At 69.5% G+C, this 53,737-nt stretch carries 59 protein-coding genes and 2 tRNA genes (1 of these 61 cut by a window edge); 30 read left to right on the top strand and 31 right to left on the bottom strand.

Translation table 11 applies throughout. From position 1 onward, the window contains the following. Positions 1-47, bottom strand: the 5' end (the start) of a protein-coding gene (locus Q0812_RS07585) for an OPT family oligopeptide transporter (RefSeq protein ID WP_302109722.1). The gene continues 2,008 nt to the left of window position 1, outside the view; 47 of the gene's 2,055 nt are visible here — the first part of the coding sequence; its start codon is at positions 45-47; its stop codon lies off the left edge, out of view. 125 nt (positions 48-172) lie between these two features. On the opposite strand from Q0812_RS07585, the gene mutM reads away from it, so the two are divergent. The 8 genes from mutM to Q0812_RS07545 all read left to right on the top strand — a co-directional run bounded on the left by mutM (position 173) and on the right by Q0812_RS07545 (position 7,719). Continuing rightward, positions 173-1,033, top strand: coding sequence for a bifunctional DNA-formamidopyrimidine glycosylase/DNA-(apurinic or apyrimidinic site) lyase (gene mutM, locus Q0812_RS07580; protein ID WP_302109721.1), 861 nt, complete (start codon positions 173-175; stop codon positions 1,031-1,033). Between the two features lie 66 nt (positions 1,034-1,099). Further along, a complete protein-coding gene (locus Q0812_RS07575) occupies positions 1,100-1,276 on the top strand; it encodes a hypothetical protein (RefSeq protein WP_302109720.1) in 177 nt (58 codons plus the stop codon). Between the two features lie 73 nt (positions 1,277-1,349). Then, entirely contained in the window at positions 1,350-1,850 is a 501-nt protein-coding gene (locus Q0812_RS07570) for a hypothetical protein (protein WP_302109719.1), read from the top strand. Then, the gene (locus Q0812_RS07565; RefSeq protein WP_302109718.1) at positions 1,850-2,065 is read left to right on the top strand and encodes a helix-turn-helix transcriptional regulator; all 216 of its coding nucleotides are present in this window, start codon (positions 1,850-1,852) and stop codon (positions 2,063-2,065) included. Before Q0812_RS07570 ends, Q0812_RS07565 begins: the two co-directional genes overlap by 1 nt. An 87-nt stretch (positions 2,066-2,152) precedes the next feature. After that, the gene (locus tag Q0812_RS07560; protein ID WP_302109717.1) at positions 2,153-2,953 is read left to right on the top strand and encodes an enoyl-CoA hydratase-related protein; all 801 of its coding nucleotides are present in this window, start codon (positions 2,153-2,155) and stop codon (positions 2,951-2,953) included. A 187-nt stretch (positions 2,954-3,140) separates the two neighbouring features. Then, positions 3,141-3,410, top strand: a complete 270-nt coding sequence (rpsT, locus tag Q0812_RS07555; RefSeq protein WP_302109716.1) for a 30S ribosomal protein S20 — start codon at positions 3,141-3,143, stop codon at positions 3,408-3,410. A 469-nt stretch (positions 3,411-3,879) separates the two neighbouring features. Beyond that, complete coding sequence (dnaA, locus tag Q0812_RS07550; RefSeq protein WP_302109715.1) at positions 3,880-5,352, top strand: chromosomal replication initiator protein DnaA; 1,473 nt, start codon at positions 3,880-3,882, stop codon at positions 5,350-5,352. Between the two features lie 96 nt (positions 5,353-5,448). Then, a complete protein-coding gene (locus Q0812_RS07545) occupies positions 5,449-7,719 on the top strand; it encodes an NADP-dependent malic enzyme (RefSeq protein WP_302109714.1) in 2,271 nt (756 codons plus the stop codon). On the opposite strand, the gene Q0812_RS07540 is transcribed toward Q0812_RS07545, so the two are convergent. The 8 genes from Q0812_RS07540 to Q0812_RS07505 form a co-directional block, all read right to left on the bottom strand. Next, the gene (locus Q0812_RS07540; RefSeq protein WP_302109713.1) at positions 7,692-9,431 is read right to left on the bottom strand and encodes an AmpG family muropeptide MFS transporter; all 1,740 of its coding nucleotides are present in this window, start codon (positions 9,429-9,431) and stop codon (positions 7,692-7,694) included. The two genes, Q0812_RS07545 and Q0812_RS07540, sit on opposite strands and share 28 nt — an antisense overlap. A 51-nt stretch (positions 9,432-9,482) precedes the next feature. Further along, positions 9,483-10,985, bottom strand: coding sequence for a response regulator (locus Q0812_RS07535; RefSeq protein WP_302109712.1), 1,503 nt, complete (start codon positions 10,983-10,985; stop codon positions 9,483-9,485). Between the two features lie 79 nt (positions 10,986-11,064). Continuing rightward, on the bottom strand, positions 11,065-12,330 hold the full coding sequence (locus Q0812_RS07530; protein ID WP_302109711.1) for an FG-GAP repeat domain-containing protein: 1,266 nt from the start codon (positions 12,328-12,330) through the stop codon (positions 11,065-11,067). Between the two features lie 109 nt (positions 12,331-12,439). After that, complete coding sequence (lpdA, locus tag Q0812_RS07525; RefSeq protein WP_302109710.1) at positions 12,440-13,846, bottom strand: dihydrolipoyl dehydrogenase; 1,407 nt, start codon at positions 13,844-13,846, stop codon at positions 12,440-12,442. 93 nt (positions 13,847-13,939) lie between these two features. After that, entirely contained in the window at positions 13,940-14,395 is a 456-nt protein-coding gene (locus Q0812_RS07520) for a hypothetical protein (RefSeq protein WP_302109709.1), read from the bottom strand. Positions 14,396-14,444: 49 nt separating this feature from the next. After that, a complete protein-coding gene (locus tag Q0812_RS07515; RefSeq protein WP_302109708.1) occupies positions 14,445-16,232 on the bottom strand; it encodes an ATP-binding protein in 1,788 nt (595 codons plus the stop codon). A gap of 241 nt (positions 16,233-16,473) precedes the next feature. Next, positions 16,474-16,548, bottom strand: a tRNA-Gly gene (locus Q0812_RS07510). Between the two features lie 65 nt (positions 16,549-16,613). After that, complete coding sequence (locus tag Q0812_RS07505; RefSeq protein WP_302109707.1) at positions 16,614-17,396, bottom strand: SDR family NAD(P)-dependent oxidoreductase; 783 nt, start codon at positions 17,394-17,396, stop codon at positions 16,614-16,616. A 70-nt stretch (positions 17,397-17,466) separates the two neighbouring features. Between Q0812_RS07505 and Q0812_RS07500 the strand changes: the two genes are divergently transcribed. Beyond that, positions 17,467-17,859 carry a YkvA family protein gene (locus Q0812_RS07500; protein ID WP_302109706.1) on the top strand — a complete coding sequence of 131 codons (393 nt, stop codon included), beginning with the start codon at positions 17,467-17,469 and terminating at the stop codon, positions 17,857-17,859. Here the strand turns inward: Q0812_RS07500 and Q0812_RS07495 are convergent. Further along, a complete protein-coding gene (locus Q0812_RS07495) occupies positions 17,856-18,830 on the bottom strand; it encodes a retroviral-like aspartic protease family protein (protein ID WP_302109705.1) in 975 nt (324 codons plus the stop codon). The genes Q0812_RS07500 and Q0812_RS07495 overlap by 4 nt on opposite strands. A gap of 96 nt (positions 18,831-18,926) precedes the next feature. On the opposite strand from Q0812_RS07495, the gene Q0812_RS07490 reads away from it, so the two are divergent. Next, on the top strand, positions 18,927-20,987 hold the full coding sequence (locus tag Q0812_RS07490) for a TonB-dependent receptor (RefSeq protein WP_302109704.1): 2,061 nt from the start codon (positions 18,927-18,929) through the stop codon (positions 20,985-20,987). Positions 20,988-20,991: 4 nt separating this feature from the next. Here the strand turns inward: Q0812_RS07490 and Q0812_RS07485 are convergent, their stop codons facing one another. The 3 genes from Q0812_RS07485 to fsa are packed head-to-tail and all read right to left on the bottom strand — an operon-like array spanning position 20,992 to position 23,291. Beyond that, a complete protein-coding gene (locus tag Q0812_RS07485; protein WP_302109703.1) occupies positions 20,992-21,906 on the bottom strand; it encodes a tyrosine recombinase XerC in 915 nt (304 codons plus the stop codon). Beyond that, complete coding sequence (locus tag Q0812_RS07480) at positions 21,903-22,607, bottom strand: DUF484 family protein (protein ID WP_302109702.1); 705 nt, start codon at positions 22,605-22,607, stop codon at positions 21,903-21,905. Before Q0812_RS07480 ends, Q0812_RS07485 begins: the two co-directional genes overlap by 4 nt. A gap of 30 nt (positions 22,608-22,637) precedes the next feature. Further along, the gene (fsa, locus tag Q0812_RS07475) at positions 22,638-23,291 is read right to left on the bottom strand and encodes a fructose-6-phosphate aldolase (protein ID WP_302109701.1); all 654 of its coding nucleotides are present in this window, start codon (positions 23,289-23,291) and stop codon (positions 22,638-22,640) included. A 27-nt stretch (positions 23,292-23,318) separates the two neighbouring features. On the opposite strand from fsa, the gene Q0812_RS07470 reads away from it, so the two are divergent. The 3 genes from Q0812_RS07470 to Q0812_RS07460 all read left to right on the top strand — a co-directional run bounded on the left by Q0812_RS07470 (position 23,319) and on the right by Q0812_RS07460 (position 26,239). Next, complete coding sequence (locus tag Q0812_RS07470) at positions 23,319-25,478, top strand: primosomal protein N' (RefSeq protein ID WP_302109700.1); 2,160 nt, start codon at positions 23,319-23,321, stop codon at positions 25,476-25,478. Positions 25,479-25,657: 179 nt separating this feature from the next. Further along, complete coding sequence (locus Q0812_RS07465) at positions 25,658-25,867, top strand: cold-shock protein (RefSeq protein WP_302109699.1); 210 nt, start codon at positions 25,658-25,660, stop codon at positions 25,865-25,867. A 78-nt stretch (positions 25,868-25,945) separates the two neighbouring features. Then, positions 25,946-26,239 carry a hypothetical protein gene (locus tag Q0812_RS07460; RefSeq protein WP_302109698.1) on the top strand — a complete coding sequence of 98 codons (294 nt, stop codon included), beginning with the start codon at positions 25,946-25,948 and terminating at the stop codon, positions 26,237-26,239. Positions 26,240-26,363: 124 nt separating this feature from the next. Here the strand turns inward: Q0812_RS07460 and Q0812_RS07455 are convergent, their stop codons facing one another. From Q0812_RS07455 to Q0812_RS07445, 3 genes are all read right to left on the bottom strand, one after another. Further along, complete coding sequence (locus tag Q0812_RS07455) at positions 26,364-27,245, bottom strand: alpha/beta fold hydrolase (RefSeq protein WP_302109697.1); 882 nt, start codon at positions 27,243-27,245, stop codon at positions 26,364-26,366. Positions 27,246-27,306: 61 nt separating this feature from the next. Then, complete coding sequence (locus Q0812_RS07450) at positions 27,307-28,527, bottom strand: pentapeptide repeat-containing protein (RefSeq protein ID WP_302109696.1); 1,221 nt, start codon at positions 28,525-28,527, stop codon at positions 27,307-27,309. 63 nt (positions 28,528-28,590) lie between these two features. Further along, entirely contained in the window at positions 28,591-29,070 is a 480-nt protein-coding gene (locus Q0812_RS07445; RefSeq protein ID WP_302109695.1) for a Fur family transcriptional regulator, read from the bottom strand. 113 nt (positions 29,071-29,183) lie between these two features. Here Q0812_RS07445 and Q0812_RS07440 point away from each other — a divergent pair, with 113 nt between their 5' ends. Beyond that, positions 29,184-29,975, top strand: coding sequence for a SapC family protein (locus Q0812_RS07440; RefSeq protein ID WP_302109694.1), 792 nt, complete (start codon positions 29,184-29,186; stop codon positions 29,973-29,975). A 46-nt stretch (positions 29,976-30,021) separates the two neighbouring features. Here the strand turns inward: Q0812_RS07440 and Q0812_RS07435 are convergent, their stop codons facing one another. Continuing rightward, positions 30,022-31,038 carry an NADP-dependent oxidoreductase gene (locus Q0812_RS07435; RefSeq protein ID WP_302109693.1) on the bottom strand — a complete coding sequence of 339 codons (1,017 nt, stop codon included), beginning with the start codon at positions 31,036-31,038 and terminating at the stop codon, positions 30,022-30,024. Between the two features lie 111 nt (positions 31,039-31,149). Here Q0812_RS07435 and Q0812_RS07430 point away from each other — a divergent pair, with 111 nt between their 5' ends. Next, on the top strand, positions 31,150-33,288 hold the full coding sequence (locus Q0812_RS07430; protein ID WP_302109692.1) for a protein-disulfide reductase DsbD family protein: 2,139 nt from the start codon (positions 31,150-31,152) through the stop codon (positions 33,286-33,288). Here the strand turns inward: Q0812_RS07430 and Q0812_RS07425 are convergent. From Q0812_RS07425 to Q0812_RS07410, 4 genes are read right to left on the bottom strand one after another with little or no spacing between them, the layout of a single operon-like run. Further along, positions 33,257-33,988: a 2OG-Fe(II) oxygenase gene (locus tag Q0812_RS07425; protein WP_302109691.1), complete on the bottom strand. Its 732-nt coding sequence runs from the start codon at positions 33,986-33,988 to the stop codon at positions 33,257-33,259. The two genes, Q0812_RS07430 and Q0812_RS07425, sit on opposite strands and share 32 nt — an antisense overlap. Continuing rightward, on the bottom strand, positions 33,985-34,728 hold the full coding sequence (locus tag Q0812_RS07420) for a 2OG-Fe(II) oxygenase (RefSeq protein WP_302109690.1): 744 nt from the start codon (positions 34,726-34,728) through the stop codon (positions 33,985-33,987). Before Q0812_RS07420 ends, Q0812_RS07425 begins: the two co-directional genes overlap by 4 nt. Continuing rightward, positions 34,718-35,431, bottom strand: coding sequence for a 2OG-Fe(II) oxygenase (locus tag Q0812_RS07415; RefSeq protein ID WP_302109689.1), 714 nt, complete (start codon positions 35,429-35,431; stop codon positions 34,718-34,720). Before Q0812_RS07415 ends, Q0812_RS07420 begins: the two co-directional genes overlap by 11 nt. Beyond that, positions 35,432-36,424 carry an NADPH:quinone oxidoreductase family protein gene (locus Q0812_RS07410; protein ID WP_302109688.1) on the bottom strand — a complete coding sequence of 331 codons (993 nt, stop codon included), beginning with the start codon at positions 36,422-36,424 and terminating at the stop codon, positions 35,432-35,434. It lies immediately after the preceding gene. A 121-nt stretch (positions 36,425-36,545) separates the two neighbouring features. Here Q0812_RS07410 and Q0812_RS07405 point away from each other — a divergent pair, with 121 nt between their 5' ends. Both Q0812_RS07405 and rlmN read left to right on the top strand, forming a co-directional pair. After that, positions 36,546-37,421, top strand: a complete 876-nt coding sequence (locus Q0812_RS07405) for an isoaspartyl peptidase/L-asparaginase family protein (RefSeq protein ID WP_302109687.1) — start codon at positions 36,546-36,548, stop codon at positions 37,419-37,421. Positions 37,422-37,490: 69 nt separating this feature from the next. Then, positions 37,491-38,666, top strand: coding sequence for a dual-specificity RNA methyltransferase RlmN (rlmN, locus tag Q0812_RS07400; RefSeq protein ID WP_302109686.1), 1,176 nt, complete (start codon positions 37,491-37,493; stop codon positions 38,664-38,666). Here rlmN and Q0812_RS07395 read toward each other — a convergent pair. After that, complete coding sequence (locus Q0812_RS07395; RefSeq protein WP_302109685.1) at positions 38,663-39,082, bottom strand: hypothetical protein; 420 nt, start codon at positions 39,080-39,082, stop codon at positions 38,663-38,665. The genes rlmN and Q0812_RS07395 overlap by 4 nt on opposite strands. Beyond that, on the bottom strand, positions 39,082-39,996 hold the full coding sequence (locus tag Q0812_RS07390; RefSeq protein ID WP_302109684.1) for an acyl-CoA desaturase: 915 nt from the start codon (positions 39,994-39,996) through the stop codon (positions 39,082-39,084). Before Q0812_RS07390 ends, Q0812_RS07395 begins: the two co-directional genes overlap by 1 nt. A gap of 87 nt (positions 39,997-40,083) precedes the next feature. Here Q0812_RS07390 and Q0812_RS07385 point away from each other — a divergent pair, with 87 nt between their 5' ends. Continuing rightward, positions 40,084-40,407 carry a metalloregulator ArsR/SmtB family transcription factor gene (locus Q0812_RS07385; RefSeq protein ID WP_302109683.1) on the top strand — a complete coding sequence of 108 codons (324 nt, stop codon included), beginning with the start codon at positions 40,084-40,086 and terminating at the stop codon, positions 40,405-40,407. On the opposite strand, the gene Q0812_RS07380 is transcribed toward Q0812_RS07385, so the two are convergent. After that, positions 40,404-40,826, bottom strand: a complete 423-nt coding sequence (locus tag Q0812_RS07380) for a hypothetical protein (protein ID WP_302109682.1) — start codon at positions 40,824-40,826, stop codon at positions 40,404-40,406. The genes Q0812_RS07385 and Q0812_RS07380 overlap by 4 nt on opposite strands. A 68-nt stretch (positions 40,827-40,894) precedes the next feature. Between Q0812_RS07380 and Q0812_RS07375 the strand changes: the two genes are divergently transcribed. Together Q0812_RS07375 and Q0812_RS07370 are read left to right on the top strand one after the other, a co-directional pair. After that, complete coding sequence (locus Q0812_RS07375; RefSeq protein ID WP_302109681.1) at positions 40,895-41,977, top strand: acyltransferase family protein; 1,083 nt, start codon at positions 40,895-40,897, stop codon at positions 41,975-41,977. 49 nt (positions 41,978-42,026) lie between these two features. Then, complete coding sequence (locus Q0812_RS07370) at positions 42,027-42,554, top strand: CHAP domain-containing protein (RefSeq protein WP_341923533.1); 528 nt, start codon at positions 42,027-42,029, stop codon at positions 42,552-42,554. 67 nt (positions 42,555-42,621) lie between these two features. Here Q0812_RS07370 and Q0812_RS07365 read toward each other — a convergent pair. Next, positions 42,622-42,697 (bottom strand) — tRNA-Lys (locus Q0812_RS07365). A 130-nt stretch (positions 42,698-42,827) separates the two neighbouring features. Here Q0812_RS07365 and Q0812_RS07360 point away from each other — a divergent pair. Beyond that, positions 42,828-43,181, top strand: a complete 354-nt coding sequence (locus Q0812_RS07360) for an Hpt domain-containing protein (protein ID WP_302109680.1) — start codon at positions 42,828-42,830, stop codon at positions 43,179-43,181. Here Q0812_RS07360 and Q0812_RS07355 read toward each other — a convergent pair. The 3 genes from Q0812_RS07355 to Q0812_RS07345 all read right to left on the bottom strand — a co-directional run bounded on the left by Q0812_RS07355 (position 43,178) and on the right by Q0812_RS07345 (position 44,940). After that, complete coding sequence (locus Q0812_RS07355; protein ID WP_302109679.1) at positions 43,178-43,513, bottom strand: chorismate mutase; 336 nt, start codon at positions 43,511-43,513, stop codon at positions 43,178-43,180. The genes Q0812_RS07360 and Q0812_RS07355 overlap by 4 nt on opposite strands. Before the next feature lie 32 nt (positions 43,514-43,545). Beyond that, on the bottom strand, positions 43,546-44,346 hold the full coding sequence (locus tag Q0812_RS07350; RefSeq protein ID WP_302109678.1) for a ferredoxin--NADP reductase: 801 nt from the start codon (positions 44,344-44,346) through the stop codon (positions 43,546-43,548). A gap of 84 nt (positions 44,347-44,430) precedes the next feature. Continuing rightward, positions 44,431-44,940, bottom strand: coding sequence for a 3D domain-containing protein (locus Q0812_RS07345; protein WP_302109677.1), 510 nt, complete (start codon positions 44,938-44,940; stop codon positions 44,431-44,433). A gap of 101 nt (positions 44,941-45,041) precedes the next feature. On the opposite strand from Q0812_RS07345, the gene Q0812_RS07340 reads away from it, so the two are divergent. From Q0812_RS07340 to Q0812_RS07315, 6 genes are all read left to right on the top strand, one after another. Next, entirely contained in the window at positions 45,042-45,635 is a 594-nt protein-coding gene (locus Q0812_RS07340) for a glutathione S-transferase family protein (protein ID WP_302109676.1), read from the top strand. Position 45,636: 1 nt separating this feature from the next. Next, positions 45,637-46,311: a nitroreductase family protein gene (locus Q0812_RS07335; protein ID WP_302109675.1), complete on the top strand. Its 675-nt coding sequence runs from the start codon at positions 45,637-45,639 to the stop codon at positions 46,309-46,311. A gap of 27 nt (positions 46,312-46,338) precedes the next feature. Continuing rightward, a complete protein-coding gene (locus Q0812_RS07330) occupies positions 46,339-47,373 on the top strand; it encodes a phospholipase C/P1 nuclease family protein (protein ID WP_302109674.1) in 1,035 nt (344 codons plus the stop codon). Further along, positions 47,373-47,822, top strand: a complete 450-nt coding sequence (locus Q0812_RS07325; protein ID WP_302109673.1) for an NUDIX domain-containing protein — start codon at positions 47,373-47,375, stop codon at positions 47,820-47,822. The genes Q0812_RS07330 and Q0812_RS07325 overlap by 1 nt, the downstream gene beginning before the upstream one ends. A gap of 62 nt (positions 47,823-47,884) precedes the next feature. Then, a complete protein-coding gene (locus Q0812_RS07320) occupies positions 47,885-48,067 on the top strand; it encodes a CsbD family protein (protein ID WP_302109672.1) in 183 nt (60 codons plus the stop codon). Between the two features lie 113 nt (positions 48,068-48,180). Continuing rightward, the gene (locus Q0812_RS07315; protein ID WP_302109671.1) at positions 48,181-48,930 is read left to right on the top strand and encodes a rhomboid family intramembrane serine protease; all 750 of its coding nucleotides are present in this window, start codon (positions 48,181-48,183) and stop codon (positions 48,928-48,930) included. Positions 48,931-48,933: 3 nt separating this feature from the next. On the opposite strand, the gene Q0812_RS07310 is transcribed toward Q0812_RS07315, so the two are convergent. The 3 genes from Q0812_RS07310 to folE all read right to left on the bottom strand — a co-directional run bounded on the left by Q0812_RS07310 (position 48,934) and on the right by folE (position 51,298). Beyond that, positions 48,934-50,112: a vWA domain-containing protein gene (locus tag Q0812_RS07310; protein WP_302109670.1), complete on the bottom strand. Its 1,179-nt coding sequence runs from the start codon at positions 50,110-50,112 to the stop codon at positions 48,934-48,936. Between the two features lie 41 nt (positions 50,113-50,153). Beyond that, positions 50,154-50,630: a hypothetical protein gene (locus tag Q0812_RS07305; protein WP_302109669.1), complete on the bottom strand. Its 477-nt coding sequence runs from the start codon at positions 50,628-50,630 to the stop codon at positions 50,154-50,156. Positions 50,631-50,710: 80 nt separating this feature from the next. Continuing rightward, entirely contained in the window at positions 50,711-51,298 is a 588-nt protein-coding gene (gene folE, locus Q0812_RS07300) for a GTP cyclohydrolase I FolE (RefSeq protein ID WP_302109668.1), read from the bottom strand. 120 nt (positions 51,299-51,418) lie between these two features. Between folE and fliQ the strand changes: the two genes are divergently transcribed. From fliQ to flhB, 3 genes are read left to right on the top strand one after another with little or no spacing between them, the layout of a single operon-like run. Further along, the gene (gene fliQ, locus Q0812_RS07295) at positions 51,419-51,682 is read left to right on the top strand and encodes a flagellar biosynthesis protein FliQ (RefSeq protein WP_302109667.1); all 264 of its coding nucleotides are present in this window, start codon (positions 51,419-51,421) and stop codon (positions 51,680-51,682) included. 2 nt (positions 51,683-51,684) lie between these two features. After that, positions 51,685-52,446 (top strand): flagellar biosynthetic protein FliR, encoded by a 762-nt coding sequence (fliR, locus tag Q0812_RS07290; RefSeq protein WP_302109666.1) that lies wholly within the window; start codon positions 51,685-51,687, stop codon positions 52,444-52,446. 3 nt (positions 52,447-52,449) lie between these two features. Beyond that, complete coding sequence (gene flhB, locus Q0812_RS07285; RefSeq protein ID WP_302109665.1) at positions 52,450-53,529, top strand: flagellar biosynthesis protein FlhB; 1,080 nt, start codon at positions 52,450-52,452, stop codon at positions 53,527-53,529. The last annotated feature ends 208 nt before the right edge of the window (positions 53,530-53,737 follow it).

The following is a 53,737-nucleotide window of genomic DNA, read 5'->3' as shown; positions in this document are numbered from 1 at the left end:
TCGATGCGGCGGCCCGATGCGGGCGCGGCCGGTGCGGCGTCTGTCATTGTGGGTTCTCCCTCCCCAGGCGCGGGAGGTAAGCTGAGAAATCGGCGCTCGGCAATCGGCCTTGTACGGATTGCACCCGGGCCCCTTCCGTCGCATCTGTCCCGCCAACTTTCAGGAGGGGCGAGTGCCCGAGCTTCCCGAGGTCGAGACGGTCCGGCGAGGTCTTGAACCGGTGCTGGCCGGCGCGCGGCTGAGCCATGTGCGCCAGAACCGGCCGGACTTGCGATTCCCATTCCCCGAGCGGTTCGCCGACCGGCTGGACGGAGCGGCGGTCGAGGCGGTGAACCGCCGGGCCAAGTACCTGCTCATGCCGTTGTCGATCGGCGAGACCTGGGTCACGCATCTGGGCATGACGGGGCGCTTTACGCTCGACGGCCGCCAGCTGGGCGAGTTCGAGGAACCCGCCCCCATCGGCGAGAAGCACGAACATATGAGCCTGTGCGCCACGGGGCCGACCGGCCGCACGCGGGTGGGCTTCGCCGATGCGCGGCGCTTCGGCTTCATGGGGCTGGTCCCGACGGATCGGGTTGAGGCCCATCCATGGTTCGCGGGCCTGGGCCCCGAGCCTCTCGGCAACGCCTTTTCGGCCGCCCACCTCAAGACCGCGTTCGAGGGCCGGCGCCAGAACATCAAGGTCAGCCTGCTGGACCAGCGCATCGTGGCGGGGCTGGGCAACATCTATGTGTGCGAAGCCCTTTGGCGGGCGAAGATTTCGCCGCTGAAGCCGGCAGGCAAGGTCTCGGCGGCCCGGCTGGAGACCCTGACGGCTGCGATCCGCGACGTGCTGACCGAGGCCATCGCCGCGGGCGGCTCCACCCTGAAGGATTTCGCCAATGCGGAGGGCGGCCAGGGCTATTTCCAGCACCGCTTCGACGCCTATGGTCGCGAGGGCGAGGCCTGCGGGCGTGAGGATGGGGGCGTGATCCGCCGCGTCGTGCAGGGCGGGCGGTCCACCTTCTACTGTCCGGCGTGTCAGCGAGCCTGAACGGCCGCAATGAATCCTTTCTGAGGCTGAGGCGTTCCCTTCGCAGGACCCCTGTGGAAGAGAGCCATGCGCCCCGCCCCTGTTGATCCCCGCCTCGTGGAGGAGGCGCAGCGCAAGCAGGCCGCCTATCACTTGAGCCGCCTGGCCTGGGCCGACGCGATCGGCCGCCCCTATCTCAAGCGCCGCCTGAGACGTCCGCCGCCGCCCGCGCGGCTGGACCTGGTGGACCACGAAGACGGGTGACGTCAAACCGGCTTGACGCCGTGTCTATTATTTTTTACATCGTGTCACCAATAGCAAACATTGGAGGCGCGACGTGTCCTATCGTGAAAAGTCGGTCTGGGCCGAGGTCCTCGTCACCGTCCTGGTCTGGGGCGTCTATTTCCTGAACCTGTCGGGCCACGTGCTGAACGGCGGCGGGCTGGAGGAGCCGGGCTTTGCCGGCGCCTGGGGCGGGCGCTTCGTGGAGACCCTGATCGCCGCCATCATCGCCCAGATCATCCTGACCTCCATCGTCGGCGCCCTGACGCCCAAGGCCGAGCGGCAGGCGCGCGACGAGCGCGAGCGCGCCTATCGCTGGAGGAGTCAGGCGGTGGGCTTCCACGCCCTGATCATTCTCCTGTTCAGTCTGGGCTTCTTCCTGTTCGCCGCCGGCGGACTGACCGGCGCCATGGGTCAGGAAGGCGGGACGCCCGCCTTGCAGACCTTGACCTCAAACAGTCTGGTGCTGGCCGCCAATGGTGTGGTGGCCGCCGTCATCCTGGCCGAGCTGGTCGCCTTTTCCATGGAGCTGTTCCTGCTGAGGCGCGGCCGCTGATGGGCAAGGCGCCTCCCATCGAAAACCGCATCCGCGAGCTGCGCTTTCACGCGGGCGAGATGACCCAGCAGCAGCTGGCCGAGGCCATCGGCATGACGCGTCAGACCATCGCGGCCATGGAGCAGAACCGCTATTCGCCGAGCCTGGAGGCGGCCTTCCGCATCGCCCAGGTCTTCGGCGTCGAGATCGGCGAGGTGTTCCAGTGGAAGGGGTAAGGACCGGAAATTGGGCCGCCGGGCTTTACGACACGGCCGCCATGGCCGATCACGGCCCGGCCTGAAGACCCGTCAAGGAGCCGCGCCATGACCGATGCCCCCAAGGACGCATACGAGAACCTGCTGATCGAGCGACACGCCGACGGCTATGCCGTGGTGACCCTGAACCGGCCGGAAGCGCTGAACGCGCTGAACTCAGCCCTGTTCAAGGATCTGGCCCACTTCCTGGACGCGGTCGAGGACGACGACGCGGTGCGCTGCCTGATCCTGACCGGCTCGGGCGACAAGGCCTTCGCGGCGGGCGCGGACATCAAGGAGATGGCCGACCAGACCTACGCCCAGATGTACAAGGCCAACTTCTTCTCGCTGGGCCATGACCGCATCACCCGGTTCAGAAAGCCGATCATTGCGGCGGTGAACGGCTTCGCCCTGGGCGGCGGGTGCGAGCTGGCCATGCTGTGCGACTTCATCGTCGCGTCAGAGAAGGCGAAGTTCGGCCAGCCCGAGATCAACCTGGGCGTGGCGCCGGGCATCGGCGGCTCCCAGCGCCTGACGCGGCTGGTGGGCAAATCCAAGGCCATGGACATGGTCCTGACCGCCCGGATGATGGACGCGGCTGAAGCGGAGCGCGCCGGCCTGGCGTCGCGGGTCTTCCCCCACGACCAGCTGATGGACGAGGCGCGCAAGATCGCCGCCAGGATCGCCGCCCAGAGCCCGCTGGCCGTCATGGCCAACAAGGAGATGGTCAACGCCGCCCTGGAGACGACCCTGACCCAGGGCGTCCAGTTCGAACGCCGCCTGTTCCACTCCCTCTTCGCCTTCGAGGACCAGAAGGAGGGCATGGCCGCCTTCGTCGAGAAGCGGAAGCCGGAGTTCAGGGGGAAGTAGGCATGAGGCATTAGGCGTTAGGCGCGACCCTCGAAGCCCTTGAGCTATTGCCTATTGCCTGACCCCTATTGCCTCCTCGAGCGCGTTGACCGCCCCAGGCCTTTCCGCTATAGGCCCGCGCTCTTGAGATTTCATCGCCGTGGGCAGGGGTCCGCGGCGCATTCGTTTTGAAGGCAGAGACCGGTCCATGGCCAACAACCCCGGCGCCAAGAAGGCGATCCGCAAGATCGAACGCCGCACTGAAGTGAACAAGGCGCGTCGTACGCGCGTCCGCACTTACCTGCGCAAGTTCGAAGAAGCGGCCGCCTCCGGCGACGCCGACGCGGCCAAGGAAGCCTTCGTCACCGCCCAGTCCGAACTGATGCGCGCGGTGTCCAAGGGCGTCGTTCACAAGAACACCGGCGCGCGCAAGGTGTCGCGCCTGGCGGCCCGCCTGAAGAAGGTCGCGGCGGCCTGATTTCATCCGGCCGTCACACGCCGGATTTCGAAAAAGCTAAGCTTAAACAACGCCGAAGTGGCATCCGCTCCTTCGGCGTTTCGTCGTGTGCGGATAAGTGAAGCTTCGCCAAAAAGGCGAGCTCAAAACTTTTTTCAGGGGATTCCTCAAGGCCCGAAAAGGGGTTGGGAGAGTCAACAGGAATATCCGCATGGGGGCTTGCGAATCATCGTTGACGCTCCCTTCGCCGACGCTAACGTTGGGGGACTAACGCACCTCGTCCGGCATCGGATCGAGGGGGCGATCAGGGGGGCGAACCCCCCGGACGCCGGCGGAAGGAGTCTGTGATCGAAAGGGGCGTCGCCCGCCGCGGAAACCTGCTGGTTCCGTGATCGGGAGAGGTCTGCCCTTCGCTCAGTCCGGCCGCTGGGAACTGGTGATGGATGGCGGCGGGCTTACGGGCGCGCCGTCTGGGAAGGGGACGGCGAGCATGACGGCGGCGGGGCGCTTGGAACGCGGGGATGTGGGTCAGGCCAACGGCGCGAGCCCCGACCAGATCTGGAGCGGGGTCGCGCGCATCCTTCGCGAGGAGCTGGGCGATGGCCCCTTCAGCTCCTACATCGCCCCTTCCGGCGTGCGCCAGAACGCCGCCGGCCAGGTTCACGTGGTGACCCCCACCGCCTACGCCCGCGACTGGATCCGCCGCCACGCCCTGCGCCGCATCAACGAACTGTGGGCCGCCCAGGACGGCCTGCGCCGCCGCCTCGACGCCAAGTGCCGGGCCGAGTACGAGGCCGAGAACCCCGCCCCGCCGCCGCTGGAGGCTGGCCGCCCCGTGTCCGCTACGGTCGCCTCGCCCGCCCCGGTTCAGACGCCGCAGCCGACCGTCGCCCCCGTCACAGACGGCCCCCGCGCCGCGCGCGCCGCGGGCCTGCAGGACCGGCTGACCTTCGACACCTTCGTGCCCGGCCAGGGCAACGAGTTCGCCCTCGCCGTCGCCCGCCAGGTCGCCGGCTGGACCGAGGGCTATTTCAACCCGATCTTCTTCTGCGGCCCCTACGGCTACGGCAAGACGCACCTGCTGAACGCCATCGCCTGGGAGGCTCAGCGCCTGAAGCCCGACGCCAAGGTGGTCTATCTGACCGCCGAGCGCTTCCTGGCCACCTTCGTCAAGGCGGTCCAGGACCGCCAGACCGCCGCCTTCAAGGACAGCCTGCGCAGCGCCGACCTGCTGCTGATCGACGACGTCCATTTCATCGGCGGCAAGACCTCCACCCAGGAGGAGCTGTTCCACACCCTGACGGCCCTGCTCGAGGACGGCCGCCGCGTGGTGCTGTCGGGCGACCGGCCGCCCACGGCCCTGTCCGAGGTGGAGCCTCGCCTGCGCAGCCATCTGGCCGCCGGCCTGACCTGCCCGGTGGAGCCCGCCGACCGCACCCTCAAGATGGCCGTGGCCGAGCGCAAGCTGGAAGCCCTGGCGGGGCTGGGTCTGGTGGACGGCAAGGCGTCCGAGGCGGTGCTGGCCCACATGATCGACCGCACGCCCGGCTCCATCCGCGAGCTGGAGGGCGCGCTGAACACCCTGGCCGCCGTGGCCGGACGCCGCCTGTCCAGCCTGTCGGTGGATGAGGTGCAGGCCCTTCTGGCCGCCACCCTGCGCACCGGGCCCGAGCGCCGCATCACGGTCGACGAGATTCAGAAGACCACCGCCGAATACTACGGCCTGAAGCAGCTGGATCTGCTGAGCGAGCGGCGCACCCGCTCCATCGCCCGCCCGCGCCAGGTGGCCATGTATCTGTGCAAGCACCACACGACGCGCAGCTATCCGGACATCGGCCGCCGCTTCGGCGGGCGGGACCATACGACCGTGCTTCACGGCGTGCGCCAGATCGAAAAGCTGATCACCGCCGACGCCCAGATCGCCAAGGATGTGGAAGCCCTGGTGCGCAAGCTGCGCGGCTGATCTCCTCAAGGGATCACATGGCTGTCAGTCTGAGTTGAGGGGCGGGGACCGCGCCGCTAGGGTGCGGCCGCTTCCACGCCCTCAGCAAAGGCCGCCATGCAGCAGGACAAGCCCACCTTCACCGACCAGGAAGCGCTCGATTTCCACCGGCTGCCCCAGCCGGGCAAGATTGCCGTGGCGCCGACCAAGCCCATGGCCACCCAGCGCGACCTCAGCCTGGCCTATTCGCCGGGCGTGGCGGTTCCAGTGCTGGAGATCGCTCGCGATATCGACCTGGCCTACGACTACACGTCCAAGGGCAATACGGTCGCGGTCATCTCGAACGGGACGGCGATCCTGGGGCTGGGCAACCTGGGGCCCATGGCCTCCAAGCCGGTGATGGAAGGCAAGGCGGTTCTGTTCAAGCGCTTCGCCGACGTGGACTCCATCGACGTGGAGGTCCAGGCCACCGACCCGGACGAGTTCGTCACCGTGGTCAAGAACATCGGCGCCACCTGGGGCGGCATCAATCTGGAGGACATCAAGTCCCCCGAGTGCTTCGAGATCGAGAGCCGGCTGCAGGACCTGCTCGACATCCCCGTCTTCCATGACGACCAGCACGGCACCGCCATCATCTCCGCCGCGGGCCTCATCAACGCCGCCGAGATCGCGGGCAAGAAGCTGGAGGACCTGAAGGTCGTCCTTTCCGGCGCCGGGGCGGCGGGCCTGTCCTCCATCGGGCTGATGAAGGCCATGGGCGTGCGCCACGAGAACACGGTCATTGTCGACCGCGACGGCGTGGTCTGGAAGGGCCGGCCCAACGTCGACCAGTGGAAGGGCGCCCACGCCACCGACACGCCCCACCGCACCCTGGCCGAGGCCATGGTCGGCGCCGACGTGGTCATCGGCCTGTCGGCCAAGGGCGCCATCACCCAGGAGATGGTCGCCTCCATGGCGCCCAATCCGATCATCTTCGCCATGGCCAATCCGGACCCTGAGATCACGCCCGAGGAGATCGAGGAGGTCCGCTCCGACGCCATCATCGCCACCGGGCGCTCGGACTACGCCAACCAGGTCAACAACGTCCTGGGCTTTCCCTACATCTTCCGCGGCGCCCTGGACGTGCGCGCCCGGCGCGTGAACCACGAGATGAAGATCGCGGCGGCCCGCGCCCTGGCCCAGCTGGCGCGCGAGGACGTGCCGGACGAGGTGGCCGCCGCCTACCGGGGGCGCAGGCTGAAGTTCGGGCGCGACTACATCATCCCCACGCCCTTCGATCCTCGGCTCATCTGGTACATCCCGCCCTTCGTGGCCCAGGCCGCCATGGACACCGGCGTGGCCCGCCGGCCCATCGAGGACATGGACGCCTATCGCGAGACGCTGCGGCGACGTCTCGACCCCTCGGCCGCCCTGATGCAGAAGGTCTCGGCCGCCGTGCGCGCCCGGCCGAACAAGCGGGTGGTCTTCGCCGAGGGCGAGGAGACCTCCGTCATCCGCGCCGCCTGGGCCTTCAAGCAGCAGGGACTGGGCACGCCCATCCTGTGCGGACGCGAACACCTCATCGAAAAGAACGCCGCCGAGGCGGGCCTGCCCTTTGACGAGCTGGGCATTGAGATCATCAACGCCCGCCTGTCCGACCGCAACGCCGAGTACGTCGACTATCTGTACCGCCGTTTGCAGCGGAAGGGCTTCCTTCGCCGCGACGTGCAGCGTCTGATCAACGTCGACCGCAACAGCTTCGCCGCCGCCATGGTGGCCCTGGGCCACGCCGACGCCATGGTGACCGGCGTCACACGCGCCTTCGACCAGGCGCTGGCCGACGTGCGCCGGGTCATCGACGCCAACGGCCGCGTGACAGGCCTGTCGGTGGTGCTGGCCAGGGGACGCACCCTGTTCGTGGCCGACACGGCCATCACCGAGTTCCCCACGGCGCGGCAGCTGGCCGATATCGCCATCCAGGCGGCGCAGACGGTGCGCACCCTGGGCATCACGCCGCGCGTGGCCTTCATGTCCTACTCCACCTTTGGCAACCCCCAGGGCGAACGGGGCGAGCGGGTGCGCGAGGCCGTGGGCCTGCTGGAGGACGAGGGCGTCGACTTCGAGTTCGAGGGCGAGATGCCGCCGGATCTGGCGCTGAACGAAGAGGCCCGCTCCGCCTATCCCTTCAGCCGGCTGACCGCCGACGCCAACGTGCTGGTCATGCCGGCGGTGCACTCGGCCTCGATCTCCACCCGCCTGGTCCAGGCCGTGGGCGGCGCCGCCGTGATCGGCCCGCTGCTGATCGGGCTGGAGAAGTCGGTCCAGATCGTGCCGCTGGGCGCCTCGGTCAGCCGCATCCTGACCGCCGCCACCTTCGCGGCCTACGACGGCGGCGCGGGCGAGGTCTGATCTTCGCTCTTCGCCGCCAGGGCCTGCACGGCGGGCTGGCGTCTGGCCACGTAGAAGGCCAGCAGAATGGCGAAGACGCCGATCACGGTCGAATAGAGGAAGAAGGTGAAATAGCCGGCGCCCAGCCCCTGGGGCGTGACGCCGCTTGTGGCCGCGCCCTGGGTCAGGGACCCCTGCGGCAGACCGTTGAACAGCCCCTTCAGCGGCGCCAGCACTCCGCCCTCATCGGCGGCGCGGGCCGAGCTCTCGATGATGCGGCCCGACTGGGTGGCGATGATCTTGCCAGGCAGGGCGTAGAGCGACGTGAACAGGGCGTACTGCGTCGCGGTAAACCCAATGGAGGTGAGACTGGACATGTAGGCGATCAGCGCTGTGCCCGCGATTCCGGTCGCCACGTTGTCCACGCCAATGGCCACGAACAGCGCCGACAGGTCATGACCTCTGGTCGCCAGCCAGGCGAAGATGAGGTTGGACAGCGGGCTCATGAAGGCGCCGATGACCATCGCCCGGATGAGGCCCAGGCGCGCCACCATCCAGCCGCCCACGAAGATGCCGACCGAGGTGGCGACGACCCCGAAAACCTTTCTCACCTCGGCGATCTCGATCTTGGAGAACCCCAGGTCCTGGTAGAAGGGGTTCATGATGTTGAGGACGAAATCCGCCAACCGGTAAAGGCAGATGAGCGCCAGGATCGGCAGCGCCAACTGGCCGAAGCGGACAAAGAAGTCCTTCAGCGGGGCTCCGAAGGAGCCGGCGAGATAGGCGCCGGGCCGGGTGCGGACGCCAGGCAACGGCCAGCAGGCGGCGGCCAGAAGCGCGAAGCCGCCGATCACGAAGGCGAACTGAATCAGAACCCCGGTCACGTCGCCGCTTTCGAAGCCGGCCGTCGCCGCCGCTCGGCCTCCTTCGCCGAGAAGGCCGCCGAACGCCCAGAGCAGGGCGTCGGCTGAGTCTGTGAGACCCGAGCCGATAACGATCGCGGCCACGGCGATAAGGATCAGCCGCACGATCCACTCGACCACTTCAAGGGCCGGTCGCGACGGCACGTCGCCCACCGGGATCGGGCGGATCACATGCTGTTTCTCGCGCGGCGCCATGAGGACGCCCACGACGCCCAACCCCATCAGGGCGGCCATGACCGCGTAGGAGAGGTTCCAATTGTAGAGCTCGGCCAGGACCAACGGAACGGCGCCGGCCACGATCATGGCGACGCGATAGCCGAGCTGATAGGCGGCCGCCATGGCGCCTTGTCTCTCGTCGTCGGAGACCTCGATGCGCCACGCGTCGATGGCGATGTCTTGGGTGGCGCCGAAGAAGCCCACGATCACCGCGAAGACGGCGATGGGCACGAGCCCCGATTGGGGATTGGCCCCCGAGATCAGCCAGAGTCCGAGAATAATCAGGAGCTGGGTCGCGAGCATCCACGAGCGGCGGTGCCCCAGCCACTTGGTCAGACCCGGTATGGCGGTGCGGTCCAGCAGGGGCGCCCATACGAACTTCAGCGCATAGGTCAGGGTGGCCAGGCCGAAGAAGGCGATGACCTCCAGGGTCACGCCGGCGTCTCTCAGCCAGGCGGTCAACGTGTCGAATATGAGCAGGTTGGGCAGGCCCGAAGCGAAGCCCAGGATCAGCATGACCAGACTGCGGCGCTCACCGTAAACGCGGAGGGAGTCCCACCAGCCCATGCGGGCCTCGCCAGCGGATTCGGACATCTAGGTGCGATCCCCTAAGGAGCGGCGGGGCGCCCCTCGCGCCCGGCTCAATCAGGAGGCCAGCTTTACCCGCCCGTCACGGTTCGTAAAGCGCGCCAGCGCCGCACGCAGCTGGTCGGCGTCCACCGGCTTGGTCAGGAAGTCGTCCATGCCGGCCTCCAGGCAGGCGCGCCGGTCTTCGACAAAGGCGTTCGCCGTCAGCGCCACGATGGGCGTCGTGTCATCCCGGGCGCGCAGGGCGCGGGACGCCGAGGGCCCGTCCAGGCCGGGCATGCGCATGTCCATCAGGATCAGGTCGAAGCGCGTGCGGGCGCAGGCGTCCAGCACCTCCTGCCCCGAGCCCGCCGTCTCGACGACGCACCCTTCGCGCCGCAACAGGGTCTTGGCCAGGAGGGCGTTGACGGGATTGTCCTCGGCCAGCAGCACCCTCAGACCCAGGCTGCGCTGGGGCGCGATGCGCTCATCCTCGCGCTCGCTCCGGGCGGCCGGACCCGAGCGGCCCAGCGCCGCCAGCACCCGCTCCGCCAGGGACGAGCGGCGCAGGGGTTTGATCAGATAGCCGTGGAAGCCTCGTCCCCGGTAGCGCACGATCAGGTCCCGGTCCTGCGGCTTCAGCAGGATCAGGGCGCGCGCGCCGCCCGCCGGCCGGTCGGCCAGCCGGCCTCCGCCGGGGTGGTCGATCAGCACCACGTCCGGCTCGCCCTCCAGGGCCGCGCCGCTGGCGAGCGCCTGGGCCTCGGCGGCCCCGGCGACCAGGGGATCATCGCCGATCACCGTGACTGTGATCCCCTCCAGGGGCTGTACCCGGGGGGCAGCGTCCGGACACGCGTCGAAGTCGGCCTCGAAGCGGAAGCGGGCCCCGCCGACCGGTGCGTCCTCCACCGCCAGTTCTCCGCCCATGGCCGCCGCCAGCTTACGCGCCACCGCCAGGCCCAGCCCCGTGCCGCCGTATCGGCTGGCGTCGGAGGGGTCCACGTGGCCGAATTCCTCGAAGATGCGCTTGCGTGCCTCGGGCGGCACGCCGGGCCCCGTGTCATCGACGATGAAGGCCAGCCTCGGCCGCGCGTCCGAGCCGCCGGTGCGGATGACCGACAGGGCCACCCCGCCCATCGGCGTGAACTTCACCGCATTGCCGGCCAGGTTGAACAGGATCTGGCGTAGGCGGCCGTCGTCCGCCAGCACCACCGGCGCGGCTGGGTCGACCGCCCATACGATCTCCAGCCCCTTGTCGTGCGCCTTGGGGCTGAGCAGTTCGGCCACGCCCTGAAGCAGGCGCTCCAGATCGACGGGCGCCGGTTCGATGTCGAGGCAGCCCGCATCCAGCCGGGCGTAGTCAAGCAGATCGTTGACCAGCCCCAGCAGGTGTTCGGCCGACTCGCGCGCCGCCGACAGATAGGCCGTCTGGGCGCCGTCCAGTCGGGTTCGGGCCAGCAGGCCCAGCATGCCGATGACCCCGTTGAGCGGCGTCCGCATCTCGTGGCTCATCAGGCGCAGGAAGGCGTCCTGGCCCTCGCCCGGGGTGGATTTGCCCTTCGCCCGCTCCCGCTTCGCCATCCGGCCGCTCCCGCTCGCGAATCGAGGTTGGCCGCGATCCGTTAACGCCCGGTCAAATCTCGGAAGCGCCGCGCGGAAATCAGCGCCGGCGACCCAGGAACAGGCGATCCCGCGACGGATCAGCCGGTCCGCCTTGGGCCAACTGCCCCACATAGATGTCGGGCAGGCCGTCGCCGTTGAAGTCGGCCACCTCCACCGCGATGGACGATCCCGGCAGCTCGGCGTTGGTCATCACTTCACCCGTCACGTCGGTGAAGCGGCCCGTGCCGTCGTTGGCCCAGACCTTGAGCGAGCCGCCGTTGCCGCGCACCAGGTCAAGGTCGCCGTCGCCGTCCAGGTCATGGAACAGGGCGTCCAGCGTCAGCTCCGTCTCCTGGGGCAGCCGGTCGGTGGCGTTGGAGAAGCGGCCCGAACCGTCGTTCAGGTACAGGTGGTCCTGGGGAGCCCGGCCCTGCCAGGAAACGTGGGCGAAGAACAGGTCGAGATCGCCGTCCCCGTCGACGTCGCCCACCGTCACCTTGCGCGCCTCGACATTGCCGGGGACGGGCAGGCGCGCCCGGCTTTCATCGGCAAAGACGCCCCGGCCGTCGTTGATCCAGAGCGCGTGGCCGCCCTCGAGCCCGAGCACCAGGTCCAGATCGCCGTCACCGTCCGCGTCGAAGAACTCGCCGTCCTGGGCCGTCGCCGCCTCGCGCGGGATGCGGGTCTCGGTCTCGTCGCTGAAGCGCCCCCGGCCGTCGTTGATAAGCAGGCGGTCCTGCGATCCGCCGATCAGGGCCAGGTCCAGGTCGCCGTCTCCGTCCACGTCGGCGTGGGCCACGGCGTTTGCGACGGTGTCGGGCAGCTGGCCGTAGATGCGCTCATAGCCGTCGCCGGGGCGCCCGCGCAGATACTGGTGCACGTTGCTGCGGCCCAGCATGATGTCGTCCTCCACGACGATCATCAGGTCGGCCAGGCCGTCGCCGTCGAAGTCGGCGATGGACACGTCCTCGGAGTCCTTGTCGTTCAGCTGCGCCTGCACGTGCGGAGGCTTGACCAGCTCCTCGGCCGGGATGGGCGGAAACGGGGTCTCGGCCATCGTGAAGCGGCCCTGCCCGTCATTGATCATGATCTTGGACGGGGCCCACTCTCCCGGCAGCACGACGTCGAGATCGCCGTCGCCGTCCAGGTCGTGCGCTACGGCGTCCATGCTGCGCCGGGGCATGGCGTCCAGACCCGGCAGGTGCGTTTCGGTCACGTCCTCGAAACGGACCCCGAAACCCTCCGTCGCGGACTGCGCCTGACAGGCGCCGCCCATAAGCGCCAGCACCGACGCCGCCATCAGCAGCCGCGAAACCTTGGTCATGAAGTCCCCTCCCTTGGCGCGCGCTCGCGCATCGCCAAGGCAACAGCCGTCACAGCCGCACGGCAAGACCGCCGCGCATTACATTTCCGACAGGAAACCGCCTCTCAGCCTAGGCCTGCATGGTCCAGCCCTCGACGCCCATGGCCGCCTGGCGCAGGGCTTCGGAGCGGGTGGGATGCGGGTGGCAGATGCGCGCCAGATCCTCGGAAGCGCCCGAGAACGCCATCAGCACGCAGGCCTCGCCGATCATCTCGCCCGCCTGGGGCCCCATGACGTGCACGCCCAGAACCCGATCGGTCTTGGCGTCGGCCAGGAACTTCACGAAGCCGTCGGTCTCGTGATTGATCTTGGCGCGGCTGTTGGCGACGAAGGGGAACTTGCCGACCCGGTACTCGACGCCCGCGGCCTTGAGCTCCTCCTCGGTCTTGCCGACCCAGGCCACCTCGGGCGCGGTGTAGACGACGCTGGGCACCAGATCATAGTCCACATGTCCGGCCTTGCCCGCGATCAGCTCGATGCAGGCCACGGCGTCCTCTTCGGCCTTGTGCGCCAGCATGGGGCCGTAGGTGACGTCGCCGATGACCCAGACGCCCTCGGCCGAGGTCTTGAAGTGGTCGTTGGCGATGAAGCCCCGTTGATCGGGCGTGACGCCCACCGTCTCCAGCCCCAGGCCCGCCGTATAGGGGCGCCGCCCGATGGCCACCAGAACCACGTCGGCCTGCAGCGTCTCGGCCGCGCCCTCGCCCTTGGCGGGCTCCAGCGTCAGGGTGACGCCGTCCTTGTCGGCCTTGGCGGCCGTGACCTTGGTGCCCAGCTTGAAGGTCATGCCCTGCTTGGTCAGGGACCGCTGGAAGGTCTTGGCCACCTCGGCGTCCATCCCCGGCGTGATGCGGTCCAGGAACTCGATGACCGTCACCTGGGCGCCCAGGCGACGCCAGACCGAGCCCAGCTCCAGCCCGATAATGCCGGCGCCCACGACGGCGAGCGTCTTGGGGACGGCCTGCAGGTCCAACGCGCCGGTGGAGTCCACCACCTTGCCCTCGACGAACTCGACGCCGGGCAGCGGCGTGGGCTCAGACCCCGTGGCGATGACGATGTTCCGGGTCGAGAGCTCCGTCTGCCCCTCAGGGGTCTCCACCACGACCTTGCCGGGCCCGGCGATGCGGCCGCGCCCGCGCACCCAGTCGACCTTGTTCTTCTTGAACAGGAACTCGATGCCCTTGGTCAGGGCCCCCACGCTCTCGGCCTTGGCGGCCATCATCTGCGACAGGTTCAGGGACGGAGCGACCTCGATGCCGATCTTGGCGAACTCGCCGCCGGCGGCCTCGTACAGCTCGGACGCGTGCAGCAGGGCCTTCGACGGCATGCAGCCCACATTCAGGCAGGTCCCGCCCAGCGTGCCCCGCATCTCGACGCAGGCGGCCTTCAGGCCCAGCTGCCCGGCCCGGATCGCGGCGTTGTAGCCGCCCGGTCCGCCGCCGATGATCACCACGTCATAGGTCTGCTGGTCCGCCATGGTCGTCCGCCTGTCTGAAAAAGCGCGCGGACCATAAGCCCGGGCTTGCTCAGGTCAATGTAGGGACGATCAGGCTGGGTTTCAGGCTGTGTTTCAGGCCGTTTCGTAGAGCGAGCGGCGGCGCTTCCGGCGACGGCTCAGCGCGAAGACCAGCACGCCCACCACCGCCAGCCCGCCCAGGATCAGCCACAGGGGATCGACGCCGCTCTCGGCCACGGCGGTTGAGCGCATGGCCACGTCCGCCTGCGCCGCCGCGCTTCGGCCGTCCAAAGCGATCTTTAGGAAGGCGTCGGCGGCGAAGCCGAGCAGATAAGCCACGAAGGCCCTGGGATTGCCGTTGCCGAGGAGGAAGGCGCTAAGCGCATAGAGCGCCGCCGCTGCGATCCAGACGACGCCGAGGGGCAGATTGGCGCCCTTGTCGGACGCCTCGACGGCCGCGCGCTCTATGGCCATGTCCTGCCCGCCCAGCAGGGACGCCGCCAGGGGCCAGACCAGCCAGGCGGCATAGGCCAGCACCACCAGGGCCAGCAGCCAGCGTAACAGCTTCATGGCGTCGCCTCCGGGCTGTGTGGCGGCGAGGTTAACCCGGTTTCGCCGATCAGGCCACGTCGGCCACGCGCTCGCCGCCGCCGTCCGCCCGATCCGGCAGAGGCAGGTAGATGCGCGCCGTCGTTCCCTCGCCAGGGCGGCTGTTCAGAGTCAGGGCGCCGCCCGCCTGCCGGGCAAAGCCCAGCGCCTGGGACAGGCCAAGGCCCGCCGCCCCCTCGCGCGTGGTGAAGAAGGGCTCCTGGGCCCGGGCCAGCTCGTCGGCCGCCATGCCACGCCCGTCGTCGGCCACTGCGAGGCGAAGATACCGGCCCGCCGGCAGCCCCGCCGTCTCGCCGGCTTCCAGCGTCACCTCGTCCAGCCGCACCTCCACATGACCGCCACCGGGGTTCAGGGCCTGGGCGGCGTTGTCGACCAGAGCCTCAAGGGCGGCCTCCATCTGCACCGGATCCACGTGGGCGTTCAGCGGTCCGGCCACGGCCTGCACCCTGACCGAGGCGCCCGAGGCGCGGCGGCGCAGGGCCGGCTCAAGCCCGCGCACGACGGCGGCGGCGTCGATGGCCGGCGCGTCGGCGTCCTGGGCGCGGGAGAAGGCCAGCATTTCGCGGGTGACGCGCTCTCCCCGGCGCCCGGCGGCCAGGGCCGCCTCGGCCAGGCGGCGCACGCGGGCGGGATCGTCCGCCTGGCGCAGCAGGGTCTCCAGGGCGTCGACCACCACCTTCAGCATGTTGTGGAAGTCATGGGTCACGCCGCCCGCCAGGCGGCCCACCTGCTCCATGCGCTGCGACGCCTGCAGGGCCTCGTCGGCGCGGCGGCGCGCGGTCTCCATCTGGGCAAGGGCGGAGCGGGCCTCCTCGGCGGCGGCCGTGGCCGCGTCGCGCTCGGCCCGCACGGCCGTCAGGGTGCGGTTCAGCTCGTCCAGCTGGGCCAGGTGTTCGGGATCGGCCTCAGGCGCCTTCGCCTCGACCAGGGGATCGCCCGCCAGCAGCAGGGCGTCGACCGCTTCGGCGCCGTCCAGCTTCAGCGGCAGCACGCGCCAGGCGATCCCGTTGGCCTCCACCGCCTCGTCCAGACGCTGGCCCGACCGGGCCGCGGCCATCAGGGCGTCGCGCAGACGGCCCCCCGCCCCCGTGGCCTGGGCCATGTCCTTGCCGGTCCAGTCCTCCAGCTCTCCGCCCAGACGCTCCAGAGCCGTGCGGTTGATGTCGACGATTTCGCCCTCGAGCGTGACCACGGCCAGCAGGCTGGCGGCGGCGTCGAAAACGCGGCGTGTGGCGCTGGCCAGGTCGCCGCCGGTGGGGTGGGCCAGGCCTTCGATTTCGACCAGGGCCGCGGACGAGCCGATGATCTCGCCCTGGACGTTCTCGATGGGCTCGGCGGTGACCGAGACCAGCATTCTCTTACGCGTGTTGGGATTGGCCATGATCTGCTGAAAGCCCCGCACGGTCTGGCCGCGCAGAGCCCGGGCGTTCGGCAGCAGGTCCGGCGGAATCTGACGGCCGTCCGGATAGGTGATGCCCCACGTCGCCGAGTGGAATCTCAGGCCCAGAAGCTCGGCGTCGCGGCGGCCCAGGAGCTGCTGCGCGGCGCGGTTGGCGAAGGTGAACTTGCCCGAGGCGTCGGTCTCGACCAGGGCCACGGGAATGGCCTGCAAGGTTTCGGACAGGCGGCGCTCGGCGGTGTCGGCGCGGAAGGCGGCGTTCTCGGCGTCGCGCGTCGCATTACGGGACCGCGCGGCCCAGCGGCCCGCCGCCGCCATGGCCATCAGGCCCAGCACGCTCATCACCAAAGCGACCAGGCCGAATACGAGGGCCCAGTTCACCTCGCCTTGCAACAACATCGCTCAAACCTCGCGTCCAGGCCCTTGGCGCTGCAAGAGCCGGACCGGAGCGCCCCACTGGAAATGTTCCTAAATGAAACGGCGGCGCGAATCGAGATCGCCCGGGAGGCGAAGGCGCAAATGTCGCCGACGCGCTCAGGCCGCAAACGGCCGCGCCGCGAGCGGTAGCGCACGAAACCGCGCTCAAGCAGGGAGGCTCCGCGAGCCGACCGGTAGCGCCACTAATGAAGGGAAGTTCGACTGGAGCGGGCGAGGCGATTCGAACGCCCGACCCTCACCTTGGCAAGGTGATGCTCTACCCCTGAGCTACGCCCGCGCTTCAGTCGAGGGCGGGCGTATAGCGGAGGGGCTTGCGGTCCCGCAAGCCCCTTTTCGCTGGAATCAGCGCGGGGCCAGCCGGATCGCGCCGTCCAGCCGAATGCACTCGCCGTTGATGTAGACGTTCTCGGCCAGGTGCAGGGCCAGCGCCGCATAGTCCGCCGGCGTGCCCAGCCGCTTGGGGAAGGGGATCATGGCCGCCAGGGCGTCCTGAACCTTCTGGTCCATGCCGGCCATCATCGGCGTCCACATGATGCCGGGCAGGATCGTGTTGACCCGCACGCCGTCGTTCATCAGGTCGCGCGCCATGGGCAGGGTCATGGCGTAGACGCCGCCCTTCGAGGCCGAATAGGCCGCCTGGCCGATCTGACCGTCCTGGGCCGCGACCGAGGCGGTGTTGATGATCAGGCCGCGTTCGCCGTCCTCCATGGGATCAAGGGTCAGCATGCCCGCCGCCGACTGGCTGGCGACCCGAAAGGTGCCGAACAGGTTGACCCGCACGGTGCGCTCGAACTGGGCCATGTCGTGGGCCTTGATCTCGCCCGTGTCCTTCTTGCGGCTGGCGGTCTTCTGGCCCGTGGCGATCCCGGCGCAGTTGACGGTCAGGCGCTCCTGGCCGTGGGCGGCGCGGGCCTTCTCGAAGGCGGCGGCGACGGAGGCGTCGTCGGTCACGTCCACCTGGCAGAAGACCCCGCCGATCTCGCCGGCCACCTGCTCGCCGCGCTCGGCCTGCAGATCGAAGACGGCGACCTTCACGCCCCTGGCGGCCAGGGCCCGCGCCGTGCCCTCGCCCAGGCCCGAGGCGCCCCCCGTGACGACTGCGGCGATCGATCCATCGAGTTTCATGGCGGAAGTCCCTATGTTCGGCGGGGCGCTGGAGAGTTGCGCCTGAATAAGCTTCGGGGTGTTAGCCGCGATGACCGCTAAAGCCAAATCCCTCCATGAGGCGCTGGACCCCTCGCGGGCGCTGGTCCCGCACGTGCAGCGGGTCAACGAAGTGCGGGTCAAGTCCGGCTTCTGGCCCAAGCTGACCCGGAACCTGTCGCGCCTGCCCTTCGCCGACCGGCTGCTGTCGGTCTGGTACTGCGCGCGAGACCCTGAGACTCCCGCCCCCGCCAAGGGCGTGATGCTGGCGGCGCTGGCCTATTTCGTCCTGCCCGCCGACGCCATTCCCGACGTGCTGGCCGGTATCGGCTTTACCGACGACGCCGCCGTGATCGCGGCTCTCATGTCGGCCGTAGGCGCCTCGCTCAAGCCGCGCCACCGCGACCTGGCGCGTGAGGCCCTGCGCCGCTTGGGCGAGCCCTAGCCCCGCATCAGCGGCCCGAAGCGCACCCAGTTGCGGCGCAGATCCATCTCGACCGTGGAGAAGCCGCGAATGACGTCCGCGCCGAGGATCAGCGCGGGCCGGTCGGACATCTCCCACACATCGAAGGTGTGCAGATCGGCGAACAGCACGGGATGATCGACGAACTCCGCTGTTCCGATCCCAAGGCTGCGCACCACCGCCAGTCGGCCGGGCGCCGTCTGGCCCGTGGCGCCGATCAGGGGCACGTTGAACTCGCGGCGCTCAGGGTCGGGTCTGCGCGTATGGATCGCCTCGAGCAGGGCGCGATTGCCAATGGTGTACTGGCTGCCCGTATCGATGAAGGCTTCCGCCTCGACGCCGTCGATCCGCGCCGGGATGACCGTCAGCATGCCGAACTTCTGGCGGCCCTGGATCAGGCCCGGCGGCGGGATCCGGGTGCCGAAGCCGGATCCTCTCAGGACCCGCACGCCGCCGCCTCGCCCGTCGATCAGCAGCCGACCGTTCACGTGATCGAACACCAGCCGGTAGTAGCCCAGCACATCCAGTCCCAGCAGCCCGTCCGCCGCCAGCCGGGCCTGGGGAAAGGTCGGCGCCAGTATGTTGCGGAACAGGCCCTCGCCCAGCCTCAGACGGGCGATCAGCGCCGTCGGCGCGGCTTCGGCCGCGGCCAGCCCGTGCACCAGGGCTAGCGGCCCTTCAGGAAGGCGCAGCTGCAGCGCCAGCTGCTGCGAGATCGTCGTCCGGTTGGCGCCGGTATCGACCACGAACTGGAAGGGGCCGCGCCCGTTCAGCATGACCGCCGTGCTGAGGCGAGTCTCCACATTCGGAAGCAGGGCCAGCGCCTGATCCAGCTCGGAGGCCGGCTGATCAGCGGGCGGCGGGACGTCCTGCGCCGCGGCGACGCCTGCGACGCCCCACGCGCCCAAACCCAGCACCAGACCGCGTCTGGATAGCGCCGCCCGACAGGTCATCGGCCGCCCTTGCGAATATCGCCCCCTTTCCGGAGATTAACGGGACGGGGCGAAAAATACAGCCTAGCTCCTCGGCCTCGGTGAGGGGAGGCGAGCGTGCGCTGGGTAGCATCTGCAATCATTCTGGCGGCGCTGTTGACGTCCGCTCATCCTGCGTCGTCTGACGAGACTGGCGCCGTCGCGGTCTACGAGGCCGAGTGGTTCGCCGAGTTCCGGCCCGCCAACGCCTGGGACATGGCGCAGCGGGTGCCGGGCTTCGCGGTGCAGGACGGCGAGGCCGTTCGCGGCTTCGCAGGCGCTTCGGGCAATGTGGTCATCAACGGCAGGCGGCCCAGCAACAAGGCCGAAGCCCTGGAACTGGCTCTGCGCCGCATTCCCGCCGACCAGGTGGCCAGGATGGAGCTGCGCCCCGGCGCAGAGTTCGGCGCCGACCTTCAGGAATGGCCGCTCGTTCTGAACGTGGTGCTGTCGCGCGGCGAGAGCTCCACCTCCGGCTCGGCCGAGGTCTACCTCCAGCACGTCTACACCGGCGACGTGGGTGGCGGCGTGAACGTCTCCAGCCTGATGCGGCGCGGCGCCCACGCCTTCAACCTGTCCTTCCGCTACGACAACCGGCGCAACTCGGACGACGGCTACGACGAGTTCAGCCTGCCGGGCGGACCCCTGATCGAGCGCAAGTGGAAGACGAACGAGTACGACCGCCAGGAGGCGTCCCTCTCCGCGGACTGGGCGCTGACGGGGGGCGACGGCTCGACCTATCGGATCAACGGCAGGCTTTTCGGTTGGCGCCAGCCGCTGACCCACAACGCCTTGGTCAACCGCCCGGACCTGTCGGGCGATTTCCAGCCGATCCGGCGCGACGCCATCGACCAGGACTTCAGCTTTTCGGGCGCTGAGGCCGGAGGCGACCTGTCTCGCCCCGTCGGCGGCGGGACCCTGCGCTGGGTCGGCCTTGTCCGACGCGAACAGTATCTGGGTCCAGAGGCGTCGTACCGGCGAACACTGGGCGGCGCGCTCCTCGACGGCGTGGCCCAGGAAGTGGACAACCGCTCGTTGGAGGCGGTCGGCCGCGCCAGCTGGGCGCACACGGATCTGTTCGGCGGCGCCTTCGAGGCGGGCGGCGAACTGGCCTTCAACGGGCTGGACAGCGCCGTGGACCTGTTCCTGATCAACAGCTCCGGGACCCGGACGCCCGTCCCCCTGCCGGCCGCCGACGTGACGGTCGAAGAGCTGCGCGGCGAGGCCTTCGTCAGTGGCGGCCGGCGGCTGTCGCCGCGCCTCACGGCCGAATGGCGCCTGGCGGCGGAAACCTCGACCCTGACCGTCTCGGGCGGGGCGTCGGCGGAACGGACCCTGACCTTTTTCAAGCCCCGCGCGGCGCTGGAATGGCGGCCGAACGACCTGTGGCGCACGCGCGTGGCCGTCGAGCGCCAGGTCAGCCAGCTGAACTTCGACGACTTCGTCACCGTGGCCGAAATCGCCAACGACCGCGTCTCCACCGGCAACGCCGAAATCGAGCCGGAGCGCACCTGGCGGCTGTCTCTGATGGGCGAACGGCGCCTGTTCGAGCAGGGCAGCATCCGCGCCACGCTCAACCTGGATCACGTGCAGCGGGTGGTGGACCGGGTGCCGCTGGGACCCGGACAGGATGCGCCCGGCAACCTGGGCGACGGCCGCCGCATCGGACTTGACGTGCAGGCGGGCGTCCCGCTCGGGCCTTTGGGCATCCCGGGCGGCCGCTTCGACCTGCGATGGCTGGTGCAGGACTCGGACGTGACCGACCCCTACACGGGCCTTGACCGCTACTTCTCGTCCGAGGTTCCGTGGTTTCTGACGGCGCAGTTCCGCCAGGACCTGGCGGGCGGCGACTGGGCCTGGGGCGTCGACTACATCGCCGACGGCGCGAACGAGAGCTACCGGCGCAACGAGATCGACCGCTTCGACACGGACAACTACAACTTCGGCGCCTTCGTCGAACGCCGCCTGGGCCGCATCACGGTGAACTTCAGCGTCGACAACATGTTCAACCGGCCGATGGAGCGGCGCCGGCGCTTCTATGATCCGGACCGCTCGACGCCCGATCCCTTCCTGCGAGAGGACCGCGCCCGCTGGCAGGGCCGCACCTACTGGCTGTCGCTCAAGCGCACCTTCGGGTGACGCCTCACCCGTGCGGGTGGGCCGCGGCATAGGCCGCCAGCAGGCGCGCGGCGTCCACCTCGGTGTAGCGCTGGGTCGTGGACAGGCTGGCGTGACCCAGCAGCTCCTGGATGGCGCGCAGATCCGCCCCCGCGCCCAGCAGATGGGTGGCGAAGCTGTGCCTCAAGGCGTGCGGCGTCGCCGTCGAAGGCAGGCCCAGCCGCCCCCTCAACCGCTGCATGGCCGCCTGGACATGGCGCGGCGACAGCGGTCCGCCTCGGGTGGCGCGGAACAGGGGCTCTCCGCCCGTCAAGGGCCAGGGGCAGGCGGAGGCATAGGCGGCGATCGCCTCGCGCACGGCGGGCAGCACCGGGACCAGCCGCGTCTTGCCGCCCTTGCCAGTGATGCGAAGCGTCTCGGCCTCCAGCATGTCAGGCGTCAGCGACAGGGCTTCCGAAATCCGCAGGCCGCAGCCGTAGAGCAGGCTAAGGACCGCCTGGTCCCTTGATGCCAGCCAAGGCTCCTGGTCGGGATCGGCGGCGGGTTCGTTGAGGAGTCCCCGCGCCTGGTCTTCGGTGACGGGCCTGGGCAGCCCCGGCTGCAGCCGCGGGCCGCGCACCAGGGCGATGCCGGCGCAGGGCGTGTCCAGCCGGCGGTCAAGAAAGCGGTGAAAGGCGCGGATGGCCGCAAGGGTCTGGCTGATCGATCGGGCCGAGAGGCCGCCGTGTTCCGGCCTGCGCCGTTGGGCCAGATGGGCGCGCACCTCGGCCGCCGTGGTCTGGCCCAGCGTGGTCAGGCTGACGGGCTCGCCGCGATGCTGTTCAAGAAAAGCGAGGTAGAGCCGACCGATGCGGCCATAGGCCTCCACCGTGCGGGGCGAGGCGCGGCGCTCGTGGACCAGGCTGTCCAGAAAGGCCCTGAGCGCCTCGTCGCCGGTCATGCCGCGTCGGGGTCCAGGATCGGCCAGCGTTCGACCATGCGCTCGGCCACGCGGGCGAGGAAGGCCGCCAGCTCGCACCCCATATCCCGGGTGAAACCCTCCGGGTCCGACGAGCCGAAGGCCACCAGCGCCGGGCGCACCGGCGAATAGGGGGACAGACGCACCAGGGCGACGCTGCTCACCGCCTCCACCGTCTGGGGCGGGAACAGAACCTCGGGGCGCGGGACCGGACCCAGCCAGGTCAGGCCGTTTTCGCCCAGCAGGCCGTCCACGTCGCCCGACTCCAGGGGACGCCAGCCGAAGGGCACGCCGCCCGGTTTCTCGATCAGCAGGGTGGCGCCCGCCAGGCCGAAGCGGGCTTGGGCGGCGGCGTCGAGCCGGCGCGCCAGATCGGTGTGATTGCGCGCCTCCATCAGGTCCAGCGCCGCCACGTGGGTCTGGGCCTGCGCGGCGAAGTTGGCCCGGGCCACCTGCTCGATGGCCTTGCGCGCGGCGCCCTCCCGCTCGATCACGGCCTCCAGCCGCGACAGGGCGGCGGGCCCGAAGTCCACGACATTAGGGCCTGTGCGCTTGAGACCCAGCGTCTCCAGAAGGGCCCGGTCCGCCAGCAGATGCTCGGGCTCGACCTCAAGAAAGTGGCGCACCTCCGGCCACGCCGGTCCCCGCACGCTCTCAAACAGATCGCCCGCCGTCTTGCTCACGCTGAACGCCCCCAATCAGGGCGCGACCGCTCAGAGGATCGACTGCCCCGTCTTGGCCCAATCGGCCAAGAATTGATCAAGCCCCTTGTCGGTTAAGGGGTGTTTGACGAGGGCGCGGAAAACGTCGGGCGGCAGGGTGGCGGCGTCCGCGCCCGCCAGGGCCGCCTCCCGCACGTGCGCGCCATGGCGCAGCGAGGCGGCCAGCACCTCGGTCGCGAAATCATACCGGTCGTAGACCTCGCGGATGTCCTGGATCAGCTCGGCGCCGACCCCGCCGTGATCGTCGACCCGCCCCATGAAGGGCGAGACGAAGGTCGCCCCCGCCTTGGCCGCCATCAGCGCCTGGGCGACCGAGAAGCAAAGCGTCACGTTGGTCTTGATGTTCAGGTCCGCCAGGGCGCGCGTGGCGCGCAGGCCGTCCCAGGTCAGGGGCACCTTGACCACCACGTTGGGCGCGACGCCGGCCAGATGGCGGCCCTCGGCCAGCATGCTCTCGTAGTCGGTCGCGGCCACCTCGGCTGAGATCGGCCCCTCGACGAGGCGGCAAATCTCGGCGATGACCTCGGCCATGGGACGGCCGGACTTGGCGATCAGAGTGGGGTTGGTGGTGACGCCGTCGACCAGGCCGGTCTGCGCCAGCTCGGCGATGACGTTCACCTCGGCGGTATCGAGAAAGATCTTCATGGGGGGCGTTCTACTCCGCCAACCTCAATGCGGATAGCCGCCGTCCTGTTGCCCCTGCCGGTCCCGGAAGCGTTCGATTACGCCGTACCCGACGGCATGGCCCTGGCCGCCGGGGATCACGTGCACGTGCCGCTGGGGCCGCGCCTCGTGCGCGGCGTCGTCAGCGAGGTCCGCGAGCAGACCGGCTCGAACCGGCGGCTCAAGGCGGTGGCTGAGCGGCTGGACGAAACGCCCCTGCCCCCCTCCAGCCTCGAGTTCCTGGAGTGGGCGGCGCGCTGGACCCTGACCCCGCCCGGCGAGATGGCGCTGCTGGCCTGGCGGGGCCTGCGGCACGGCGCTCCGAGGGCCGAGCGGATCATCCGGCGGGTGGGGGGGCGGCAGCCCGCCCGGATGACGCCGGCCCGCCAGGCGGTTCTGGAAGCTGTCGGCGCGGGCGCCTCTACAGCGGTCGAGCTGGCGCGCCGGGCCGGCGTATCCACCGGCGTGGTCAAGGGGCTTATCGACGAGGGCGTGCTTGAGTCGGCGCTCGTTCCGCCGCCTCAACCCCAGCAGCCCGACCCGGATCGCCCGGGCGCGGCGCTGAACCCGGCCCAGGCGGCCGCCGCCGATGCGGTCGCCAGGCGCATTGAGGACCGGGCGTTCCGCCCCATCCTGCTGGACGGGGTCACCGGCTCGGGCAAGACCGAGGTCTATCTGGAGGCGGCGGCCCGGCTGCTGAAGGCCGAGCCGGGTGCGCAGGTTCTCATTCTGCTGCCGGAGATCGCCCTCACCCAGGCGGTGATCGGGCGCGTCGCCGCCCGTTTCGGCGCGACTCCCGGCGAATGGCACTCCGGCGTTCCCGGCCCGCAGAGACGCCTGCTGTGGGAGGCGGTCGCCTCGGGCGAGCAGAAGATCGTGGTCGGCGCGCGCTCGGCCCTTTTCCTGCCGTTCAAACGCTTGCGCCTGATCGTCGTCGACGAGGAACACGACGCCTCGTTCAAGCAGGAGGAGGGGCTGATCTATCACGCTCGCGACCTGGCGGTGGCGCGGGCGCGCATCGAGGGCTGCGTGGCGTTGCTCGCCTCGGCCACGCCCTCGCTTGAGACGCTGTGGAACGCCGAGAGCGGCCGCTACGACTGGCTCAGGCTGTCCGCCCGTCACGGCGTCGCGCGCCTGCCGGCGATGCGCCTGATCGACATGCGCAGCGACGGGCCCGAGCGCGGGCGCTGGCTGTCGCCGGCCTTGGTCGAGGCCATGGGCGAGACCTTCGCGGCGGGCGAACAGACCCTGCTGTTCCTGAACCGGCGCGGCTATGCGCCGGTGGTCCTGTGTCGCGCCTGCGGACAGCGGCTCACGGCCCCGGACACCGACAGCTGGCTGGTCGAGCACCGCTACACCGGCCGGCTGGTCTGTCACCTGACCGGCTTCTCCATGCCCAGGCCCAGGCATTGTCCCCATTGCGGCGCCGAGGACTCCCTGGTGTCCGTGGGCCCGGGCGTCGAACGCATCGAGGAGGAGGTGGCCGAGCGCTTTCCCGAGGCGCGCACGGCGGTCTTCTCCTCGGACACAGCCCCGGACGGCGCGGCCGCCCGGCAGCTTGTCGAACGGATGGCCAGGGGCGAGATCGACGTCCTCGTCGCCACCCAGGCCGCCGCCAAGGGGCACAACTTCCCCAATCTGACGTTGGTGGGCGTGGTGGACGCGGACCTGGGGCTGCGCGGCGGCGACCTGCGGGCCGGCGAGCGCACCTTTCAGCTGCTGGCCCAGGCGGCGGGCCGCGCGGGCCGGGCCGACAAGCCGGGCCGGGCCCTGATCCAGACCTTCATGCCCGAGCATCCCGTCATGCAGGCCCTGGAGCATCTGGACCGCGACGCCTTCATCGAGGCCGAGATGGCCGAACGGGCCCAGGCCCGCATGCCGCCGCACGGACGCCTGGCGGCCCTGGTCCTGTCGTCCGAGAACCCCCAGGCCCTGGAGGAGACCTGCCGCCAGCTGGCCGCCCAGGCCCTCAACGCCGAAGGCGCGGAGATTTACGGCCCCGCCGACGCGCCGCTGGCCCTGGTCCGCGGCCGCCGCCGCAAGCGGTTCCTGGTGCGGGCGGACCGGACCGTCGACGTCCAGGCCCTGGTCCGCGAGTGGCTGAGCCGGGTGAAGATTCCCGCCTCGGTTCGGCTGAACGTGGACGTGGATCCCTACAGCTTCCTCTAGGCTCCCGTCTGCGCGCCTTGTTCCGGCCGCCATATGGGCGCATAAGGAGGGCGTCGATCTCTTTGCGTAACGCCGCCGTCTCTCTTTGCTACGCGCTCTGAGGTCTAACGCCGCTCCATTCAGACCCGACAGCCGAGGTGGGATTTCCCCACCGGCAAACGCCAACAGGAGGTCTGAAAATGGCTACTGGCACCGTGAAATGGTACAATTCCACCAAGGGCTACGGCTTCATCCAGCCTGAGTCCGGCGGCAAGGACGTCTTCGTCCACGCCACTGCGCTCGAACGCGCCGGCCTGCGTCACCTCAATGAAGGTCAGCAGGTTACCTACGAACTCGAGCGCGACAGCCGCTCGGGCAAGGAATCGGCCGTCAATCTGCAGGCCAGCTGATCCCACGCCGGAATAAGGGGCGGGCCGCTCGGCCCGCCCCGACCCGCCCGCAAGGGCCCCCAACTTGGAGAAGACCCCATGGCTGAGGAAGGCTTCATCCAGATGTATGTGCGCGACTTCACCCTGATGGCCGCGCGCGCCGAAACCGGCCAGGACGTGGAGGCCGCGCTGACCCGCCGCGTGCGCGAGGCGCGCGACCATGCCGTGATCATGGACGCTCGCAAGACGCCGGGCCACCTCGACGCCGTCATCGAGCGCGTGCGCGAGGAGTCTCAGCGCAAGCTCTTCCCGGGGCGAGGCCCCGACACCCCCGAGGAGCGTCAGCGCCGCGGCGATTTCCTGACCCGCGTCGCGGAGATGCTGGGCGCCTAGACCGAAATCGGTTGAGTTGGACCCACTCAAACGAAACTCAGATTTCGGTCCAGTATGTTAGCGAGAGCCTGAGTCACGGCCCCGGCGGAACCGCGAAAGCGATTCCACCTCAACCGATCAGGCTCTAGCCTGCCAGCGCCGCTCCGAGGCGATCCGCCGTCTCCGACGGATTAAGCAGGGGAAAGAAGTGCCCCTGCCCCTCCAGAACCTCGACCTTCACCCCCGGCGAGCGCGCCACAAGGTCGGGTCGGCTGGTGGTCGAGCGCACGGACCCACAAATCACCGTCGCCGGAACCTGTAGCCGCCGCAGCGCGCGCCAGACGCGGTTGCCCTGAGCGGCGAAATTGGCCGCCTCCCAAGCCGGCGCGCACGCCAGTTCATAGGCCCCGCCGTCCGTCAGTCGAAGGCCGTCCTTCAGATAGTCCTTCAGCGTCTGATCGGCCCAGCCCTTGAAGGCCCCGCGACCCCGATAGGCGGCCAGGGCCTCGCCGGGCGAAGCGAACACGGACCTGCGCTTCAGCGCCCCCTTCACCACCGGCGCCTTTTCCGCGGCGCGGTCGAACAACGGCAGCGACAGCAGGAGGTCGCGCCGGGGCGTCCAGATCACCGGATCCAGCAAGACCAGGGCCCGCGCCAGATCGGGCCTTCGGCTGGCCGCCAGCAGACTGACCGTCCCGCCCATGGAGTGGCCGGCCAGGACCGGCGGCCGGGGACAGGCGGCTTCGACGAAGGCGATCAGATCATCGGCGTGGGTGCGCCAGGACCGCAACCGCCCATCGGGCAGGGGCAGTTCGGTGCGGCCATGCCCGCGCAAATCCACGGCCAGGATGCGGTGCGTCTTGGCCGGCGTCGCCAGCAGATTGCGGTAGGTCGAGGCGTTGAAGCCATTGGCGTGGACGAACACCAGGTCGGGGGCCCGGTCCCGAGGCCCGAAATCCAGACAGGCCATGCGGCCGTCCGGCAGATCGATGAACCTTTGAACGGGGCGCGGCGCGCGAACAACCATGACCGACAGCTAGGGCGCCGCCCATTCGCGGTCTAGTGGGTATCGAAAACGAACTCTCGGTTCAGCTCGCCAGCGGCAGATCGATCTCGGCCTTGAGAAGATCGCCCGCCTCGGCGCGCGCGCCTTCCAGGTCGGTTTCGATCAGCCGGGCGCGGGTCAGGTCGGCGCCCCTCAGGTCGGCCCGGCGCAGATTGGCCCGCGTAAGGTCGGCGCGCGTCAGCTTGCCCGCGCCGATCTCCAGTGGACCCAGCTTGGCGTTGCGCAGATTGGCCCGGGTGAGCTGAGCGCCCGTCAGCCGCGCGCCGCGCAGGTCAGCACCCTCCAGAACGGCGCCGCGCAGATCGGCGCCTTCCAGGTTGGCGCCCTGAAGCTGGGCGCCCTTCAGGTTCAGCTTGAAAAAGACGGCGCCCGGCGCATGGAGCGCCGTCAGCCGGCGAAAGGACAGGTCGCCCACCGTGCGCAGGTCCGCCTGGGCGATGCGCGCGGCGGCGCCCTCGACGCCCCCCGTGTCGCACCAGCGTTCGTGGGCGGTGATGATGTCGCCCAGCGGCTTGTCGTCGATGAAGACCGTGGGCGGCGGCGCGCGAAGGCAGCCCTCCAGGTCGGCGTCCTTGATGTCGGCGCCGGACAGGTCCGCCTCGGCCAGCATGGCCCGTTTCATCGAGGCGCCCACCAGATCGGCGCGGCTTAGGTTCGCGCCGGACAGGTCCGCCCCGTCTAGACAGGCGTTCTTCAGCTTGGCGCCGTTCAGCGCCGCGCCCGACAGGTCGGCGTCGCGGAAATCGGCGGCCACGGCCCGGGCGCCGCTCATCTGCGCGCCCTGCAGGTCGGCGCCCGAGAGAATGGCGTAGTCCAGCTCGCCGGGCTTCTTCTCGTGCTTCAGCAGCTGAAAGCCGTTCTTGTTGCTCTGAAGGGCGATGGCCCCTTCCCGCAGATCGCAGCCCACCAGCCGCGCGCCCGACAGGTTGGCGCCGCGCAGACAGGCGCCGCGTAGATCGGCCCGCTCCAGCGACGCCCCGCGCAGGTCCGCCTCGCGCAGGTCGGCTCCGAACAGATTGGCCCGGTCCAGGATCGCCTTTTTCAGCAGGGCGGATTGCAGGCGCGCGCCCGACAGGTCGGCCTCCGTCAGATCGGCGCCGTCTAGGTCGAAATTGCGCAGGTCCACATAGGACAGGTTGGCGCGCCGCCCTCCCGGCGCCCCTTTCAGAAATCGTGCGTGGGCCTGGACGACCTCCACCAGAACGGTGCGGTCGATCGGCTTGATCAGCGTCTGCTGAGTCATGAATCCCCTCAGAGCCGTCACTTTACGGCCCCGGGAGTTAAGCAACCGTTGGTCCGCGAAGGATCAGGCGGCGCAGGCGCCGCACAGGCCGTGCGCCTCGATCGTCGTGCGCTGGATGCGATAGCCCTGGCCCTCGGCCGCGCGCCGCATGGCCGCGGCGTCCGGCGGCGCGATCTCCACCGTGGCCCCGCAACAGTCGCAGATGAGGAATGCGGCCGCATGATCGGTCGCGTCGTGGGTGCAGGCCGTGTAGGCCGAGATGGAGGCGATGCGATGCGCCAGCCCCTGGCTCTCCAGGAACTCCAGGGCTCGATAGACCGTGGGCGGCTTGGCGGCGCCATCGGTCCCATAGGCGCCGATCAGGTCGTAGGCCTTGACCGGTCCGCCGGCCTTGAGCAGCAGCTCCAGGACGCGGCGGCGCGGAGCGGTCATGCGCTGGCCTACGGCCTCGCAGCGGGCGGCGGCGGCGGCCAGCGCCGCATCCAGGTCCCGCCCCGCCATTCCGGCGGGCCCGGCGTGATCATGGCCGCAGGTTTCGCTCATGAGGTTCAGCTAATCGCCCTCGCCGCGCCCCGCAAGCGTGTCGCGTTGCCGGGGGAACCCGATTGGGATAGAAGGCCCGGCCTTTTTCAACCTCTGACCAGTCAAGGGTCTCCATGGAAACGACCACCCAGCCGAACGACGGCCTCGCCGGCTCTGTCCTGTTCTATACGCAGCCGGAGCCCCTGACCCCTGAGCAGCACGGCAACCTGGGCGTCAATCCGACCGCCACGCCCTTCCGCTTCGTGCGTCAGAGCCATGTGGTGCCGCTGACGGTGACCGAGTTCGCTCCGGCCTGCCTGTCCTACCCCATCATCTTCGTGGGCGAGGGCAAGACGCCGCTGGCGGTCATGGGCCTGCGCGAGAACGCCAACCTGTTCGTCGACGAGACCGGCGCCTTCCGCCCCGACGCCTATGTGCCGGCCTTCGTGCGCCGCTACCCCTTCGTCTTCGCCAACGACCCTCAGAACGACCGGCTGCTGCTGTGCATCGACCGCAACGCCGACTTCCTGACCGAGGACGGCCAGGTGAAGCTGTTCGAGGACGGCAAGCCCAGCGCCTATACCGAGCAGGCCATGAACTTCTGCCGCGACTTCGAGGGCGAGCGGCGCCGCACCGAGAGCTTCGTCGAACTGCTCAAGACCCATGACCTGTTCGACGTGCGCGAGGCCTTCTTCACCCCCACCAATCCCGATGGGACCCAGGGCCAGCCGCAGAAGATCGCCGACTATTTCGCGGTCTCCGAAGACAAGCTGAAGGCCCTGCCCGCCGAGACCCTGGTGGAGTTGCGCGACAACGGCGCCCTGGGCCAGATCTACGCCCACATGCTGTCGCTGCAGGGCTGGGACCGCCTGATCGCCCTGGCCATGGTCGAGGCCATGAACCAGCCGACGGCCGCCAACGCCTGATCCACACGGCGCCATCCTTCTCCCCTTGCGGGAGAAGGATGGGCGACTACGGCTCCTCTGACACCTTCACCAGCAGCTTGCCGTCGTGGCGGCCCGTGAACAGGCGCTTCAGGGCGTCGGGCGCGGTCTCGATGCCCTCTTCCACGTGGACCTTCCACTTCAGGCCGCCGGAGATGACCCAGGGGCCCATCTCGGCGGCCATCTCGGCCGCGCGGCCCACATAGTCCAGCACCAGGAACCCGCGCACGTTCAGCCGGTGCGTGATGATGCGGGCGAAGTTCGGTGCGCGCGGCGCCGATGTGGCGTTATAGGCCGAGATCAGGCCGCAGACCGCGATGCGTCCAAAGACGTTCATGCGGCTCCAGACGGCCGACATGATGTCGCCGCCGACATTCTCGAAGTCGATGTCGATCCCGTCCGGGCAAAGACGGTCCAGCGCCTGACCCACGTCCTCGTTCTTGTAGTCGACGGCGCCGTCGAAGCCGAGCTCGTCGGTCAGCCAGGCGCACTTATCGGGCCCGCCCGCGATGCCGATGACCCGCGCGCCGCGCTTCTTGGCGATCTGGCCGGCGATGGAGCCCACGGCCCCGGCCGCCGCCGAGATGACCATGGTCTCGCCCGCCTTGGGCCGGCACACGTCCGTGACGCCGAAATAGGCGGTCATGCCGGTCATGCCCAGGACGCTGAGATTGGCGGTCAGGGGCAGGTCGCCGAACTTCTGCGTCTTGCGCAGGCCCTTCTCCGGCACGACCGCCCACTCGGCCCACTGGCCGCTGACCGGCATCACCAGGTCGCCCGGCGAAAAGCGCTCTGACTTGGAATGCTCGACCACGCCCAGGGTCAGCCCGCGCATGGGATCGCCCAGGCCCACCGGCGGCAGATAGCCTTCGGTGTCGTTCATCCAGGTGCGGTTGGTGGGATCCAGCGACAGGTAGATTGTGCGGACCAGCACCTCGCCGGCCCCCGCTTCTGGGATCGGGCTCTCCACCAGCTCCAGATCGCCGTCCTTCAGATCGCCCACGGGGCGCTGGCGCAGGACCCAGGTGCGGTTGCGGTCGGCCATGGCGTTTGGTCTCCCAAGTCTTTTCTAGCAACGCGCACTCTCACGCGGCGGGTTGCGCTTGTCGAGCCCAAGGGTCTTTAAGGTGGCGCTTTGGCGTTCGCGGAGGGCGGCTTGATCCGGCTCTGGCTCCTGATCCTTCTGGTATTCGGTCTGGCGGCGGAGCCATCGCGCGCCCAGCCGGCCGGCGAGCTGCGCATGCGCGCCGACCTGGTCGCCCAGACCCGCACGGTCGCGCCCGGCGGCCTGGCCTGGATCGCCCTGCGCCAGAGACTCGAGCCCGGCTGGCACACCTACTGGCTTAATCCCGGCGATGCGGGCGGTCCCACCGAGATCAGCTGGGCGCCGGTCCCGGGCGCCGAGATCGGGCCGATCCAGTGGCCCAGGCCCCGTCGCCTGCTGGTCCAGGCCTATATGAACCACGTCTATGAGGGCGAGGTTCTGCTGCCAATTCCGGTGCAGGTCTCGCCCGACCTGCGCCCCGGCGACGTGCTGCGGCTGCGCGCCACCACCACCGCCTTCGTCTGCAGCGACACCCTGTGCGTGCCCCAGACGGACGAGGTTTCGCTCGACATCCCCGTTTCGGACGAGACGCCCCGCCTCACCTCTCACGGCGCGGCCGTGGGCGCGGCCATCGAGGCCCTGCCGACCTCGCCCGCGCTTCAGGCGACGCATGGCGCTCAGGGCGATCGGGTCCGGCTGAGCATCGCCGGGCCGGCCGTCGTCGAGGCCCTCGGCCAGGCGCGGCCCCGTGTCTGGTTCTTCGCCGAGCAGCCCGGGCGCATCGACCACGCGGCGGTTCAGGACGTTCAGAGCGGCCCTCAGGGCGTCACCCTCACCCTCAAGCCCGGCAACGGACCGCAGCCTGACCAGCCGCTCAGCGGACTCCTGACGATCGGAGATCGGGCCTTCCAGGTGACGGCGCGTCCGGGCGAGGCGCTGCCCGGCGCAAGGGGCCGGATTCTGACGCCGGCGCCTCTCGACGATACGGGCCAGGGGGCCGAGGGCGATCTCGGACTCTGGAAGGCGCTGCTGTTCGCCTTTCTCGGCGGCGTCATCCTGAACCTGATGCCGTGCGTGTTTCCGATCCTGTCCATGAAAGCCGCCGCCCTGACGGCCCTGGCGCAGGACCCCACCGCCGCACGGCGCGACGGCGTGGCCTTCCTCGCGGGCGTGATGGTGTCGTTCCTGGCCCTGGCCGGAGCTCTGATCGCGGCGCGGGCGGGCGGCCAGGCCGTGGGCTGGGGCTTCCAGCTGCAGTCCCCCGCCTTCACCGGCGCCCTGGCCCTGGTCATGCTGGCGGCCGGTCTGAATCTGGCCGGCCTCTATCACATGGGCGCCTCAGCCCCGCGCATCGGCTCCTTCGGACCCCTGCGCCGGTTGGGCGGAGCGGGCGGCGCCTTCCTGACGGGCGTACTGGCCGTGCTTCTGGCCGCGCCCTGCACCGGACCCTTCATGGCGGCGGCGGTGGGCTTCGGCCTGACCCTGCCCGCCGCCCAGGCCCTGGCTGTGTTCGCGGCCCTCGGCCTGGGCTTCGGTCTGCCCTTCGTGGCGGCGGCCTTCTCGCCGGGCCTGATCCGCCGTCTGCCGAGGCCTGGCCCGTGGATGGAGCGGCTGCGGCGCATTCTGGCCATCCCCATGTTCGCCACCGCCCTGTGGCTGGCCTGGGTGTTCCTGCGGCAGGGGGGATGGCCCGCCGCGATGGCGCTGCTTCTGGCCGCCATGGCGCTGGCGGCGGCTTTGGTGGTGTACGGCCGCGCCCAGCTGCGTTTGCTGGATTCGCGGCCGGCGCGGCCCCTGCTGATCGGCGCCTGGGCCGGACTACTGGCCGCCGTCATCCTGGTCGGCGTGGCTGTCCAGGCGGCGCGGGGAGCGTCGCGCCCTGCGCCCGCCGCCGCCTTCTCCGAGGCGGCCGTCGCCGCCGCCCAGAGCCAGGGCAAGGTGGTGTTCGTCAACGCCACCGCCGACTGGTGCCTGACCTGCAAGGTCAACGAGGCCGGGGCCCTGGCCGCCCCCGCCGTGCGCAGGGCTCTGGCCGATCCGGGCGTCGTCTATCTGGAGGCGGACTGGACGCGGCGGGATCCCACCATCGGGGCCTATCTGGCCCGGCATGGCCGGTCGGGCGTGCCGGTCTATCTGGTCTATGGCCCCCAGGCGTCCGAGCCGGTCCTGCTGCCCCAGCTCCTGACCGAGGACACGGTGCTCGAGGCGCTGCGCTCAGCTAGACCCGGTTCGTCCGCATCCAGCCGGTGACCGCCAGCCGAGGTTCGCCCGCGAAGGGCGCCACGATGCTGACCGAGTGCCACTGCGGCACGCGAAAGACGCTGAGGTGATTGTAGAAGGGGACCAGCCCCTCCTCGACCGTCCCATCCGGGCGGTGAAACTGTAGGAGCCCGCCCCAGTCCGCCCGCCAGCGCGGCGCCAGGTTCAACACATAGGCGAAGCGGCGCCCGTGCTCGTCGCGCTTGTCGTTGTGGCCGGTCAGGAAGTGGCCCGGCAGATAGCGCGTAGCCTGACAGTCGAGGAAGGCGATCTCCTCATCCCCCGTCAGCCGGCGGACCGTCTCCAGAAAATCCTCCCCGTTGAGCAGGTCGTCCAGCGCCGTGAACAGCGGCGGCAGGGCGGCTCCGGCGACCCGCCCCTCGGTGATGCGGACCCGGTCGAACAGGTACTGAAAGCCGTCCCGAGCCTCGGACCAGACGATGTCCAGGAGCCTTTGTTGCTCGCCCGGCGCCTGGGCGTCGAACTGGGTGACCGGCACGTCGGCCCCGCGCCCGCTGATCGAGATGGAGCGGGTCCAGGGCGCCGCGCCCTTCATCAGCTCGACCAGCCGGCGGGCGCTGTCCCCGGTCAGCACGTCCGGCAGCTGGGTCCGGCCCGTGCGGGCCAGGCGCTCGGCGGCCGGACCGACGTTCATCGCCGGGTTCAGGCGAAGCAGGGGCTCGGAGGTCACGGGCTCACCCCTTCGGGCGGGCGCGAGCGGATCCATCCGGTGACGGCATAGCGGCAGGCCGCCCCGGCCAGGTCCGTCACCTGGGTCACGGCATGCTTCTGCGGCACGCGAAACAGGTTCAGCGCGTTGAAGGCCGGCGTATAGCCCTCGGCCACGTGGCCATCGGCGTCGAGGAACAGCAACAGGCCGCCCCAGTCCGCCCGCCAGATGGGGGTGAAGTTCATCACGAAGGCGAACAGCCGGTCCTTGCCCTCGGCCTTGTCGTCATGGGCGCTGAGGAAATCGCCCTTGCGATAGCGCGTGCCCTGCGCGTCCGCATAGGCGCAGGCCGGCTCGCCCGTCAGTTCACGGATGAAGCCGAGGAAGGCGTCGCTGTTGACGAACCGCCACAGGTCCTCGGCGGCGTGGCCGCGCGGCTGACCCGCCTCCATGTGATCGCTGACCCGGTAGGCATCGAAGGCGTAGCGAAAGGCGTTGTGTCCCTCCTCGCGCGAGGCCTTCTCCAGCGCCGCCAGATTGTCCGGCCCCAGGGCGGCGAACTCCTCCTCCCCCAGATCCAGATAACGGCCGCCGACAGCGAGCGATCGCCGCCAGGGCGTCGCTTCTGACAGGGCCTGGTGCATGTGTCGCGCAAAGGCGTCGTCGAAGGCGCCGGGAATGTGCACCCGCCCGTGCCGGGCGAAGACGGGCGCCAGGTCACGGGCCTTCAGGTGCGATGCGAGGGAGGGCCTAGGGGCCATGGGTGCGCATCCATCCGGTCAGGGCGTAGCGGGGGGCGCCGGCGAAGGCGGCCACGGGCGTCACCGCATGGGTCTGCGGCACGCGGAAGACGTTTAGTGTGTTGAAGGCCGGCACGAAGGCCTCGGACACCTCGCCCTCCTCATCCAGAAAGGCCAGCCAGCCGCCCCACTCGGCGCGCCAGTCGGGGGTCAGGTTCAGCACATAGGCGTAGAGGCGGCCTGCCTGTTCGTGCTCGTCGCTGTGGCCGTTGAGGAAGTGGCCGGGCAGGTAGCGCGTCGCCTGGCAGTCCACATAGGCGATCCCCTCGTCCCCGGTCAGGGTCCGCGCGAAATCCAGGAACTCTGGGCTGTTCAACAGGGCGTAGGCGGCGGCCAAGGGCTTGGGCTGCGACAGGCCCGCCTCGGCGGCGACGCCCACCCGATGGCGGTCGAACAGAAACTGAAAGCCCTCCGTCGCCTCGGCGAAGATGCTCTCGATGACCGCCGCCTGTTCCTGCGGCGCTTGGGCGGCGAACACCTCGACCGGGACATCCAGCTTGGTGGGCGTCTCCCAGATGCGCCGCCAGGGCGTTTCGCGCATGGCGTCCGACAGGGCCCGGGCGAAGGCCGGCGTCAGGACCTCGCGCACCCGCGCTCGGCCCTGCTCGGCCAGGCGTCGGCGCGGGCCGTCCATATCCACTTCGGGGTTGAGCTGCGCGTCCACCTAGAGGGTCACCACGATCTTGCCTACCGCCTCGCGCGAGGCCAGCCGGGCGATGGCCTCCCCGCCCCGCTCCAGCGGATAGGTCTCGGTCACGCGCGGGCGGATGCGTCCCTGACCGAACAGCTCGAACAGCAGGCTCAGATTGTCGGCATGCAGATCAGGCTCGCGCGCCACATGGGCGCCCCAGAAGACGCCGACGATCTGGATCGACTTCAAGAGGGTCAGGTTCAGCGGAATCGACGGAATGCCGGCCGGGAAGCCCACGACAAGATACCGCCCTTCCCAGGCCATGGCCCGCAGCGCCGGCTCGGCATAGGCGCCGCCCACGCAGTCGATGACCACATCGGCCCCGTCGCCGCCCAGGGCCTGCTTGAACTGGCCAGCCAGCGCCTTCTGCCCGTCCCGGTCCAGATCGCGGCCATAGACCACGCCCCGGTCCGCGCCCAGCGCAAGGGCCGCGTCCACCTTTCCTTGCGTCGAGGCCGCCGCCACCACCTCGGCCCCCAGCGCCTTGCCCAGCTCCACCGCCGCCTGGCCGACGCCGCCGGCGGCGCCCAGCACCAGCAGGCGGTCGCCCGCCTTCAGCCCGGCGCGATCCTTCAACGCGTAGAGCGCCGTGCCATAGGTCATCAGCAGGGCCGCCGCCCTCTCGAAGTCCATTTCGTCGGGAATGGGCACGCAGCGATCCGCCGCCACCGCGATGCGCTCGGCCATCGCGCCCCAGCCGGTCAGGGCCAGCACCCGGTCTCCCGGCTTCAGCGCCGCGACCCCCTCGCCCACCGCCTCGATCACGCCCGCGCATTCGGCGCCGGGGGCGAAGGGACGCGGCGGCTTGAACTGGTACCTGTCCTCGATGATCAGCACGTCGGGGAAGTTTACGCCAACGGCGCGGACGGCCAGCACCGCCTCGCCCTTGCCGGGCGCGGGATCAGGCAGGTCGCGCAGGACCAGGGTCTCCGGTCCGCCGGGCGTTTCAGACAACAGGGCGCGCAAGGGTCGATCTCCTCCGACAGGGTAACGCTAGCTGGCGTGGCGGCCGGATGAAAGGGGCGCAACCGCTTGCCTTGGGGCGGCGTTGGCCTCACATGCCCCGCGTTGCTCAAGGAGGCGCCTGATGGCCCGTTTCGCCATGGTCCTGCACGGCGGCGCCGGCGCCAAGCCCGGCGTCGACTACAGCGCCGAAATCGCCCACATGCGCGAGCTGATCGAGCGCGGACGCGCGCGTCTGGCGGGCGGCGCGGCGGCCCTGGACGTGGCGGTCGAGACGGTGGCCGCACTGGAGGCCTCGGGCCTCTATGTGGCCGGGCGGGGGGCCTTTCCCAACAGCCTCGGCCGCTATGAGCTGGACGCCTCCGTCATGGACGGGGCGACGCGACAGGCGGGCGGGGTGACGCTTCTGGAAGGGTTCAAGAGCCCCATCGAGGTCGCTCGCCGCGTCATGGACAAGACCCCGCATGTGCTGCTGGGCGGCATGGGGGCGGCCGCCTTCGCCGAGACGGAAGGGTTGGAGCGGATCGAGGACCCCAAGGCCTGGTTCACCCACGCGGCCATGACGTCAGGCGGGAAGGATTCCGACGGTCTGTCGCACGGCACCGTCGGTTGCGTGGTGCTCGACGCGCAAGGACGGCTGGCCGCCGGCACCTCGACGGCGGGCGTGTTCGGCAAGCGACCCGGCCGCATCGGCGACACGCCCCTGCCCGCCGCCGGCACCTGGGCCGACGACCGCGTCGCCGTCTCCGGCACGGGCCTCGGCGAGTACTTCATCCGCACCGCCGCCTGCGCCCAGGTCTCCTGGCGGATGGCGGGGGGGCAAAGCCTGGATCAGGCCTGCCGGGGCGCCCTCGACGAAATCGCGGCCCTGGGCGGCGACGGGGGGCTGATCGCCGTGGCGGCCGACGGGTCCATCGCCCACCCCTGGAACTCCAAGGGCATGAAGCGGGCCTGGCTGACAGCCGAGGGCGAAATCGGCTCGGCGGCCTTCGCAGTCTGATCCCGCCCGCCTCATAATCGGCGGTTTCCGTGCTATAAGCCCCGCCCCGCCCCACACCCGGACCTCGCCTTGACCGCCGTCACGCTCGACATCAGCCGACCCGCGCGCTCCCCCGCGCCCGTGAAGCCGAACATCACCGGCCTCACGCGCGAGGGCCTGCGTCAGGCCCTGATCGAGGCCGAGGTCTGTCCGCCCGAGAAGGCGAAGATGCGCGCCAGCCAGGTGTGGCGCTGGATGCATCACTACGGCGTCACCGACTTCGCCCTGATGAGCGATGTGGCCAAGGAGACGCGGGCGAAGCTGGCCGACGCCTTCAGCCTGGACCGGCCCGAGATCGTTGAGCGCCAGGTGTCGAAGGACGGCACCCGCAAGTGGCTGATCCGCACCGCGCCGGGCATCGAGATCGAGACCGTCTACATCCCCGATGTGGGCCGGGCGGGGGCCCTTTGCGTCTCGTCCCAGGTGGGCTGCACCCTGAACTGCACCTTCTGCCACACGGGCACACAGAAGCTGGTCAGGAATCTGACGGCGGCCGAGATCATCGCCCAGGTGCAGGTGGCGCGCGACGATCTGGGCGAATGGCCGAGCCCCAAGGAAGACCGGCGGCTGTCCAACATCGTCTTCATGGGCATGGGCGAGCCGCTCTACAATCTGGACAACGTCGCCGACGCCATCGACGTGATCAGCGACAACGAAGGCATCGCCATTTCGCGGCGGCGCATCACGGTGTCGACGTCAGGCGTCGTGCCGATGATCCCGGCGCTGGGCGAGCGCACGGCCACCATGCTGGCCATCAGCCTGCACGCCACCAACGATCCCCTGCGCAACGAGCTGGTGCCGCTGAACAAGAAGTACCCGCTGGAGCAGCTGATGGCCGCCATCCGGGCCTATCCGGGCCTGGGCAATGCGCGGCGCGTGACGTTCGAATACGTCATGCTGAAGGGCGTCAACGACAGCCTGGACGAGGCGCGCGCCCTGGTGAAGCTGATCCAGGGCATCCCCGCCAAGATCAACCTGATCCCGTTCAATCCGTGGCCGGGCACGCAGTACGAGTGCTCGGACTGGAACACCATCGAAGCCTTCGCCGCCGTGCTGAACCGCGCCGGCTACGCCAGCCCGATCCGCACGCCGCGCGGCCGGGACATCCTGGCCGCCTGCGGCCAGCTCAAGTCCGAAAGCGAAAAGCTGCGCGCCTCGGCCCTCCGCGCCATGGCGGCCGCGGCGGTTGAGGATTCGGAAGACTAGGAAAGCCGTTCCGCCGTATGGCGGAAAGCCAGACCGCCCACGGCCCCTCCAAGGGCGGCCGCGCCATGCAGCGGCGCCAGTTCAGCCACGTTCATCAAGCCCAGCAGGAGGATGCTGGCGCCCCCAGCCTCCAAACCGGCGATGAATGCCGCCGCGATATACCCGTCGGCGTTCAGGCGCTTCAGAACCATGTAGGTGAGCGGCCCGAAGAGCACTGCGCCGACGCAGAACACGGCCAAGGCGCCTGCGAAGACCCAGGCAAACGCGAGCACGAGAGCGGCCGCCGACGAGAAGGTCCAGACGGCGGCCCCTGCTGTCATGACCAGAATGCCGAGAAACAGCGCCCCGGCGAAGGCGAGAGCGCTCCACACAGCACTCGCCGCGGCGGCAGGCAGTAGACTGAAGTAGCGTTTCATTATCGCGCCGCCTCCAGCCGGCCCATACGACCCTCCAGGGTCTCCGGCGTTCGCACATTCCAGGCGAGGCCCAGGCGCTCCAGCAGCTGGATGAACCGGAAGCCCCAGTCGCTCTGACCCGGATAGAGGCCGATCCGCGCCGAGCCGGGAAAGGCATGATGGTTATTGTGCCAGGCTTCGCCCATGGTCGGGATGGCGGCCCAGGGCACGTCGTGGGCCTGAACCCCCGCCTCGCGCACACGCCAGGTCTGCGGCCCGCGCCGGTGCGCCAGATGGCCCACGAACCAATGGCCCGTCACCGAGGCGGTCACGCGCACGCAGACGCCCCAGATGACGAAGCTCCACCCACCGAACAGATAGAGCGCGACCGCTATGGGCAGCTGCTGCAGCATCCATGTGCGTTCGAGGAAGCGATAGAAGCGATCCTGTCCGATCCGTCCCAGATCGAACGCCGGAGGGTGGTCGAGCTCCAGCCGGCAATGCATCTGCCAGACGGCGTCGATCAGCATCGGCCGCCGATGCGCCAGATAGTCGTGGCAGTCCGCCTGCCGCTGCGCCCAGTCCCGCAGGTCGTGGGTGCGGATCATCCAGAAGGGTCCGCTCATGCCGACAACGGCGCCGATCCAGACGAGGATGCGCTCCAGCCAGAGCGGGCACTCGAAGCTGCGGTGGATCAGACGGCGGTGAAAACCAACCGAATGGCCTAGCAACAGGCACCCGCCGGTCAGGATGACAAAGACGGCTACCGCGCCCCAGCTGAACGTCAGGGGCGCCAAAATGAGCGCGCCCAGCATCATGCCGCCGTTCCAAAGGGAATGCGCCGCGTCCCAGCGCACCTTGCCGGCCACCGGACTGCACCCTGGCGTCTCGGCTAGCGAGTTGATGGCGCAGGGATCGGACGCGGCGAGAGCCATGGCTGAAGCCTTCGGTATTTAGGCAATCACTTAAGCACCAATCATCGGGACTGGCAAGTGATTAGCAAATCGCTTAAATGTGTAGCCATGCAGCGCGTCTTCGAAGCCCTCTCCAGCCCCGTGCGGCGCAAGATTCTGGCCTATCTGGCTCATGCCGAACTTACGGCGGGCGAGATCGCCGCGCGCTTCGAGATCTCCAAGCCCGCCGTGTCCCAGCACCTGTCCGTGCTGGAAAACGCCGGATTGGTGAGCAGCGAGAAGCGCGGCCAGTTCGTCCATTACCGGCTGATGCCTGACGCGCTGGCCAACACGTTGAATGGCTATGTGCAGGAGGTTTGCCCGGTCTCCCGGCCCCTTAAGGCTGAAAGCGCGGCCATCGCCAAAAGTCGATCAAAGCCGGCCGAGGACTAGCGCCCCGCGATCAGGCCGCCGACGCCCGGAATGCTCTCCAGCGCCGGGCGCAGGGGCTCCTCGCCCGGCTGCTGGCGTGACCAGGCCTCCGCCGCCCTGGCCAGACGCTTCAGCGCGTCCTTGCCGACGCCCTGCTTTTCCAGCGCCTGCATCAGGCCCATGGCCTCCGACATCGCCCTGCCCGAGACGCCGCCGGCCGAACGCATGACGCCGCCGAAAAGTCCGCCGGCCTTCTTCGGCGCCGCCTCCGGCGATCGCGCCAGGGCCTCCACCTGTGGCCGCGCCGCAAACAGGTCCTTCACCCGCCCCGGCTCCGCGTGGCGCGCGATCAGCCCGGCCAAGCCCGCCAGAGCGGCCCTGGCCTCGGCGTCGGAAACGCCCGCCTCGCGGGCGGCGTAGGAGATCAGATCCTCGTCCATGACCTGGTTTAACGCTTCCTAGAGCGCTGGGCTGCATCATGGCGGACTTCGCCCGACAGGAAGACCGGATGACGCCTCCGCCCCTGGATCTGAAGCCCCTGACCAGCCTGCGCTTCCTCGCCGCTCTCTGGGTGGTGATGTTCCACTACTGGCCGCGCCTCGACGTGGGCTTCACGCCCAACCTGGTCAGCAAGGGCTATCTGGGCGTCGAGCTGTTCTTCGTCCTGTCTGGCTTCATCCTGTGCCACGTCTATCTGAACGCCTTCGGCGAGGGCCGATTCCGCTGGAAGAGCTTCATCTGGGCCCGCATCGCGCGGGTCTATCCGCTGCACCTGGCCACGTTGATCGGCGTCGGCCTGCTGGGCGCAGGGGCGCTGATGGCGGGCTTCAATATCGACGCCAACATTCTGGACTGGGCCTCGCTGCCGGCGAACCTTCTGATGGTGCACGCCTGGGGCCTGGCGCCGCAGGCCGCCTGGAACCACCCGTCCTGGTCCATCTCGGCGGAATGGTTCGCCTATCTGACCTTCCCCGTCTTCGCCTTCGCCGCCTGGCGGTTGCGCGAGCGGCCGGGCCTGGCGCTCAGCCTTTCGGCGGCGGCTCTCATGGCCCTCTACGCCGTCTTCGAGGCCCTGGCGGGCTTCTCCCTGACCCAGGCCACCATCTTCTGGGGCGCGCTGCGCATCGTCCCGTGCTTCGCGCTCGGCTGCGCCACATGGCTGGCCTGGCGCGCGGGCGGGCTGTCGCGGCCGCTGCTCAGCGCCCTGGCCTGCCTTGTCGCCATCCTCATCTCGGCTTCGGCCCAGGTCTGGGACGGCTTCATCGTCCTGGCCTTCGCCGGGCTGATCCTGTCCCTGGCGGGCCTGACCAACCGGGGCGGCTGGCTCGAGAGCCGGCCCGCCGTCTGGCTCGGCGAGGCCTCCTACGCCCTCTACATGGTCTGCGTGCCGTGGAAGCTGCTGGCCGTGAACGCCGCCGGCCGCCTGACGGGGTCCGAGCAGCTGCCCCTGGCCGTTTGGCTGGCCGTCGTCCTGATGCTGATCCCCATTTCGGGCCTGGCCCACCACCTTATCGAGCGGCCGGCGCGCGAGTGGCTGCGCCGCCGCGAACCGTCAAGCCTGCGACATAAGGCGCAGCTTCCGGCGGCCTGAGAATCCTGTAAGGCGAAATCCGTCGATCGGCGGGGGAGACGACCACGGCATGATGAAACGGTTCGGAGCCGCCCTGGCAGCCCTGACGCTGGCGATCAGCCTTGCGCCCGCCGCCCCCGCGACCTCAGCCGTCTACTGGCAGTGCGTGACCTTCGCGCGCGCCTTCTCCGGCCTTCAGATTTTCGGCGACGCCTGGACCTGGTGGCGTCAGGCCACCGACCGCAACCTGCGCACGGGCCGCGTGGCCGAGCCGGGCGCCGTGCTGGTCTTCCAGCCTCACGGGCGCATGACGCGCGGCCACGTCGCCGTGGTCAGCCAGGTGATGACCGAGCGGGTGGTCCAGGTGACCCACGCCAACTGGGGCGGCAGCCGCGGCCGCATCGAGCGCGACGTGACCATGGTGGACGTCTCGCCTGAGGGCGACTGGAGCCAGGTCAAGGTCTGGCACAACCCCACGGGCGATCTGGGGACCACCGTCTATCCGACCTACGGCTTCATCTATGGCGGCCAGCCCAACTATCTGCAGCTGGCCTCCCTGGAGGCCCAGAGCGGCCAGTCGGCCCAGGGCCAGCCCTAAGGGGCCGCGCCATCGCCTTCATCGGCCGAAGCCGCCGAAGCGATCCGTTTTTCAAAAGAAGGCCGGATGGTGGGTGTACAAGGACTCGAACCTTGGACCCGCTGATTAAGAGTCAGCTGCTCTACCAACTGAGCTATACACCCGCACCGGCCGGCGCCGGGCCGCAGGGCGAACCCCGCAGCGGAAGGCGGGTCAGTTAGTCCATAGGCGCCGCTTCCGCAAGCCCGCGTTCCGGCTATCCTTGTTTGGCCAGCGCGAATCGGAGGCTGAGCTATGGCCAGACGCGACCTGACCGGAGCCGTCGACTTCACCGTCCTTGAGCACTACGCCGGCGGAGACGTGGACGTCATGGACGAGGTGCTGGGCCTCTTCCAGCAGCAGAGCGCCAGCTGGGGCGGCCTTCTGGACGCCGCCGGCGAGGGTTGGCGCGACGCGGCCCACACCCTGCGCGGCTCGGCCGCCGGCATCGGGGCCCAGGGTCTGGCCGAATGCTGCCTCCTGGCCGAACAGGCCGGCGATGCCCAGGCTGGACCCGCCCTGGAGCGGGTCAAGGACGCCCTGGCCCTGACCCTGGCCGACGTCGCGGCCTTCCGTCACGAGCTGATGCTGCGTTCCCTGCGAGGCTAGGCCCGCGTCCTGTCCCAGACGCCGAACTCGTGGGCGATGCAGCGCTCGATCAGCTTGCGCCAGACCGGCTCGGCGATGTCCTTGGACAGGCCCTCGCGCTCGCAGGCCGCCAGAACCTTCGTCACCACGTCCTCGATGCGCCAGTCGTCGTGCACCACGTCGCGGCTGGGCTTGATGCGCGCGGCCGCCTCCATGTAGCGCTGCCGCTCGACCAGCATGCGCACCAGGGTGCGGTCCAGCGCGTCGACCCCCTCGCGCACCTCGGCCATCGTCTGGCAGTCCTCCGGCGCAGTGCGCGGATCGACGGAAAAGGCGGTGGGCGCTTCGCTCATGGCCGAGGCATAGGGGCTGAGGCGGCCTCGGTCTAGCCGACGAAGGCCCGCTCCAGCACGTAGTCGCCGGGCTCGGCGTTCGAGCCTTCCTTCAGGCCGCAGGCCTCGATCAGCTCGGCCGTCTCCTTGATCATCGCCATGGAGCCGCACAGCATCACCCGATCGCGGGCCGGGTCGAAACAGCCCTGCATGCCCAGGTCGCGGAACAGCTCGCCCGAGCGGATGCGTTCGGTGATTCTGCCCTGGGTGCGAAACGGCTCGCGCGTCACGGTCGGATAATAGACCAGCCGCCCCGGCGCCTCGTCACCCACCAGCGGATCGTCGGCCAGCCCGCTTTCGAACAGCTCGCGATAGGCCAGGTCGGCCACGTTGCGAACCGAATGCACCACGATGACCTGACCAAAGCGACTCCAGGTGTCCGGATCGCGCGCCACCGACAACCACGGCGCCAGACCCGTGCCCGAGCCGATCAGGAACAGCCGCTCGCCGCCCTTCAGCGCATCCAGCACCAGCGTGCCGGTCGGCTTCTTGCCCACCAGGATCTCGTCGCCGGGTTGGATCATCTGCAGCTTCGAGGTCAGCGGACCGTCCGGCACCTTGATGGAATAGAACTCCAGCTCCTCGGCCCACATCGGGCTGGCGATGGAATAGGCGCGCAGGATCGGCTTTTCCCCCTCCGCCGGCGGCAGGCCGATCATGACGAACTCGCCCGAGCGGAAGCGGAAGGCCTCGTTCCGCGTGGTGGCGAAGCTGAACAGGCTGTCGGTCCAGTGGCGCACCCACAGGACGCGCTCATGGAAGAAGGGGCTGGGCCGGGCGGCGGCGTCGGTCACGATAAGGGCGGCTCTGCTGAGAGAGGAGGATCAGGCGCGCCCCAGATAGGGGAGAAGGCGGGGACGCGGAACCCCCGCCGTCTTTCAGGCCTCGGTCGGCGGGCAGCCGCGGAAGCTGCCGATGCGCACCACCGACACGTTGCGGGTGTTCAGCGGCATGACCGGCTGCATCGAGGCGCGGCCGTGGCCCGTATAGAGGTCGATCTTGCCGCCGCGGATGGCGCCGCCGGTGTCCGAAGCGTACCAGACGCCGTCATGCACCGTGCCGTCCGGCAGGCGCAGGCCGTCCGTCTCGCGGATATAGACCACCGACCGGCGCGGAATCAGGTTCGGGTCAGTGGCGATGGTGCGCATGGGGACCGGGCGGCAACCCAGCGAATCGCGGGGGCCCGCGCCGCCGCCGCCGGCGTGATACAGGGTCACGCGCGGGCGCCACTGCGGCTCCAGCTCGGCCGCAGCCACGGCGGGCGCCGCTTCGGCCACGGTGGTGGCGACGGGCGTGCTCAGCGGAACGGCGCCGAGCGAGAAGGCGTTGAGGGACAGAGCGAATACGGCCGCCACGGCGGCCCACGTCCCCGAACCAGCGAGCATCATGGGGTCTCCCTTGCGATGACGGGTCGGCTTGCGCGAAAAGACGCGCGGGCGGCCTCTTCCTACGCCGGAATGTGGCCCAATGACGGCGGTTGGGGGAATCCATGGCGCGGCTGACGCTGTACGGCGATCCGAAATCGGGCAACTGCCTCAAGGTGAAGTGGGTGCTGGACCTATTGTCGCGCCCCTACGACTGGGTCGACGTCGACGTGACCAGGGGCGAAGCGCGTACACCGCGGATGCTGGCCATCAACCCGGCTGGTCAGGTGCCCTGCGTGGTGCTGGAGGACGGCCGCGCCCTGGCCCAGTCCGGCGCCATCCTCCTGCATCTGGCCGAGGACTCCCACCTGATTCCCGACGACGCCTACGACCGCGCCCGCATGCTGGAGTGGATGTTCTGGGAGCAGTACAGCCACGAGCCCTATATCGCCGTGCGCCGCTTCCAGAGGGCGTTCCTGAACCGGCCTGACGCCGAGATCGATCCCAAGCTCTATGAACGCGGCTCGGCGGCGCTCGAGCGGCTGGAGGCGGCGCTGCAGGCCGGGCCCTACCTCGTGGGGGACCGGATCAGCCTGGCCGATATAGCCCTGGTGGCCTACACGCGCGTCGCCGACGAGGGCGGCTTCGATCTGGCCAAGTACCCGTGCGTCGCCGCGTGGATCGTCAAGGTCGAGGCCGACCTGGGCATCGGGTCCTAGGATGCGCGACCATCCCGCCACGCCGCTGATTGGCTATCCGGCCGTTTCGGACGAGGAGATGATCCGCCGCGCCTCGGCCTTCCGCGAGCACATGGCGCGCCGCCGCACCGTGCGCGACTTCTCGGACCGTTCGGTCCCACGTCAGGTGGTGGAACAGGCCCTGCTGGCGGCCGGCTCGGCTCCCTCAGGCGCCAACCACCAGCCCTGGTTCTTCGTGGTCGTCGAAAGCCCTGAGGCCAAGGCCCGCATCCGCGCCGCCGCCGAGGTCGAGGAGCGCGAGTTCTACGCGAACAAGGCCCCCCAGGAGTGGCTGGACGCCCTGGCGCCGCTGGGCACCGACCCTGACAAGGCCTTCTTGGAGGTCGCGCCCGTGCTCATCGCCATCTTCGGCCAGAAGCGCGGCGGGCCCCGGCCCAGCGATGCGAAGAAGAACTACTACGTCACCGAAAGCGTGGGCATCGCCACGGGACTTCTGATCGCGGCGCTGCACGAGGCGGGTCTGGCGACCCTGACCCACACGCCGGCGCCCATGAGCTTCCTCAACGAGATCTGCGGCCGTCCCGCCGACGAAAAGCCCTTTCTCCTGCTCGTCGCCGGCCACCCGGCTGAAGGCGCCACGGTGCCGATCGCCGCACTCGACAAGAAGCCGCTCGACGCGCTGGCCCGCTGGCTCTAACCAGCGCCCGACGACGGAGGAACCGCCATGGCCCGACGCCCCCTGACCGCCCTTGTGGTCTCAGCCGCCCTCCTGGGCATGAGCGCCCAGCCCCAGCCCGCCGAGGCCTGGGGCAGCACCGGCCACCGCCTGGTGGGCGTGGCCGCCATGCGCGCCCTGCCCGACGACCTGCCAGCCTTCCTGCGCACGCCGGGCGCCGTGGCTGATGTGGGCGAGCTGTCGCGCGAGCCCGACCGCTGGAAGGGCGCGGGCCAGCCCCACGACCGCGAGCGCGACACGGCCCACTTCGTCGATCTGGACGAGAACGGCCGGGTCATGAACGCCTCGGGCCCCGCCATCGACGGGCTGCCGCGCCTGAAGTCCGAATACGACGCGGCCCTGATCGCAGCCGGCCTCAGCGTCAACGACGCCGGCTACCTGCCTTACGCCCTCATGGACGGTTGGCAGCAGCTGGTGCGCGACTTCGCCTACATCCGCGTGCTGAACGCCGCCGAGGCGCGCGAGACCAATCTGGAGCGCCGCGCCTGGTACCGCGTGGACCGCGAGCGCCGCGAGGCCCTGACCCTGCGCGACATCGGCGTCCTGGGTCACTATGTCGGCGACGGCTCTCAGCCCCACCACACCACCATCCACTACAACGGCTGGAACCGCGACACGCCGAACCCCGAGGGCTTCACCACCTCGCGCCAGACCCACGGCGATTTCGAGAACGCCTTCACCAGCCGCGTCGCCCGACTGGACGCCGTTGAGGCCGCCATGCCCGCCTTCAGCGACCGCCCGGTGGAGATGAACGGCCGCATCGCCGCCTATCTGCGCACGACGCTGAACGAGGTCACGCCCTTCTACCGGATGGAGAAGGCCGGAGCCTTCCGCGAGACCGACCCGCGCGGCGCGGCCTTCGTCAACGCCCGTCTGGGCGCCGGGGCGGCCGAGCTGCGCGACCTGATCATCCTGGCCTGGCGCGCCTCGGCCGACGCCTCCATCGGCTGGCCGGCCGTCAAGGTCGCCGACGTCGAGGCCGGGCGCGTCGATCCCTGGATCGCCATGGTCGGCGAGGATTGATGCGGCTGCGCTTCGGTCGCCAGGAACCCGGCGTCGACTATCGCGTCCGCCCCTGCGCCTTCGGCGTCATTGAACGCGAGGGCCGCATCGCTTGCGTACGGGTGACGCGTCAGGCGGGTCCCTATTACGACCTTCCGGGCGGCGCCATCGACGAGGGCGAGACCGAGGATCAGGCGCTGGCGCGCGAGTTCGTTGAGGAGACCGGCCTGACCATCGCCGCCGGGCGCCGATTCGCTGAGGCCGACCAGCTGTTCCGCAAGAGCGACGGCGAGCCGGTCGAGAACCGCTGCGCCTTCTTCACCGGCGCCGTGGCCGCCGAAAACCCGGCCGCCAAGATCGAGGATGATCACGCCCTCGTCTGGCTGACGCCGCTCGAGGCGATCAGCGGTCTGCGGCACGAGGCTCACGCCTGGGCCGTGGCGGTCTGGCTGCGCCTTCGGGAAGCTTGACCTTTCGGAACGGCGAAATCCGCTGATCGTTGAATCGGCTCCACATTCCAAAGGAGCAGACCATGACGGATCATGATCGAATCGAAGGCTCGGCCAAGCACATGAAGGGCGAGATGAAAGAAGGCGTCGGCAAGCTGACCGGCGACGAGAAGCTGAAGGCCGAAGGCCGCGCCGAGGAGTTCGAAGGCAAGGTCCAGAACACTGTCGGCGGCATCAAGGACGCGGTGAAGGACGACCGCCACTAAGGCGATCCTCTTGAGCGCTTGAGAAGGCCCGCTTCGGCGGGCCTTTTTTCACGCGTCAGTGCTCAGAGGTCGCCGAACTGGCCACGGATCGGCTTTTGCGGCACCGTGCCCAGATGGCCGAACAGGACGTGCAGACCCCTCGCCCAAGCGCGCTGCATCAGGCGGCGAACGGCAGCCTGCATCGGCCGATCTGGCGAGACCCCAGAGTGCATCGGTCGGTGTTTGGACGCCGCGCCCATGTGGCCTATGCGCTACTCGCCGTATTTATTGTGGTGCTGATTCTTGAGCCGTTCACAGGCGGCCTTCGCGGGTGGGGCCTTTCGGCCGATGCGCTGGACCAAGGCCGGTGGGAGGTGCTGGGCGCGCACATGGTGGCCCACGCGGGACTCTGGCATTTGAGCGGCAACGCGGCGGTCATGTTTGCCCTGACCTCGCCCCTTATGGCGCGGCTCGGACGCGGGGTCCTTGCCTGGGCTCGCTATCTTGCCCTCTTCGTAGGGTCGGGCCTCGCCGGCGCAGGGCTCTTTTTGCTGATGAACCCGACAGGCGATATTCCGGCGGTGGGCGCTTCCGGCGCCATAAGTGGCTTGTGGGCCGCCCACGCCCGGCTTGGTCAGAATGGGCGCTTTCTGCCGGTCCTCTCGCGCAAGGTGCTCATCAATGCCCGCGACTTCGCGTTGGCCAACCTCGTCCTGTTTTTCGCCCTGTTCCTGTTGGTGACGTTGCGCGGGGGCGAGGGCGGCCTCGCCTGGGAAGCGCACCTCGGCGGCTATCTCTTCGGCCTTCTGGCCATGCCTCTCATCGCGCCGCAAAGACCCCCGGCCGACTGGGAGCCGCATCGGCCTTCATCCTGGCTCCCCTAGCCCCTACCGGGCCAGCGCTCGCATGGCGTCGTCCAGGCCGCGCAGGGTCATTGGATACATGCGACCCTGCACCAGCTGCTGCATCAAGCCGACCGAGGGCGAATAGCTCCAGTACCGCTCAGGCGCGGGGTTCAGCCACGCAACCCGGTCGAACGTTTCGGTCAGGCGCCGCATCCACACGGCCCCAGCCTCCTCGTTCCAATGCTCGACCGAGCCGCCCGGCATGGTGATCTCATAGGGGCTCATGGTGGCGTCTCCGACCAGCACCACGCGCCAATCGCGCGGAAACTTCCTCAGCAGCTCCCAGGTCGGCGTCTTTTCGGTGTGACGGCGGCGATTGTCCTTCCACACCCCCTCGTAGAGGCAGTTGTGGAAGTAGAAGAACTCCAGGTTCCTGAACTCTGAGCGGGCGGCCGAGAACAGCTCCTCACAAAGCTTCACATGCCCGTCCATGCTGCCGCCCACGTCCAGCAACAGCAGCACCTTGACCGCGTTGCGCCGCTCAGGCCGCATCTGCACGTCCAGCCAGCCCTGGCGCGCCGTGGCGTCGATGGTCCCATCGATGTCCAGTTCGTCGGGCGAGCCCTGCCGCGCGAAGCGTCGCAGACGGCGCAAGGCGACCTTGATGTTGCGCACGCCCAGCTCGACCGTGTCGTCCAGGTTCCGGTACTCCCGCTTCTCCCAGACCTTGACCGCCCGGCCCTGCCGGCCCGGCCCGCCGATGCGCACACCCTCGGGATTGTAGCCGCCGTGGCCGAAGGGGCTGGTTCCACCCGTGCCGATCCACTTGGACCCGCCCTCGTGCCGGCCCTTCTGCTCCTCTAGCCGCTGGCGCAGCGTCTCCATCAGCTTGTCGAAGCCGCCCAGCGCCTCGATCTCGGCCTTCTGCTCTTCGGTCAGGTATTTTTCGTTCAGCAGCCGCAGCCAGTCCTCAGGAATTTCACCTGAGACCTCATCGGCGGCCGAGACCGTCTCCACGCCGTCGAACGCCTCGGCGAAGGCCCGGTCGAAGCGGTCGTAGAAGCGCTCGTCCTTGACCAGGATCGCCCGCGACAGGTGGTAAAAGTCCTCGACCCGGCGTGCGGCCAGGTTTGCCTCCATGGCCTGCATCAGGTGCAGCCACTCGGTCACCGAGACCGGAGCCCTGTGCCGTCGCAGCGCGTCGAAAAAGTGCAGAAGCATGACGGCCGACTATAGGCCGGGCGCCGTCCCGTCGAAAACGATCAGGCGCGGGCGCCGCCGCAGTGGTCGCTGAACTGGGCGATCAGAGCCTTTTCCTCGCGGTCGGCGGGCATGTCGAACGCGCCCGCATCGCCCGTCACGGTCAGGGCGCCGGTGCGGGTGAAGGCGCGCATGGCCGGGTCGCGCATCGAGACAACGGTCTCCATGGCGGGCTCGCCGGTCATGGCGTCGATCACCTCGCGCGGCTCAGCCCGCGTGGCCACGCCGTTGGCGGCCAGCACCACGCTCGAGGCCTGCGGCTCGACCGCGCCCCAGACATAGGCGGCGTCGCTGCCCGCATCGCAGGCCAGCATCAGCACCAACTGGTCCGAGTTGGCCACGCCGTAGGCCAGCTTGGCCACCGGGCCCTCATAGGTCAGGTGCCAGCCCATGGGCTGCGCTTCAGCGGCGCTGGGCGCGCGGGCGCCGACGGTGACGAGACCAAGCAGGCCGAGGGCGGGGATGATAACCTTGAACATGACGCCGATACTCCCTTGCCTGTCTGAACGCAGGCGAGGGAACTCGGTTCATCTTTTGTTAAGCTTTGCCGTACTGTTGCTTAACCACGGGCCAGCTTCAGGAATTCCTCGCGCGTCCGCGGATCGTCCCGCACCACGCCCTTCAGGCTGCTGGTCACAAGGCAGGTGCCGCGCGTGTTCACGCCCCTCAGCGTCATGCAGCTGTGCTCGGCCTCGATGACCACGCCGACCCCCTGGGGCTTCAGCACCTCTTCGATGGCCAGGGCGATCTCGGCGGTCATCTTCTCCTGGATCTGCAGGCGCCGGGCGAAGCCCTGCACCACCCGCGCCAGCTTCGAGATGCCCACCACGCGCTGGTTCGGCAGATAGCCCACATGGGCCTTGCCCACCACCGGCAGCATGTGGTGCTCGCAGGCGCTGACGAAGGGAATGTCCTTCAGCACCACCAGCTCGTCATAGCCGGCCACCTCCTCGAAGGTGCGCTCAAGATACTCGCGCGGGCACTCGTCATAGCCGGCGAACAGCTCGCGATAGCTGCGCGCCACCCGCGCCGGGGTGTCGATCAGCCCCTCGCGCGCCGGGTCGTCCCCGGCCCAGCGGATCAGGGTTCGGACGGCGGCCTCGGCCTCTTCCTTGGAGACGGGATTGGGCGGCGGGGGCGGTTTCATGGGCGCTACATAGGCTGTGCCGCCGCCCCTATCCAGTGCACATCGTCCGCCATTCCTTAGCCCGCCGTTAACCATGCGGGCGGCAGTTTCTGCCGGGTTGATGAGTGGCGGAGTGTTGCGATGAACGGCGCGGAAGTTCTGGACCTGGGGCGCGACGCCCTGTGGCTGACCATCCAGCTGTGCGCGCCCGTGCTCATCGTCGGCCTGGTGGTCGGCGTCGTCATCGGTCTGATGCAGGCCCTGACCCAGATTCAGGAAGCCACCCTGATCTACGCGCCCAAGATCATCGCCATCTTCGTGGCCCTCGTGCTGTTCCTGCCGCTCATGGGCGCCCTGCTCGGCGGCTTCATGCAGACCATCGCCGCGCGCATCTCGGGCATGTAGGCATGGAGCCCTACGCCACGGCCGACGAGCTCTGGGCCGGGGCTCTGGTCTTCGCCCGCGTGGGCGCGGTCGTCATGCTGATCCCCGGCGTGGGCGAGGCCTATGTGCCGCCGCGCATCCGGCTCAGCTTCGCCCTTTTGCTGTCGCTGGTGTTCACGCCGCTTGTGGCGCCCGGCCTGCCGCCCCTGCCCGATCAGCTCAGCGGCGTGGTCGGCTGGATGCTGCGCGAGACGCTCACGGGCCTCGCCCTCGGCATACTCATGCGCATGACCCTCTCGGCGCTGGGCGTGGCGGGCGAGGTGGTGTCCTTGCAGACCACCCTCAGCTTCGCCCAGACCGCCAATCCGCTTCAGGCCCAGCCCGGCACGACGCTGGCGGCCTTCCTGACGCTGCTGGGCGTGACCCTGATCTTCGCCACCAACCTGCACCACCTGTTCATCACCGCCATCAGCGACAGCTACCAGCTGATCGCCCCCCAGCGCCCCCTGCTGATCCAGGACTTCGCCGCCACGGCCGTGACCACGGCGGCCCAGGCCTTCAAGGTCGGCATCCAGATCGCCGCGCCGGTGATGGTCTTCGCCCTCATCTTCAACGTGGCGTCGGGCCTGGTGGGCCGGGTCATGCCCCAGTTCCAGATCTTCTTCGCCGCCGCGCCCCTGAACGTGCTTCTGGGCCTGTCGGTGTTCGCGCTCAGCCTCGGTGTGGGCGGCATGGTCTTCATCGAGGCCTACCGCCGCGCCCTGGCCGTGTTTTCGGGAGGCTAGGCCTTGGCCGAAGATCCCGAGAGCAAAACAGAAGAAGCCACCCCACGAAAACTCGAGGAAGCCAGGAAGAAGGGCGACGTCGCCAAGTCGCCGGACGTATCCTCCTGGCTGTCCCTGGCCGGCGCCACCGCCGTCATCGGCCTGGGCGGCCCCTTCTTCGTGACCCAGATGGCCGAAGGGATGATGCCCTTCATCGCCTCGCCCCACGCCTTCGTGGGGGCCCTGTCCTCAGGCGCCGGGCCCGAGCTGACCCTCCAGACCATCTGGCCGGTCCTGCCTTTCCTGGCCGCCATCGCCGGGGCCACCATCCTGGGCGGCGCGGGCGGCAGTCTGATCCAGTCGGGCCTGCTCTGGACGACGGAAAAGCTGAAGCCCGACCTCAAGCGTCTCAACCCCATCGAGGGCTTCAAGCGCCTGTTCGGCATCGATGGCCAGGTCCAGTTCCTCAAGACGCTGCTCAAGCTGATCGCCACCCTGGGCATCGCCTGGTGGGCGCTTGAGCCGTATGCCGCCGACCTGCCCAACCTGGCGGCCATGGACCCGGCGGCGCAGCTGCCCTTCGCGCAAGAGGTCTTCATCCGCCTGATCGCCGCCGTCCTGGTGCTTCTGGGCGTTCTGGCCGGCGCCGACTGGCTGTGGCAGCGTTTCCGCTTCGCCAAGAAGATGCGCATGAGCCGCGAGGAGCTGAAGGAGGACTTCAAGCAGTCCGAGGGCGACCCGCACGTCAAGGCCCGCCTGAAGCAGATCCGCGCCGAGCGCTCCCGCAAGCGCATGATGGCCAATGTGCCCAAGGCCACGGTGGTGATCACCAACCCGACCCACTACGCCGTGGCCCTGCGCTACGAGCCGGGCGAGGACGCGGCGCCCGTCTGCGTGGCCAAGGGCGTCGACACCCTGGCCCTGAAGATCCGCGAGGTGGCCGCCGCCCACGGCGTGCCCCTGGTCGAGGACGTGCCCCTGGCCCGCGCCCTCTACGCCGCCATCGACGTGGACGAGACCATTCCGCGCCAGCACTTCGAGGCCGTGGCCAAGATCATCGGCTTCGTCTTCGCCCGGAAGCAGGGGCGGCGGGCGGGCGGCTGAGAGATGAACCCCCAATCCCTTCCTCCCTCGCGGGAGAAGGGCAAGATACGCACCCCTTCTGCGCCGCTAACCCGCTGATCCGCAACACCTCACCCATCCCGCACGCAGAACTTACCCTCACCCCCTCGCGGATCCCGCACTCTAAGCGGGCTCCGGGGCGGAGAGGCCGTATGCGCAGGCGGCTCGTGCGGCCCTGGGGCTTCGTTGG

Source organism: Peiella sedimenti (assembly GCF_030504955.1).
In the GTDB taxonomy this organism is placed as follows: Bacteria; Pseudomonadota; Alphaproteobacteria; order Caulobacterales; family Caulobacteraceae; genus Brevundimonas; species Brevundimonas sedimenti.
The sequence above is the reverse complement of the archived record's forward strand: the minus strand, read 5'-3'. Positions and strand labels throughout refer to the sequence as shown.

Excerpts from the sequence above, each read along its gene's own strand:
- Q0812_RS07540 (WP_302109713.1), bottom strand. The coding sequence starts at position 9,431 with ATGTCCGAATCCGCTGGCGAGGCCCGCATGGGCTGGTGGGACTCCCTC.
- Q0812_RS07575 (WP_302109720.1), top strand. The coding sequence starts at position 1,100 with ATGCGCCCCGCCCCTGTTGATCCCCGCCTCGTGGAGGAGGCGCAGCGC.
- dnaA (WP_302109715.1), top strand. The coding sequence starts at position 3,880 with ATGACGGCGGCGGGGCGCTTGGAACGCGGGGATGTGGGTCAGGCCAAC.
- Q0812_RS07445 (WP_302109695.1), bottom strand. The coding sequence starts at position 29,070 with ATGAGCGAAACCTGCGGCCATGATCACGCCGGGCCCGCCGGAATGGCG.
- Q0812_RS07440 (WP_302109694.1), top strand. The coding sequence starts at position 29,184 with ATGGAAACGACCACCCAGCCGAACGACGGCCTCGCCGGCTCTGTCCTG.
- Q0812_RS07360 (WP_302109680.1), top strand. The coding sequence starts at position 42,828 with ATGGCCAGACGCGACCTGACCGGAGCCGTCGACTTCACCGTCCTTGAG.
- Q0812_RS07310 (WP_302109670.1), bottom strand. The coding sequence starts at position 50,112 with ATGCTTCTGCACTTTTTCGACGCGCTGCGACGGCACAGGGCTCCGGTC.
- Q0812_RS07465 (WP_302109699.1), top strand. The coding sequence starts at position 25,658 with ATGGCTACTGGCACCGTGAAATGGTACAATTCCACCAAGGGCTACGGC.
- fliQ (WP_302109667.1), top strand. The coding sequence starts at position 51,419 with ATGAACGGCGCGGAAGTTCTGGACCTGGGGCGCGACGCCCTGTGGCTG.
- Q0812_RS07335 (WP_302109675.1), top strand. The coding sequence starts at position 45,637 with ATGCGCGACCATCCCGCCACGCCGCTGATTGGCTATCCGGCCGTTTCG.
- rpsT (WP_302109716.1), top strand. The coding sequence starts at position 3,141 with ATGGCCAACAACCCCGGCGCCAAGAAGGCGATCCGCAAGATCGAACGC.
- Q0812_RS07565 (WP_302109718.1), top strand. The coding sequence starts at position 1,850 with ATGGGCAAGGCGCCTCCCATCGAAAACCGCATCCGCGAGCTGCGCTTT.
- Q0812_RS07535 (WP_302109712.1), bottom strand. The coding sequence starts at position 10,985 with ATGGCGAAGCGGGAGCGGGCGAAGGGCAAATCCACCCCGGGCGAGGGC.
- Q0812_RS07330 (WP_302109674.1), top strand. The coding sequence starts at position 46,339 with ATGGCCCGACGCCCCCTGACCGCCCTTGTGGTCTCAGCCGCCCTCCTG.
- Q0812_RS07495 (WP_302109705.1), bottom strand. The coding sequence starts at position 18,830 with ATGACCTGTCGGGCGGCGCTATCCAGACGCGGTCTGGTGCTGGGTTTG.
- Q0812_RS07325 (WP_302109673.1), top strand. The coding sequence starts at position 47,373 with ATGCGGCTGCGCTTCGGTCGCCAGGAACCCGGCGTCGACTATCGCGTC.
- Q0812_RS07545 (WP_302109714.1), top strand. The coding sequence starts at position 5,449 with ATGCAGCAGGACAAGCCCACCTTCACCGACCAGGAAGCGCTCGATTTC.
- Q0812_RS07460 (WP_302109698.1), top strand. The coding sequence starts at position 25,946 with ATGGCTGAGGAAGGCTTCATCCAGATGTATGTGCGCGACTTCACCCTG.
- Q0812_RS07530 (WP_302109711.1), bottom strand. The coding sequence starts at position 12,330 with ATGACCAAGGTTTCGCGGCTGCTGATGGCGGCGTCGGTGCTGGCGCTT.
- Q0812_RS07395 (WP_302109685.1), bottom strand. The coding sequence starts at position 39,082 with ATGAAACGCTACTTCAGTCTACTGCCTGCCGCCGCGGCGAGTGCTGTG.
- Q0812_RS07380 (WP_302109682.1), bottom strand. The coding sequence starts at position 40,826 with ATGGACGAGGATCTGATCTCCTACGCCGCCCGCGAGGCGGGCGTTTCC.
- Q0812_RS07315 (WP_302109671.1), top strand. The coding sequence starts at position 48,181 with ATGGCCGAACAGGACGTGCAGACCCCTCGCCCAAGCGCGCTGCATCAG.
- Q0812_RS07500 (WP_302109706.1), top strand. The coding sequence starts at position 17,467 with ATGACCGCTAAAGCCAAATCCCTCCATGAGGCGCTGGACCCCTCGCGG.
- Q0812_RS07340 (WP_302109676.1), top strand. The coding sequence starts at position 45,042 with ATGGCGCGGCTGACGCTGTACGGCGATCCGAAATCGGGCAACTGCCTC.
- Q0812_RS07385 (WP_302109683.1), top strand. The coding sequence starts at position 40,084 with ATGCAGCGCGTCTTCGAAGCCCTCTCCAGCCCCGTGCGGCGCAAGATT.
- Q0812_RS07520 (WP_302109709.1), bottom strand. The coding sequence starts at position 14,395 with ATGAAGCTGTTACGCTGGCTGCTGGCCCTGGTGGTGCTGGCCTATGCC.
- Q0812_RS07345 (WP_302109677.1), bottom strand. The coding sequence starts at position 44,940 with ATGATGCTCGCTGGTTCGGGGACGTGGGCCGCCGTGGCGGCCGTATTC.
- Q0812_RS07320 (WP_302109672.1), top strand. The coding sequence starts at position 47,885 with ATGACGGATCATGATCGAATCGAAGGCTCGGCCAAGCACATGAAGGGC.
- Q0812_RS07455 (WP_302109697.1), bottom strand. The coding sequence starts at position 27,245 with ATGGTTGTTCGCGCGCCGCGCCCCGTTCAAAGGTTCATCGATCTGCCG.
- Q0812_RS07370 (WP_341923533.1), top strand. The coding sequence starts at position 42,027 with ATGATGAAACGGTTCGGAGCCGCCCTGGCAGCCCTGACGCTGGCGATC.
- Q0812_RS07560 (WP_302109717.1), top strand. The coding sequence starts at position 2,153 with ATGACCGATGCCCCCAAGGACGCATACGAGAACCTGCTGATCGAGCGA.
- Q0812_RS07435 (WP_302109693.1), bottom strand. The coding sequence starts at position 31,038 with ATGGCCGACCGCAACCGCACCTGGGTCCTGCGCCAGCGCCCCGTGGGC.
- Q0812_RS07420 (WP_302109690.1), bottom strand. The coding sequence starts at position 34,728 with ATGGCCCCTAGGCCCTCCCTCGCATCGCACCTGAAGGCCCGTGACCTG.
- fliR (WP_302109666.1), top strand. The coding sequence starts at position 51,685 with ATGGAGCCCTACGCCACGGCCGACGAGCTCTGGGCCGGGGCTCTGGTC.
- folE (WP_302109668.1), bottom strand. The coding sequence starts at position 51,298 with ATGAAACCGCCCCCGCCGCCCAATCCCGTCTCCAAGGAAGAGGCCGAG.
- Q0812_RS07505 (WP_302109707.1), bottom strand. The coding sequence starts at position 17,396 with ATGAAACTCGATGGATCGATCGCCGCAGTCGTCACGGGGGGCGCCTCG.
- Q0812_RS07375 (WP_302109681.1), top strand. The coding sequence starts at position 40,895 with ATGACGCCTCCGCCCCTGGATCTGAAGCCCCTGACCAGCCTGCGCTTC.
- Q0812_RS07515 (WP_302109708.1), bottom strand. The coding sequence starts at position 16,232 with ATGTTGTTGCAAGGCGAGGTGAACTGGGCCCTCGTATTCGGCCTGGTC.
- Q0812_RS07355 (WP_302109679.1), bottom strand. The coding sequence starts at position 43,513 with ATGAGCGAAGCGCCCACCGCCTTTTCCGTCGATCCGCGCACTGCGCCG.
- Q0812_RS07405 (WP_302109687.1), top strand. The coding sequence starts at position 36,546 with ATGGCCCGTTTCGCCATGGTCCTGCACGGCGGCGCCGGCGCCAAGCCC.
- fsa (WP_302109701.1), bottom strand. The coding sequence starts at position 23,291 with ATGAAGATCTTTCTCGATACCGCCGAGGTGAACGTCATCGCCGAGCTG.
- Q0812_RS07305 (WP_302109669.1), bottom strand. The coding sequence starts at position 50,630 with ATGTTCAAGGTTATCATCCCCGCCCTCGGCCTGCTTGGTCTCGTCACC.
- Q0812_RS07390 (WP_302109684.1), bottom strand. The coding sequence starts at position 39,996 with ATGGCTCTCGCCGCGTCCGATCCCTGCGCCATCAACTCGCTAGCCGAG.
- Q0812_RS07470 (WP_302109700.1), top strand. The coding sequence starts at position 23,319 with ATGCGGATAGCCGCCGTCCTGTTGCCCCTGCCGGTCCCGGAAGCGTTC.
- Q0812_RS07485 (WP_302109703.1), bottom strand. The coding sequence starts at position 21,906 with ATGACCGGCGACGAGGCGCTCAGGGCCTTTCTGGACAGCCTGGTCCAC.
- Q0812_RS07450 (WP_302109696.1), bottom strand. The coding sequence starts at position 28,527 with ATGACTCAGCAGACGCTGATCAAGCCGATCGACCGCACCGTTCTGGTG.
- lpdA (WP_302109710.1), bottom strand. The coding sequence starts at position 13,846 with ATGGCGGACCAGCAGACCTATGACGTGGTGATCATCGGCGGCGGACCG.